59 protein-coding genes and 1 other annotated feature (1 of these 60 only partly in view) are annotated in these 57,671 nt (G+C 32.6%); of the genes, 45 read left to right on the top strand and 14 right to left on the bottom strand.

The window, feature by feature from the left end:
- Nucleotides 1-23, top strand: the final stretch of a protein-coding gene (locus AN960_RS14195; protein WP_056472670.1) for a replication-associated recombination protein A. Its footprint begins 1,267 nt before the window's first position; 23 of the gene's 1,290 nt are visible here — the last part of the coding sequence; its start codon lies off the left edge, out of view; the stop codon is at nucleotides 21-23.
- Nucleotides 24-66: 43 nt separating this feature from the next.
- On the opposite strand, the gene AN960_RS14200 is transcribed toward AN960_RS14195, so the two are convergent.
- Together AN960_RS14200 and AN960_RS14205 are read right to left on the bottom strand one after the other, a co-directional pair.
- The gene (locus AN960_RS14200; RefSeq protein WP_056472673.1) at nucleotides 67-699 is read right to left on the bottom strand and encodes a DUF2306 domain-containing protein; all 633 of its coding nucleotides are present in this window, start codon (nucleotides 697-699) and stop codon (nucleotides 67-69) included.
- 658 nt (nucleotides 700-1,357) lie between these two features.
- A complete protein-coding gene (locus tag AN960_RS14205; RefSeq protein ID WP_056472676.1) occupies nucleotides 1,358-3,118 on the bottom strand; it encodes a hypothetical protein in 1,761 nt (586 codons plus the stop codon).
- Nucleotides 3,119-3,426: 308 nt separating this feature from the next.
- Between AN960_RS14205 and AN960_RS14210 the strand changes: the two genes are divergently transcribed.
- A complete protein-coding gene (locus tag AN960_RS14210) occupies nucleotides 3,427-3,759 on the top strand; it encodes a DUF4257 domain-containing protein (RefSeq protein ID WP_056472677.1) in 333 nt (110 codons plus the stop codon).
- A gap of 43 nt (nucleotides 3,760-3,802) precedes the next feature.
- Nucleotides 3,803-4,015, top strand: coding sequence for a hypothetical protein (locus AN960_RS14215; RefSeq protein ID WP_056472680.1), 213 nt, complete (start codon nucleotides 3,803-3,805; stop codon nucleotides 4,013-4,015).
- A gap of 70 nt (nucleotides 4,016-4,085) precedes the next feature.
- Here AN960_RS14215 and AN960_RS14220 read toward each other — a convergent pair whose 3' ends face one another.
- Entirely contained in the window at nucleotides 4,086-8,207 is a 4,122-nt protein-coding gene (locus AN960_RS14220; protein WP_056472682.1) for a S8 family serine peptidase, read from the bottom strand.
- Between the two features lie 446 nt (nucleotides 8,208-8,653).
- Here AN960_RS14220 and cymR point away from each other — a divergent pair, with 446 nt between their 5' ends.
- From cymR to mtnN, 22 genes are all read left to right on the top strand, one after another.
- Nucleotides 8,654-9,070, top strand: coding sequence for a cysteine metabolism transcriptional regulator CymR (gene cymR, locus AN960_RS14225; protein ID WP_056472685.1), 417 nt, complete (start codon nucleotides 8,654-8,656; stop codon nucleotides 9,068-9,070).
- A 54-nt stretch (nucleotides 9,071-9,124) separates the two neighbouring features.
- Complete coding sequence (locus AN960_RS14230) at nucleotides 9,125-10,270, top strand: cysteine desulfurase family protein (protein ID WP_056472688.1); 1,146 nt, start codon at nucleotides 9,125-9,127, stop codon at nucleotides 10,268-10,270.
- Between the two features lie 28 nt (nucleotides 10,271-10,298).
- Entirely contained in the window at nucleotides 10,299-11,417 is a 1,119-nt protein-coding gene (mnmA, locus tag AN960_RS14235; protein WP_056472690.1) for a tRNA 2-thiouridine(34) synthase MnmA, read from the top strand.
- A 207-nt stretch (nucleotides 11,418-11,624) separates the two neighbouring features.
- Nucleotides 11,625-12,284, top strand: a complete 660-nt coding sequence (locus tag AN960_RS14240) for a tetratricopeptide repeat protein (protein ID WP_056472693.1) — start codon at nucleotides 11,625-11,627, stop codon at nucleotides 12,282-12,284.
- A gap of 33 nt (nucleotides 12,285-12,317) precedes the next feature.
- Nucleotides 12,318-14,675, top strand: a complete 2,358-nt coding sequence (gene recD2, locus AN960_RS14245) for an SF1B family DNA helicase RecD2 (protein WP_056472697.1) — start codon at nucleotides 12,318-12,320, stop codon at nucleotides 14,673-14,675.
- Nucleotides 14,676-14,787: 112 nt separating this feature from the next.
- A complete protein-coding gene (locus AN960_RS14250; protein ID WP_056472699.1) occupies nucleotides 14,788-14,976 on the top strand; it encodes a YrzR-like zinc ribbon domain in 189 nt (62 codons plus the stop codon).
- Nucleotides 14,977-14,989: 13 nt separating this feature from the next.
- The gene (locus AN960_RS24065) at nucleotides 14,990-15,124 is read left to right on the top strand and encodes a DUF3918 family protein (RefSeq protein WP_082459514.1); all 135 of its coding nucleotides are present in this window, start codon (nucleotides 14,990-14,992) and stop codon (nucleotides 15,122-15,124) included.
- A gap of 729 nt (nucleotides 15,125-15,853) precedes the next feature.
- Complete coding sequence (locus AN960_RS14255) at nucleotides 15,854-16,402, top strand: GNAT family N-acetyltransferase (RefSeq protein WP_056473108.1); 549 nt, start codon at nucleotides 15,854-15,856, stop codon at nucleotides 16,400-16,402.
- A 40-nt stretch (nucleotides 16,403-16,442) separates the two neighbouring features.
- Entirely contained in the window at nucleotides 16,443-17,510 is a 1,068-nt protein-coding gene (locus AN960_RS14260) for an AI-2E family transporter (protein ID WP_056472702.1), read from the top strand.
- A 355-nt stretch (nucleotides 17,511-17,865) separates the two neighbouring features.
- Complete coding sequence (gene alaS, locus AN960_RS14265) at nucleotides 17,866-20,517, top strand: alanine--tRNA ligase (RefSeq protein WP_056472704.1); 2,652 nt, start codon at nucleotides 17,866-17,868, stop codon at nucleotides 20,515-20,517.
- A 114-nt stretch (nucleotides 20,518-20,631) separates the two neighbouring features.
- Complete coding sequence (locus tag AN960_RS14270) at nucleotides 20,632-20,898, top strand: IreB family regulatory phosphoprotein (protein ID WP_056472706.1); 267 nt, start codon at nucleotides 20,632-20,634, stop codon at nucleotides 20,896-20,898.
- Nucleotides 20,899-20,901: 3 nt separating this feature from the next.
- On the top strand, nucleotides 20,902-21,318 hold the full coding sequence (ruvX, locus tag AN960_RS14275) for a Holliday junction resolvase RuvX (RefSeq protein ID WP_056472707.1): 417 nt from the start codon (nucleotides 20,902-20,904) through the stop codon (nucleotides 21,316-21,318).
- Nucleotides 21,319-21,441: 123 nt separating this feature from the next.
- Nucleotides 21,442-21,732: a DUF1292 domain-containing protein gene (locus tag AN960_RS14280; protein WP_056472710.1), complete on the top strand. Its 291-nt coding sequence runs from the start codon at nucleotides 21,442-21,444 to the stop codon at nucleotides 21,730-21,732.
- A 182-nt stretch (nucleotides 21,733-21,914) separates the two neighbouring features.
- Nucleotides 21,915-22,949 carry an endolytic transglycosylase MltG gene (gene mltG, locus AN960_RS14285; protein WP_056473111.1) on the top strand — a complete coding sequence of 345 codons (1,035 nt, stop codon included), beginning with the start codon at nucleotides 21,915-21,917 and terminating at the stop codon, nucleotides 22,947-22,949.
- A 365-nt stretch (nucleotides 22,950-23,314) separates the two neighbouring features.
- Nucleotides 23,315-23,974, top strand: coding sequence for an O-methyltransferase (locus tag AN960_RS14290; protein ID WP_056472715.1), 660 nt, complete (start codon nucleotides 23,315-23,317; stop codon nucleotides 23,972-23,974).
- Nucleotides 23,967-24,899, top strand: coding sequence for a peptidase U32 family protein (locus AN960_RS14295; RefSeq protein WP_056472717.1), 933 nt, complete (start codon nucleotides 23,967-23,969; stop codon nucleotides 24,897-24,899). The genes AN960_RS14290 and AN960_RS14295 overlap by 8 nt, the downstream gene beginning before the upstream one ends.
- A 113-nt stretch (nucleotides 24,900-25,012) precedes the next feature.
- A complete protein-coding gene (locus tag AN960_RS14300; RefSeq protein ID WP_056472719.1) occupies nucleotides 25,013-26,290 on the top strand; it encodes a peptidase U32 family protein in 1,278 nt (425 codons plus the stop codon).
- A 20-nt stretch (nucleotides 26,291-26,310) separates the two neighbouring features.
- Nucleotides 26,311-26,946, top strand: coding sequence for a uridine kinase (gene udk, locus AN960_RS14305; RefSeq protein WP_056472723.1), 636 nt, complete (start codon nucleotides 26,311-26,313; stop codon nucleotides 26,944-26,946).
- Nucleotides 26,947-27,157: 211 nt separating this feature from the next.
- Nucleotides 27,158-27,634, top strand: a complete 477-nt coding sequence (gene greA / locus AN960_RS14310) for a transcription elongation factor GreA (RefSeq protein ID WP_056472726.1) — start codon at nucleotides 27,158-27,160, stop codon at nucleotides 27,632-27,634.
- A 73-nt stretch (nucleotides 27,635-27,707) separates the two neighbouring features.
- The gene (locus tag AN960_RS14315) at nucleotides 27,708-29,468 is read left to right on the top strand and encodes a peptidoglycan D,D-transpeptidase FtsI family protein (RefSeq protein ID WP_056472729.1); all 1,761 of its coding nucleotides are present in this window, start codon (nucleotides 27,708-27,710) and stop codon (nucleotides 29,466-29,468) included.
- A 67-nt stretch (nucleotides 29,469-29,535) separates the two neighbouring features.
- Nucleotides 29,536-30,132 carry a YrrS family protein gene (locus AN960_RS14320; RefSeq protein WP_056472733.1) on the top strand — a complete coding sequence of 199 codons (597 nt, stop codon included), beginning with the start codon at nucleotides 29,536-29,538 and terminating at the stop codon, nucleotides 30,130-30,132.
- 186 nt (nucleotides 30,133-30,318) lie between these two features.
- The gene (gene mtnN / locus AN960_RS14325) at nucleotides 30,319-31,011 is read left to right on the top strand and encodes a 5'-methylthioadenosine/S-adenosylhomocysteine nucleosidase (RefSeq protein ID WP_056472738.1); all 693 of its coding nucleotides are present in this window, start codon (nucleotides 30,319-30,321) and stop codon (nucleotides 31,009-31,011) included.
- A gap of 184 nt (nucleotides 31,012-31,195) precedes the next feature.
- On the opposite strand, the gene AN960_RS14330 is transcribed toward mtnN, so the two are convergent.
- Together AN960_RS14330 and AN960_RS14335 are read right to left on the bottom strand one after the other, a co-directional pair.
- On the bottom strand, nucleotides 31,196-31,945 hold the full coding sequence (locus AN960_RS14330) for an SDR family oxidoreductase (protein ID WP_056472741.1): 750 nt from the start codon (nucleotides 31,943-31,945) through the stop codon (nucleotides 31,196-31,198).
- A 126-nt stretch (nucleotides 31,946-32,071) separates the two neighbouring features.
- On the bottom strand, nucleotides 32,072-32,707 hold the full coding sequence (locus tag AN960_RS14335) for an FMN-dependent NADH-azoreductase (RefSeq protein WP_056472744.1): 636 nt from the start codon (nucleotides 32,705-32,707) through the stop codon (nucleotides 32,072-32,074).
- 182 nt (nucleotides 32,708-32,889) lie between these two features.
- Here AN960_RS14335 and AN960_RS24070 point away from each other — a divergent pair, with 182 nt between their 5' ends.
- The 5 genes from AN960_RS24070 (at nucleotide 32,890) to AN960_RS14355 (ending at nucleotide 36,518) form a co-directional block, all read left to right on the top strand.
- Nucleotides 32,890-33,021 (top strand): hypothetical protein, encoded by a 132-nt coding sequence (locus AN960_RS24070; protein WP_429900968.1) that lies wholly within the window; start codon nucleotides 32,890-32,892, stop codon nucleotides 33,019-33,021.
- Between the two features lie 167 nt (nucleotides 33,022-33,188).
- Nucleotides 33,189-33,908: an ABC transporter ATP-binding protein gene (locus tag AN960_RS14340; RefSeq protein ID WP_056472747.1), complete on the top strand. Its 720-nt coding sequence runs from the start codon at nucleotides 33,189-33,191 to the stop codon at nucleotides 33,906-33,908.
- Nucleotides 33,905-34,921: an ABC transporter permease gene (locus AN960_RS14345; RefSeq protein WP_056472750.1), complete on the top strand. Its 1,017-nt coding sequence runs from the start codon at nucleotides 33,905-33,907 to the stop codon at nucleotides 34,919-34,921. Before AN960_RS14340 ends, AN960_RS14345 begins: the two co-directional genes overlap by 4 nt.
- A 3-nt stretch (nucleotides 34,922-34,924) precedes the next feature.
- Nucleotides 34,925-35,569, top strand: coding sequence for a TetR/AcrR family transcriptional regulator (locus tag AN960_RS14350; protein ID WP_056472752.1), 645 nt, complete (start codon nucleotides 34,925-34,927; stop codon nucleotides 35,567-35,569).
- 715 nt (nucleotides 35,570-36,284) lie between these two features.
- Nucleotides 36,285-36,518, top strand: coding sequence for a YrhC family protein (locus AN960_RS14355; protein WP_056472755.1), 234 nt, complete (start codon nucleotides 36,285-36,287; stop codon nucleotides 36,516-36,518).
- Nucleotides 36,519-36,592: 74 nt separating this feature from the next.
- On the opposite strand, the gene sigK is transcribed toward AN960_RS14355, so the two are convergent.
- Nucleotides 36,593-37,312: an RNA polymerase sporulation sigma factor SigK gene (gene sigK, locus AN960_RS14360; RefSeq protein ID WP_056472757.1), complete on the bottom strand. Its 720-nt coding sequence runs from the start codon at nucleotides 37,310-37,312 to the stop codon at nucleotides 36,593-36,595.
- A 258-nt stretch (nucleotides 37,313-37,570) separates the two neighbouring features.
- Nucleotides 37,571-37,797: a binding site (T-box leader), on the top strand.
- 102 nt (nucleotides 37,798-37,899) lie between these two features.
- Here sigK and AN960_RS14365 point away from each other — a divergent pair.
- The 3 genes from AN960_RS14365 (at nucleotide 37,900) to AN960_RS14375 (ending at nucleotide 41,581) form a co-directional block, all read left to right on the top strand.
- Nucleotides 37,900-38,985 carry a bifunctional 3-deoxy-7-phosphoheptulonate synthase/chorismate mutase gene (locus AN960_RS14365; RefSeq protein ID WP_056472760.1) on the top strand — a complete coding sequence of 362 codons (1,086 nt, stop codon included), beginning with the start codon at nucleotides 37,900-37,902 and terminating at the stop codon, nucleotides 38,983-38,985.
- A 36-nt stretch (nucleotides 38,986-39,021) separates the two neighbouring features.
- The gene (locus AN960_RS14370) at nucleotides 39,022-40,122 is read left to right on the top strand and encodes a prephenate dehydrogenase (protein ID WP_056472763.1); all 1,101 of its coding nucleotides are present in this window, start codon (nucleotides 39,022-39,024) and stop codon (nucleotides 40,120-40,122) included.
- Between the two features lie 226 nt (nucleotides 40,123-40,348).
- Nucleotides 40,349-41,581 (top strand): aminopeptidase, encoded by a 1,233-nt coding sequence (locus tag AN960_RS14375; RefSeq protein ID WP_056472764.1) that lies wholly within the window; start codon nucleotides 40,349-40,351, stop codon nucleotides 41,579-41,581.
- A 63-nt stretch (nucleotides 41,582-41,644) separates the two neighbouring features.
- Here AN960_RS14375 and AN960_RS14380 read toward each other — a convergent pair whose 3' ends face one another.
- Nucleotides 41,645-42,190 carry a GNAT family N-acetyltransferase gene (locus tag AN960_RS14380; protein ID WP_056472768.1) on the bottom strand — a complete coding sequence of 182 codons (546 nt, stop codon included), beginning with the start codon at nucleotides 42,188-42,190 and terminating at the stop codon, nucleotides 41,645-41,647.
- A 180-nt stretch (nucleotides 42,191-42,370) separates the two neighbouring features.
- Here AN960_RS14380 and AN960_RS14385 point away from each other — a divergent pair, with 180 nt between their 5' ends.
- Nucleotides 42,371-42,823, top strand: coding sequence for an SRPBCC family protein (locus tag AN960_RS14385; RefSeq protein ID WP_056472771.1), 453 nt, complete (start codon nucleotides 42,371-42,373; stop codon nucleotides 42,821-42,823).
- Nucleotides 42,824-42,876: 53 nt separating this feature from the next.
- On the opposite strand, the gene crcB (AN960_RS14390) is transcribed toward AN960_RS14385, so the two are convergent.
- The 4 genes from crcB (AN960_RS14390) to AN960_RS14405 form a co-directional block, all read right to left on the bottom strand.
- Complete coding sequence (crcB, locus tag AN960_RS14390; protein ID WP_056472773.1) at nucleotides 42,877-43,236, bottom strand: fluoride efflux transporter CrcB; 360 nt, start codon at nucleotides 43,234-43,236, stop codon at nucleotides 42,877-42,879.
- Nucleotides 43,233-43,622, bottom strand: coding sequence for a fluoride efflux transporter CrcB (crcB, locus tag AN960_RS14395; protein WP_056472776.1), 390 nt, complete (start codon nucleotides 43,620-43,622; stop codon nucleotides 43,233-43,235). The genes crcB (AN960_RS14390) and crcB (AN960_RS14395) overlap by 4 nt, the downstream gene beginning before the upstream one ends.
- A 50-nt stretch (nucleotides 43,623-43,672) precedes the next feature.
- Nucleotides 43,673-44,434 carry a CPBP family intramembrane glutamic endopeptidase gene (locus tag AN960_RS14400; protein WP_056472778.1) on the bottom strand — a complete coding sequence of 254 codons (762 nt, stop codon included), beginning with the start codon at nucleotides 44,432-44,434 and terminating at the stop codon, nucleotides 43,673-43,675.
- 853 nt (nucleotides 44,435-45,287) lie between these two features.
- Nucleotides 45,288-45,905 carry a GTP pyrophosphokinase gene (locus AN960_RS14405; protein ID WP_056472780.1) on the bottom strand — a complete coding sequence of 206 codons (618 nt, stop codon included), beginning with the start codon at nucleotides 45,903-45,905 and terminating at the stop codon, nucleotides 45,288-45,290.
- Between the two features lie 306 nt (nucleotides 45,906-46,211).
- Here AN960_RS14405 and AN960_RS14410 point away from each other — a divergent pair, with 306 nt between their 5' ends.
- Nucleotides 46,212-46,991 carry a phosphatidylserine decarboxylase gene (locus AN960_RS14410; RefSeq protein WP_056472784.1) on the top strand — a complete coding sequence of 260 codons (780 nt, stop codon included), beginning with the start codon at nucleotides 46,212-46,214 and terminating at the stop codon, nucleotides 46,989-46,991.
- Between the two features lie 128 nt (nucleotides 46,992-47,119).
- Here the strand turns inward: AN960_RS14410 and AN960_RS14415 are convergent, their stop codons facing one another.
- Nucleotides 47,120-47,281 (bottom strand): sporulation histidine kinase inhibitor Sda, encoded by a 162-nt coding sequence (locus AN960_RS14415; protein WP_429892020.1) that lies wholly within the window; start codon nucleotides 47,279-47,281, stop codon nucleotides 47,120-47,122.
- A gap of 238 nt (nucleotides 47,282-47,519) precedes the next feature.
- Between AN960_RS14415 and AN960_RS14420 the strand changes: the two genes are divergently transcribed.
- The 7 genes from AN960_RS14420 to AN960_RS14450 are packed head-to-tail and all read left to right on the top strand — an operon-like array spanning nucleotide 47,520 to nucleotide 52,006.
- Nucleotides 47,520-48,041: a YqeG family HAD IIIA-type phosphatase gene (locus AN960_RS14420; protein ID WP_056472787.1), complete on the top strand. Its 522-nt coding sequence runs from the start codon at nucleotides 47,520-47,522 to the stop codon at nucleotides 48,039-48,041.
- The gene (yqeH, locus tag AN960_RS14425) at nucleotides 48,038-49,147 is read left to right on the top strand and encodes a ribosome biogenesis GTPase YqeH (RefSeq protein ID WP_056472790.1); all 1,110 of its coding nucleotides are present in this window, start codon (nucleotides 48,038-48,040) and stop codon (nucleotides 49,145-49,147) included. The genes AN960_RS14420 and yqeH overlap by 4 nt, the downstream gene beginning before the upstream one ends.
- A 23-nt stretch (nucleotides 49,148-49,170) precedes the next feature.
- Nucleotides 49,171-50,007 carry a shikimate dehydrogenase gene (gene aroE / locus AN960_RS14430; protein ID WP_056472793.1) on the top strand — a complete coding sequence of 279 codons (837 nt, stop codon included), beginning with the start codon at nucleotides 49,171-49,173 and terminating at the stop codon, nucleotides 50,005-50,007.
- The gene (gene yhbY, locus AN960_RS14435) at nucleotides 50,001-50,291 is read left to right on the top strand and encodes a ribosome assembly RNA-binding protein YhbY (protein ID WP_056472795.1); all 291 of its coding nucleotides are present in this window, start codon (nucleotides 50,001-50,003) and stop codon (nucleotides 50,289-50,291) included. The genes aroE and yhbY overlap by 7 nt, the downstream gene beginning before the upstream one ends.
- Before the next feature lie 37 nt (nucleotides 50,292-50,328).
- Nucleotides 50,329-50,904: a bis(5'-nucleosyl)-tetraphosphatase (symmetrical) YqeK gene (gene yqeK / locus AN960_RS14440; RefSeq protein WP_056472798.1), complete on the top strand. Its 576-nt coding sequence runs from the start codon at nucleotides 50,329-50,331 to the stop codon at nucleotides 50,902-50,904.
- Between the two features lie 5 nt (nucleotides 50,905-50,909).
- Entirely contained in the window at nucleotides 50,910-51,266 is a 357-nt protein-coding gene (rsfS, locus tag AN960_RS14445; RefSeq protein ID WP_056472801.1) for a ribosome silencing factor, read from the top strand.
- Nucleotides 51,263-52,006, top strand: a complete 744-nt coding sequence (locus AN960_RS14450; protein ID WP_056472804.1) for a class I SAM-dependent DNA methyltransferase — start codon at nucleotides 51,263-51,265, stop codon at nucleotides 52,004-52,006. The genes rsfS and AN960_RS14450 overlap by 4 nt, the downstream gene beginning before the upstream one ends.
- 119 nt (nucleotides 52,007-52,125) lie before the next feature.
- Here the strand turns inward: AN960_RS14450 and comER are convergent, their stop codons facing one another.
- Nucleotides 52,126-52,941, bottom strand: a complete 816-nt coding sequence (gene comER, locus AN960_RS14455; RefSeq protein ID WP_056472807.1) for a late competence protein ComER — start codon at nucleotides 52,939-52,941, stop codon at nucleotides 52,126-52,128.
- A 90-nt stretch (nucleotides 52,942-53,031) separates the two neighbouring features.
- On the opposite strand from comER, the gene AN960_RS14460 reads away from it, so the two are divergent.
- A complete protein-coding gene (locus AN960_RS14460; protein ID WP_056472809.1) occupies nucleotides 53,032-53,649 on the top strand; it encodes a helix-hairpin-helix domain-containing protein in 618 nt (205 codons plus the stop codon).
- Between the two features lie 5 nt (nucleotides 53,650-53,654).
- Nucleotides 53,655-55,994 carry a DNA internalization-related competence protein ComEC/Rec2 gene (locus AN960_RS14465; RefSeq protein ID WP_056472811.1) on the top strand — a complete coding sequence of 780 codons (2,340 nt, stop codon included), beginning with the start codon at nucleotides 53,655-53,657 and terminating at the stop codon, nucleotides 55,992-55,994.
- 39 nt (nucleotides 55,995-56,033) lie between these two features.
- On the opposite strand, the gene AN960_RS24075 is transcribed toward AN960_RS14465, so the two are convergent.
- Nucleotides 56,034-56,168: a YqzM family protein gene (locus tag AN960_RS24075; RefSeq protein ID WP_082459515.1), complete on the bottom strand. Its 135-nt coding sequence runs from the start codon at nucleotides 56,166-56,168 to the stop codon at nucleotides 56,034-56,036.
- 209 nt (nucleotides 56,169-56,377) lie between these two features.
- On the opposite strand from AN960_RS24075, the gene holA reads away from it, so the two are divergent.
- On the top strand, nucleotides 56,378-57,382 hold the full coding sequence (gene holA, locus AN960_RS14470; protein ID WP_056472815.1) for a DNA polymerase III subunit delta: 1,005 nt from the start codon (nucleotides 56,378-56,380) through the stop codon (nucleotides 57,380-57,382).
- Nucleotides 57,383-57,671 lie beyond the last annotated feature (289 nt).

Genomic DNA, 57,671 nt, shown 5'->3' on the forward strand with positions numbered 1-57,671 from the left:
AGTTTAAGAAAGATCGGAAATAGATCAAAACTAAACGAGAAGGTAGATTAAAGCGAAGTTTGTCGCTTAATCTACCTTCTTTTTTAATATAATCCACTCAATTATGATTAAATTTATTAATAAACCTACCCATATATTAACGTTTAGAGCTTCCTCAACCATTCTTTCTCTACCACCAGGTACATGTAATCCATTTAGCAAAAAGTAGGCTAATAATATAAATGGCACTAAAACTCTACCACTAACTGCTACTAATGTGATTCCAAAACTTCGAGTCATCCAGATTTGGTGAGCCATGTAATTTTTCTTCTTAGCGCTATGGATACCTTTAATTGTAGTGAAAATCCAAAAGATAGCTAAAACAAGAAAAGAAATTACCTTTGAAAAATTTTCAATATAGAAAATTACAATCAAAGACAAAATTCCACTTATAAAAACGCTAATATAGTAAATCTTCCCGATTATTCGATGGATTCTTGGAGAACGAGTTCTAATCTTTTTTACAAACTGTAAGAACCCAGTAATTAAAGCAATAAATGCAAAAAAGATATGTGTAATTAAAGCAGGATATTGAATTGAAGTTGAACTAATTTGGATCCGACTTTTCTCAGGATTTATTAGAAAATAAGGAGCCATAAAAGGAATAATGACACAAAGCGAAATAATAAATAAAATCCACCAACTTTTCTTAGAATTCATAAATTAACCTGTCCCCCGATATTTAGTTTGATATTTAATATGTAATTTAGTAAGAAAATCTTTAATTAATATCATAGCAGTCTAATATGAACGGAACATGAATAAAAAAAGTCGAGACTCAGGTCTCGACTTTTTACACGCTGTTGAAAAATAATCTTGTCAATTAAATTACCAAATTTTCGTAAAAGGAGTAGAGTGAGGTTGATTTCCACTACAGGATGCTCGCTTTCCATGGGGCGAGACCTGATGCGGGGTCTCAGCCTTCCCGCATATCCCATAGGAGTCGAGCACCCCTTTCGTTCCAATCAACTTATTCATCAAAAAAAAGTCTGCAATAAAAGCTATTCAAATCGCCTTTACTAAGAGTATCCTATCAGTTGTTTATTAATCAGTTTGTAGGTCAATTAATATCGAACATTAATTATTAAACAAAACAATTGAATTTGCTTTTCTAAAAATTAGCTCATAATACTTTTAACTTCTGAAATAAACCATTACTAGTGCAATTACTCAAACATAATAACATTTAAAACCATTAATAGATCATCCAAAAATTGAAAATTTAATTATTAATAAATGATCATTTAATGTCCGTTTTCTCTATTGACCATTTTATATTTCAACACTCTAAAAAAAGTCGAGATTCGAGTCTCGACTTTTAAGCACTAACATCATTTTCAAAAACCTCAATAGTTGGAGAATCAACTAAATGACTAGTTAATAATTTTATCTCGAGGAAAAGTAGATCAGGTTTAATAAATGTAGAAGGGATTGATAATATCTCTTCGTCATCTTTATCGTAGAAAACAATATAATTTACTTTTCGTTGATATGCTGCCATTTTTCCTTCGTTTTTACCCCATTTTCGGAGTTCAATGGTCATTCTGTTTATTTTGTGAAGCTCGATCGACTTCAATTCATTACCTTTTTTTAAGGTTAGCTGTCTACTTGTTAAAATTAATTTCGACTCTTTTCGAAGTTGAATCGTTGCATACACTTTATATAAGAAAACAATCCATAGTAAAGCTAGTAATAAAAAATAAATAGGATCGTGATTTCCGAAAGCAGTACCTGTTCTAACAGCTGTTAGGAATCCAAGAAAATAGGTTCCAAAATGCCAACTTGGCTTTGATTCCAAAATGACTTCTTGACCTAATTTATCATTTTCTTCTTTATTCAATAATTCAAGTTGGCTTTTATGTTCGTCCTCGGTGTATTTGTCCCATTTTGTAAATGCCGTTATTGTTTCATCATAAAATCGTGGACTAGGAATTTGTTCAGAAATATAAGCCCCTACATATGCAGCCATCCAATCATTTTCTTCCCAATTTTCTTGCTTACTACGAAATTTAGTTAAATAATAAGTTACTTCTTGTTCATAATAGTTTGAAGTATCATAACGCTTTATAATTTCGATCTCGTCAGGGATAACACCAAAATCTTCATGAGCAATTAAGTAAAGAAATAGTCTGTTTTTCACAAAACTTAGTTGATGTTCTTCCGTAAATTGGTATATATCTTTCTTTGAAAATTCATTTAATTTTGTATAAAACCATACAGCAGATTCAATATTGTGAGCACAATAATCAAGAATTCCTTTTTCAAATTGTACGCCATGTTCCATCAGTGAGATAACAGCATCCACTTTTAGGTATGGATCTTTATACTCAAGTGCTTCTTGTAAAAATTCATGAATGCTATCATCAAAATAAAATTGCATTAATTGAAGGTAAATACCCATCTCTTTTCGAACGATGAGGTAAGATTCCTTCCAAGCCTGGTACACATATTTTATGTTGTAATCTTGATCATAAGTTAAATAGGAATCTCGCTTAAGCTTATATAAGACTTTAATTTTTTCGATTATATAATCTTTCTCATCGGATGAAAAAGGTAGAGAAATTGAATTCCTTTTACATAACAGAATTAGATGGAAAATTGAAACTGCAGTTTCTTCATTTTCGATTAAACGTAATAATTTTTTTACAATTTCAGGCGCCCAATTTGTCATTTCGAAAATGAATTGAACATCGATATCAAGCGAGAATCGATTACTATTTTTTTCAATGATTCGTATATAAGCATCTCTAGCTAACTCTGATTTAAGACTTATTAATAAATAAAGGGCTTGATGTTTAGCTCTTTCACTATATGCTTCAAAATTCTTTTCGATTGGAATTATTAATTCTTGGAGTTCGAACTCTGAACAAAATCCAACTAAGTGATAGCTTCCATCATCCCAATCTTCTATTGATTTCGGGAAATTGCTTCCCGCTTCTTCTAATAAATAAATTAATGATTCAATAGAAGCACCAGAACGAAGAGACTTTCTAAGTTGGTCTACGCCTTTTGCGCGCTGATATAGATCTTGGTGGCGTAATTGATTGACTATTTTCTTGAATTTTCTTTGTACAGCCAACTTAAAACCTCCTCTAGCTTCTTTTTAATTCCAATATATCATAATAAGGGTAATGGGAAATAGTTAAATAGTCTTGTAGTGTATTTGTTTAAATGGAAATTCAGGTCTTTTACCTTATTTATTGTCACAATTGGATAAATTTTACAAAATGTTTTGATAATTTATTTTTAAGCTTTTATAATAATAAGAACAAGCTGTTCATATTTTATATAGAACTTGTCCAATCCTAGCGATCATTTCGATTAACTTATTCTCGAAACGAAAGTAGGAATTTTTTTTGTACCTAAAATTAAGAATGGAGGATGAACATGGTTAAGCTCTATGTCCTGGCGGTTGTCATTGGTGGAGTGACCGGATTTATTTTTCACATCCTGTTTAACAAAGGTACGATTATGCTCCCGGTGAGACGAAAGAAAGGCTTTTATTTAGGTTTTCTTGCAGATATTTTATTTGGAGCAACAGCCGCGACATTATTTGTTTCTTTATTTATACCAGAAAACATGTTAAAGGATATGCGTATGGTAATCGGATACTGTATATTAGCTGGTCTCTCATCTCAAAGCTTTCTTTTAAGTAGGGCACTTAACACTGAACGGGAAAGGGTAAGTTCACTGCATAATATTTCTAAGCAAATTGTGTAGTATCTACAATAATTTACTTAGCAAAAGATGAAGGAGGCATGTAATGAGGCTAGTGCTAACACCTGAAGAGAAAGCAATTTATTTAGATTTATTAGAGGATTTATTAAATGCTGATACTGAATACGAAATAAAAAGTATCGAATTCCAAGTCATAAGCTTTTTAAATAACATAAAAGAATCTAGAAAAAATGTTGAAGATTTCGATGAAAAAGCAGCAGCCGCTCAATTCGTAAGAGCTGGTAAATTGAAAAGTTAAGCAATCATTTAATTGACTTTATTCAACAACTAAAAACTGGAACTCAAAATTAGAGTTCCAGTTCTTTATTTTAGTTAATTCCTAGTTTTGCTTTAATTGTTTGGAGTGTTTGACCTTTAAGCTCTTGGACTGGACTCGGTGTATCTAACACATAATCATTTTCTTTTAAATAATTGGATTCTAGTAATTTAAAGTCTTTAGCATCGGTAATGCCATCAAAGTTAATATCAGTATCTCGATTATTTTTATTCCAGTTTGCTTCAATTAAAAGTGCATCATTTAGATCGACCACGTTGTCTTTATTGATGTCTCCAGCTTTCGATTTAGCAGTGTAATAATAAATACTTTCTCCAATACTTATATTTCCAGCTTTTCTTCCAACTTCAAGCGGAGTGTAAGTAGTAAAATGCCCTGGAACATCTACAATAACAGTGTAAAAAAGTTCGTCTGCTGGCAAGTTATTAATAAAGATTTGCCCGTTTTTTTGTATTTCCCCTATATATAAATTACCTTTTGAATCTTGTGCTTTAACACTTGCACCAACAGCTGTGTAATCCGTTGAATAATTGTAAGTGCCATCTTCCTTATATAGGCCTTGGGCTCCAAGCTGAGCTTGTACTTTTGAATAGGCTGCAAAGATTGGAAGTAGACCTGTTTGAATTAGTGGTCTTACAGTTGCCCCACTCAAATCTTTGTATGCCCCTCCGTAAATACTAAATAGTTGACTAAGTACATTTACATATTCATCGGCTTTAGTATCAAATACTAGATCGATTAATGGCACATCGCCTGAAATACCATCGTTAGGCATTTTCAATGTAATATTTGAAGTTAAGCTAGTTGTACCACTAGTTGTAGAAGTAAGTTCTGTACCTTCTGGTAATGTTTTGTTTTTTACAATCTCAACAGAATCAAAATATTTATTTAAATAATTTAGCGAAAAGCTCATTTCTTTAGCGTTCTTTAATCCATGGCTATATAAAGTATAGGTTACTTTATCACCCATTGTGATAGATTCTTTATTCGGCTTAGCGTAAATGTATTGCGTTCCAGCTTTTACATAGTAAATAACTGTAGGTGCAACAGATGAATTACCGGCTCGATCAGCTCCTACAAATTGAAGCATTGTAGCGGAGGAAGACCCGGTTACAGAAATTTCTTTCGAGAATTTACCATTTTCATCTACGCTTATACTTAATGCTGGTCCATTAGAGCCGTAATATACCTTGTTATTGGATTGTGCTACATTCATTCCGTTCTTTTGCATCTCACTTACTTCGTTATCAATTACCGTTCCCGATAATGTAACTGTTTTTTGATCGGGTGCTAATTCAACAAATGGAAGATCTCCTTTTGGTAAAGCATTTGTTTGATCTAATGAAAGCGTCGCTCCGTTATTATCAATATAGACTTTATCAGTTTTTATAAATTGTTTCCCAGCTTGATTTGTTCCAATTGCTTTAATTTTATAAACGCCATCTGGAGCTGAAGTAGAAGTAAATCCAATCGGCTTTTTAGCATTTCCAGTAAACGGGAAGTATCTTCCTGCAAATCCATCTTGTAAATAATGATCATAGTCTACAGCAGCACCAGTAGTGTTAATTGATGTGATTAGCCCTAAATCTTTATCTGTTTTTGGATCAACTAAAACAAAATCGATCGTTTTCATAGGTGAATTTAAATTGAAATCTAAATCTGTATCTTTAACACTATATTGTGCGATTACGCGATTATTTGAGATAGATGGGGAGTGGACAGCAAAATATTTAAATCCTTCTTCAACAACACGTGCGCCGAATGGTATTTGATAATTCTCTTCAGGATTTTTTTCATTTTCAATACGAATGTATCCTTCATATGTTCCTTTTTCAGCTGTTTTAGGAACGATTAATGAGACAGAAAGCTCTTTTTGTGTACCTGATTTTACCTTAAAAGAGTCCTCAGATAATTTTACATTTACACCATTTTTCTCTGCATCCAATGAACCTTGCGCGCCTACGTTATATTCTACAGAAATAGCATATTTTTTCATTTTTTTGCTTGAGTTAGAGATTACTAGCTTTTTTGACTCGTTGAAAGAAGCTTCGTTATTCATAGGAATAAAACCATAGCTAAGACCACCTGTTTGCTCTTGAATGATTTGCTCTTGTCCATTTTCAATATACGGAGTTTCATCTATAACTGATATTTCTGTATCTGAATGAATAGCTTCATAAGGGTCAACCCTGCCTGCGCCTATTTCAAATACACTATTCTTACCCTTTAATGGGTCTGCTGTATTCATTAATACTGTTTTGATATCAGCAGGTGTATAGCTTGGGTTTGCTTGCAATAATAGTGCCGCAATACCTGCAACATGGGGAGTGGCCATTGATGTACCTGACATTCTTTCATATGCAGATGAATAATCATACTTATCATTTTTATTATTGATATAGGAAGGAACTGTCGAAAGTACATTTACGCCTGGCGCTGTTATTTCTGGTTTTATATCGTATAAAGTTCCTGATGGACCTTTTGAACTGAAGTCTGCTAATACGTCACCAGGAATTTCACTCTCTCCTAGTGCACCTAATGAAACAGTTAATGGACCAGTTGGTAATAAATCCCTAACCGCTGAGCCAGTATTATTATCCAACGAAAAGACTGGAATATTGTCATTCCTTTCTCCTAAGAAGTAAGGAATTTGCCCCTCGTTGCTATTGTTGTTGTATATAATAATTCCTTTTGCACCGTTTTGTTTTGCATATTGCATTTTATCGATTAAAGCATATGTACCACGTACAACAAATGCTATTTTACCTTTTACATCTTTTCCGGAATAATCATTTGGACCGCCTTCTCCAACATTGACAATATCAAATGAGCTTCCAGAAAGATTGCTAAAATCATCGGTCCATTTTTTAGTCATTAACTGTAAAGTTCCATTTATTTTTCGTTTTCCTACTTTGAAACTACTTTTAAAGGTTGTTACTTTAGTAGTTGCTGAGCTTGCACCAACTGTTAATGCTAGGGCAGCTGCCCCCGGAGAGCCTATTGTAGACATCCCGTACTCGCCTGAATTTCCTGCTGCAACAACTGCTGTGACACCACTTAGTACAGCATTATCAATTGCTAGACTTGTAGGGTCTAATGGGTCATTATAATCGCTTCCTAATGAAAGGTTAATCACATCCATGCCATCTTCTACGGACTTATCAATTCCAGCAATTACTGAAGAATTTGCGCCGCTACCATATGGACCTAAAACACGATATACATATAAATCAGCATCAGGCGCGATGCCTGTTACTTTGAAATTTGAATTATTTTTAGCTTGTCCAGCGATTGTGCCTGAAACGTGCGTACCATGCTCGGTATAATAAGAACTACCATTATAGAATTCCGGGTTTCCAGATTTCTTCCAATCATCATAAGTAGTTTCCATTGGATTGTGATCGTTATCTACGAAGTCATATCCACCTTTATACGCATCCTTTAAATCAGGGTGATTGTAATCAACTCCAGTATCAATTACGCCAATTTTTATCCCTTTTCCAGTAAACCCTTCTTTATGAAGCTGATCTATTTTTAAAAATGGTATACTGTCAACGTTTGTTTTGTCCTTCGTTTCATCAATCTGTTTTGGAGGATTCACTCGAACTTGAGAATCGCTGTAAATTGCTTTAACATCACTAAATTGCAATAATTTTTTAATTTGATTAGCTGGGATTGTTAATGAGACCCCATTAAGTGAATGCTTATAAGTATGTTTTATCTGATAAAGAGTTCGGTTTGATTTGGTCTCTTTTCCTACTTTTTCTTGTAAATCTTTTTTAAATTGAATGTGGGATTTCTCAACTTTTGCCATAGCTGTTTCAAGTGAAATGTTTTTTCCTTCAGCTGCTGCTGTTAACTGCTCAGTTTTTGCAGGAAGAACTTTAAATTCAACAATTACAGAAACTTCTTTCGAACTATTTAAGTTTACATCTGATGAAAGATGCAATCCCGTTTTAAATTCGTTCGAATTTAATGCTAGTAGTGCCTCTCTTTGTTCTGGTGTCAGTTTAGCTAATATCACTTCACTTGAAGAAATTGTTTCTGCCTTTGCATTAAAATGATCAGTAATAGGTGCAAAGGTTCCAAACAGAAGACAAGTACTTAATCCAATGGATGTAAGGTGTTTCGTTTTACTTTTCCTTGATTTTCGCATTTTTCCCCACTTCTTTCTCTATTAATAAACTACTAGTTTTTATTTTACAGAATATTCTTTGAATGGAAGGCGGGTTATTTTTGATGTATTTATCTAAATTTTAGCTGATTAAATTTTAAGGAATTTAGTGAAACCTTATATTAACAACATTTCATGTGAAAATCTGTTGGGCGGATTTTTAGGTATAGTAGATTATTTGTGAAAATGGAGGAGTAAGTCTAAAAGCTTTTATTCGGTTTGTTAAAAAGTTAGAATAGTAAAACTAAAAATTAAAACATACTATTTTTTAGATTGATATTGCACTTTTCCAATTGGTTTAGTGCATTTTTTTCCTGGCATGTGAATTTATAGGACAAATAGTGTACAATAATTGTATTACTACAGTTTAAAAATAATATAAATCTGATTAAAATAAAGAGTAACAGTATATTGAACGGAGTGAATTAATGAAGATTTCAACTAAGGGAAGATACGGACTGACAGTTATGATTGAATTAGCTAAAAGATATTGTGATAAACCAATTTCACTCAAGAGTATTGCGAAAGCACAAAATCTTTCTGAGCATTATTTAGAGCAAATTATTTCATTATTACGTAATGCAGGATTAGTTAAGAGTATTCGTGGAGCATATGGTGGGTATATTTTAACAAAGGAACCAAATGAAATTTCTGCAGGTGAAGTGATAACTGCACTTGAAGGATCACTATCTCCAATCGAAAATCTTGAAGATGAAAATCCTGCACAAAGAGAGTTGTGGACTCGGGTTCAAAAAGCGATTAATGAAGTGTTAGACCACACGAGTCTTGAGGACTTAGCAAAATTAGAATCTGACGATTTAAACGGATATATGTTTTATATTTAATTTTAGTGCGTTCAAAGATAGTTGAACGCTTCATAAAGAAAGGGTTTAATAAAAATGGAACGTATTTATGTAGATCATGCTGCGACTTCTCCGATGCATCCAGAAGTTATCGAAAAGATGGTTGTAGAAATGCAAGAGACTTTTGGAAATCCATCTAGTATTCATTCATTTGGCCGACAAGCTCGCCAAAAGATTGATACTGCACGCATGATTTGTGCTAATAGTATAGGAGCAAAAGTTAACGAAATTATTTTTACAAGCGGTGGAACGGAAAGTGATAATCTTGCTGTTCGAGGCGCTGCTTATGCAAATCAAAAATATGGTAAGCACATTATTACCTCTAGCATTGAGCATCATGCTATATTACATACATGCCAGGCTCTTGAAAAGGAAGGCTTTGAGGTTACGTATTTACCTGTTGATCATACAGGGTGTGTGAATGTAGAGGATGTAAAAGCTACACTGCGTGAAGATACGATTTTAGTATCAATTATGATGGTTAATAATGAAATCGGAACAGTTCAACCAATTAAAGAAATTGGTGAACTTCTTAGTGACCATAAAGCTCATTTCCATACAGATGCAGTACAAGCTTACGGCTTAATTCCAATTAATGTTGAAGAACTTGGTGTCGACTTTTTATCCATATCCTCACATAAAATTAATGGACCTAAAGGTGTAGGTTTTCTTTATGTAAGTGAAAATGCAATTTTTACACAATTGCAATACGGTGGACAGCAAGAGCGTAAACGTCGTGCAGGTACAGAAAATGTTCCTGGTATTGTTGGATTAGCAAAAGCGGTAGAAGTTATTCACATTGAAAGAGATAACCGTGTAAAAAGTTATTTGCGTTTCCATGAAATCTTATTGAATGTTCTAAAAGAAAATGGCATTCGTTTTGAAAAAAATGGAAATGAATCGTTTTTTGCACCACATGTGTTAAACTTATCATTTGAAGATATTTCAATTGAATCATTTTTGGTAAACCTTGATTTATCAGGCATAGCAGCTTCGAGCGGGTCTGCTTGTACGGCTGGTAGTATAGATCCATCACATGTTTTAGTTGAAATGTTTGGAATAGACTCACCTAAAATACGTTCTTCGGTTCGATTCAGCTTTGGTTATGGAAATACAGACGAACAAATCCGTATACTTGGAGAACGTGTATCTTCAATTGTAAAGCGATTAGTTAAAATATAAATTTTAAAAATGCGAGGGGATATCATTTATGAATAAAAAAGATCCAAAAGACACTCGCGTAGTAGTAGGAATGTCAGGTGGTGTAGATTCATCTGTAACAGCATATTTATTGAAACAACAAGGATATGATGTCATCGGTATTTTTATGAAAAACTGGGATGACACAGATGAATTTGGCGTATGTACAGCAACCGAAGATTATGAAGATGTAATTGCAGTTTGTAATCAAATAGGAATTCCGTATTATGCAGTGAATTTTGAAAAGCAATATTGGGATAAAGTATTTACCTATTTTTTAGATGAGTATAAAAAAGGTAGAACACCAAACCCAGACGTTATGTGTAACAAAGAAATTAAGTTTAAAGCATTTCTTGAACATGCCATGGAGCTTGGAGCAGATTATGTAGCGACAGGTCATTATGCTGGAGTTGAGTTTCGTGACGGAGAATATAAAATGTTACGAGGAATTGATAGCAATAAAGACCAAACTTATTTCCTAAATCAACTTGGCCAAGAACAACTATCGAAAGTTATGTTTCCACTTGGAGGCTATTTAAAGCCAGAAATTCGTAAAATTGCTGAAGAGGCGGATTTAGCAACAGCTAAGAAAAAAGACAGTACTGGAATTTGCTTCATAGGTGAACGTAACTTTAAAGAATTTCTAAGTAATTATTTACCTGCACAACCTGGTGAAATGAGAACAATGAACGGGGAAGTTAAAGGTAAACATGATGGACTTATGTATTATACAATTGGTCAACGTCATGGACTTGGAATCGGTGGAAATGGAGATCCATGGTTCGTTGTAGGAAAAGACTTAAAAAATAATGTTTTATTAGTTGAACAAGGTTTTCATAATGACTTACTTTATAGTAATGAAGTACTTGCTTCTGATATTAGTTGGACATCAGATAAACCAAAAGAAGGTTCATTTACATGTACAGCTAAATTCCGTTATCGTTCTGAAGATAACGAAGTAACAGTTCACATTTTAGATGATAACTCAGTAAGAATTCTTTGCCACGAAAAAATTCGTGCAATCACTCCAGGGCAAGCCGTTGTATTTTACGACGGAACAGACTGCCTAGGTGGAGGTACAATTGATCGCGCATTTATCGATGGTAATGAATTAACTTATTTAAGATAAATCTATTTACCCCAATCTTAATGGTTGGGGTTGTTTTTTTGAATGAAAATACTTAATTTACCGTTAGAATTTTGAAGAAACGTTCCTTTGAAATGTATACTATGGTGTGATAGTGTTAAATAGATATAGTAAGTTTCTTAAACTGATTAGTATAGAAAATGGATTCTATCCAAAATAATTGAAAGAAAATACATAGAGGTGTCATATATGAATAATTTTGAACGTGGTGTAGCAGCCCTGCAAGAGGGTAACTTAGAGGATGCAGCTAATTTTTTAACGAAAGAAATTGAAGAAAACCCTACTAATTCATTAGCGTATGTTAATTTTGGTCAGCTTTTACTATCGATGGGAGATGTAGAACGAGCTTGTCGTTTTTTTGAAAAAGCTTTAGAAATTGATCCGGAATTGGCAGCAGCGCATTATGCAGTTGGAACAGTGTATTTTGAAGATGGAAAGTATGAATTAGCTAAAAAGCATTTTCAACATTGTGTGAAACTTGGCATGAACGATAGTGATGTTCATTTTATGATTGGATTATGCTGCGTTAATAATGGAGAAGATCGTTTTGCACTTCCATTTTTTCAACGAGCGATTGAGTTAGATGATCAAGATGTAGACGCATTATTCCAATATGGCCTTACTTTAGCTAAATTAGAAATGTTAGATGAAGCAAAAATTAGTTTAGAAAAGGTTTTACAATTAGATGAACTGCATGCTGATGCACATTATAATCTAGGCATTATTGCAATGTTTAATGATCAAGTTACAACTGCGAAAGAGCATTTTAATAAAGCGATTGAAAGTCAAGATGACCATATGCTTGCTATGCATGCTTTAAAAGTAATTGAAAATAAAGACGAGGAATGAAGCTAGTTTAGTGTAAGACGGGGAGGTGGAGAAATGCAAACCCAAAGTGAAATGGAATTGTTTGTTGATGAGACACCATATATTAAAGGGCATATCACAACAATCATCTTTTATAATGCAGAAAACTTTTATACTGTTGCAAAGGTAAAAGTCGTTGATACAAACTTATCAAATTGTGAACAGGAAATGACCATTACTGGGAATATTCCAAGGATGAATGAAGATGAAACATATACATTTAAGGGGATTGTAAAAGACCATCCGAGATATGGTAAACAATTTCAAATTTCATCATTTGAAAAAGAGCTTCCATCTACTAAAAAAGGTGTTATTCAATATTTATCATCAGATTTGTTTAAAGGAATTGGAAAGAAAACAGCTGAGAAAATCGTTGACCATTTAGGTGAAGGTGCAATTAATAAAATTTTAGATAATGCTGATAGCTTAGAAGGTGTTCCCGGTCTGGCAAAATCCAAAGGTAAAGAAATTTATGAAACAATTCTATCTCATCAAGGTCTTGAAAAAGTAATCAGCTTTTTAAGTAGCTATGGCATTGGAACGGGTCTGTCGATTAAAATTTATAAGACTTATAATGAATCAACTCTTGATGTTATCCGAACGAATCCATTTAAGTTAATTGAAGATGTAGATGGGATTGGGTTTGGAAGAGCAGATGAAATTGGTCGAGCAATCGGTATTACAGGAAATCATCCAGATCGGATACGTGCTGGTTGTATTTATATTTTAGAGCATTTATCGATGCAAGAAGGACATGTTTATATAACGCAAGATCAGTTTATTGATGAAACTAGACAATTATTAATGAAACAGGATAAAGAACTTGTCGAAGCAGTCGACATTTCTCGGGAAATGAAACGATTAGTAGCAGACGGAAAGCTGGTTATGGAAGATGAGAGAATCTATCTAGCTGCTCTTTATTATGCTGAAAAAGGCATTGTCAATGCAATCCAAAAATTATTAAGCAGTGCTCCAGATTTAGGAGAAATGACTGATACTAGATTTGCAAAAGAGTTAGAAGACCTCGAATCAAAAATGAATGTAAAATATGCCCCTTCACAAGCGCAAGCAATCAAAAAGGCTATGGAGTCAGCTATGATGGTCCTTACAGGTGGACCAGGGACAGGTAAAACGACAGTTATTAAAGGAATCGTTAATCTATTTTCAACAATCCATGATTTATCATTAGATCAGCATTCTTATCCGAAAGATGATCCATTCCCTTATTTGCTTGCAGCACCTACAGGTAGAGCGGCAAAACGAATGAGTGAAGCAACTGGTTTACCGGCAGTAACAATCCATCGTTTACTCGGTTGGACAAGAGAAGGGGAATTTAGCCATCATGAGGAAAATCCTTTAAATGGAAAATTACTAATCATTGATGAGTTTTCAATGGTTGATGTTTGGCTAGGGAATCAATTATTAAAAAGCATTCCAGAAGGCTGCCAAGTCATTTTTGTAGGGGATGAGGATCAATTACCTTCTGTTGGTCCAGGTCAAGTCTTAAAGGATTTATTAAACTCTGGTACAGTTCCAACGGTACGATTAAAAGACATTTACCGTCAATCAGAAGATTCATCGATTATTACGCTTGCACATTATATAAAAGATGGAACAATTTCCGGGGATTTATTTGAACAAAGAAAAGATCGTTCATTCATTGGGTGTTCAAGTCAACAAGTTGTTGAAGTTGTCAAAAAAGTGTGTGAGAACGCCAATAAAAAAGGTTTTCCTGTAAGAGATATCCAAGTATTAGCACCGATGTATCGTGGTCCAGCGGGAATTGATGCCCTAAATGAAGGACTACAAGAAGTGTTTAACCCTAAAAAAGAAAAACAACGTGAAATGAATTTTGGGGATACAACTTTCCGTACAGGTGATAAAGTTCTCCAACTTGTAAACGTTCCTGAAAACAATGTTTTTAATGGAGATATGGGGGAAATTGTAAACATTTTTTTCGCCAAAGAGAATGTAGAACAACAAGATATTATTATCGTTTCATTTGATGGAAATGAAGTGACCTATACTAGACCAGACTTTTCTCAATTAACTCTTGCCTATTGTTGTTCAATTCATAAGTCGCAAGGTAGTGAATTTGATATTATTGTGCTTCCGATTGTCAAAAGTTATTATCGAATGCTTCGAAGAAATTTAATTTACACTGCAGTGACTAGAAGTAAGAAGTTTTTAATCATGTGCGGTGAACAAGATGCATTTATTCAGGGCATTGGAAGAACAGATGATGGTCAAAGGCAAACTACTCTTTGTATGAAACTAAAAGGGATTGAAAATGGTGAAGTACAACTAAACGAGGATTTACCATTTCAGCTTTCAGATGAATTACCAAATCTTTCACCTTATGATTTCATGTAATTGACTAAGAATATATAGTGCAAGACGATTCCTGTACTAACGTATATTTTTATGAAAATTTGGTCACAATGCTTAGAAACATTGCCTTTTTTAGGCTAAGGGAGCGAGCGTTGTGAATTGTCCAAATTGTCATAGTAAAGACTTAGGGAAAATAGGTGTAAATCAATATTATTGTTGGGGATGTTATATTGAACTAACAATTAATAAAGGCATTATTTATACCCACCAAGTTGAAGAAGATGGTACGTTAAGTTCGTTGGATGATTTATTTGACGAAGAGGATCGAAAACTTAGTATGTAGGAGTGGGTAATTGATGGCTAGAAAAAGCTCTTTATTAGGTTTAGGTTTAGGTGCAGGTGCACTTGCGATGAAGTTAATGTACGATAATAAATGGCTTACTTCAAAGAACATGAAACGTATGAGAAAGTCATTGAAAAAAATGCTTTAATTTTTTAAAGCACATGTCTTTAGGGCATGTGCTTTTTTATTGTCAAAAAAGAGTTAGACAATTAATTACTAAACAACCTTGTCAACTAAATAACCAAATTTTCGTAAAGGAGTTTAGTGAGATTGATTTCCACTGCGGGATGCTCGCTTTCCATGGGGCGAGACCTAAGCCTCCTCGTCACGTGCGTTCCTGTGGGGTCTCAGGCTTCCCGCATATCCCATAGGAGTCGAGCACCCCTCCGTTCCAATCAATTTATTCATCAAAAAATGGTTACACTAAAAACCTATTTTAAAATCCTTTACTTAGAGTAGCATACAGCATGGTAATCAGTTTGAAGGTCCAGTTTGTAGGTCAATTAAGATCGAACTTCAACGTATTATAATAATCATTTTAAAATGTCTTTCTAAAAATAAGCTCTTAAATATTTTTAACTTCTCAAGACTAAACAATTACTTAGTTTGTTAATTTTATAAAGCCGTTCAAAGATATTAATATCATTATAGGATAAAAAAATAATTATCATATCAATAAGATGCACTTAATTTACGCTTGAATATTTTATATTTTATCACTCTGACATATCTATAAAGGACATGTGCTAAGTTTTTTCAATGTATTTCATCCAATCCTAATCTTACATTACTCAATTATTTATAATTTTCCATTGAGAAAATGATCATCTTCTTTTATCATTTATAAAAACATGGAAAAGAGATGGTAAATGTGGGAATGGGAGTTAGGCTTGTTAAAAATGATTTGAAGTATGCAGAGCAGGTTTTTAATTTATCGTCAGATCCAGGTGTGAAAGATGTATTGGGAATAAAAGTAGATAATATTGATGATACAATTGGATTTATTAGTTATATTGTTCAGCAGGAATTAAAAGGTAAGGTAATAAATCGGATAATATTGAACGAACAAGATGAAGTAGTCGGTATAACAACTTTAAAGCACATTGACCGAGGAGATGGGATTTGTCATATCGGTACTTGGATAGGTGTTCCATTTTGGGGGCAAGGGTATAATGAAGCTTCCAAAATTGAAATTTTAAAAATTGCTTTTAAAGAGTTGAAAATGGATTATGTTTTTGCTGGTGCAAAAGAGTCGAATACTAGATCAAGGCGGGCACAAGAGAAGTTATCTTATATGACAATTGGAGTAGAGAATGAATTTCCAAAAGAACTAACAATCGTTGAACAAGAAGCAAAAACGAAATGTGTATTGAATGTTGTGAAGAGAGAAGACTTCGCAAAATTTTTAACAAGTCACATAATTTAATTGAAATTCTCCATACTATTATCAGTATGGAGGTTTTTTTATGGACGGTTTAAAGTTAAAGTGGATATATCGATTATGTTTAATTTTGCTCATTGGATTAGTTGGAATAGTTTTTTATTATTTAAAACCAGTTTATTTACATATTGTAATTGGTGTTTTAAAATCGATGGTTCCATTTTTGATTGGGTTAATAATTGCCTATTTGTTACATCCAGCAATTGAATATATTCATAAAAAAGGGATTAAACGAGTTTTTGCGATTTTATTGATTTATTTATTATTTTTTGGAGGGTGTGTACTAGGGCTTTATTTACTACTCCCAATTTTTAAACAACAGTGGCAAGATATTTTAAGAGCTTTTCCTAAAGTTATGGCATTATATGATAATTTTTTATCAAAAATCGATCGAAAAACTTCGAGGATGCCAATTTTTCTTCATAATCGGATTGATTTAATGATTAATGGCGCTGAAAGATCAGGATTATCATTATTGAATAAATCTGGTGAATGGATGAAGCAATTAGTAAATAATATGATTTCACTCTTTATCATTCCGTTTATCGTTTTTTACTTTTTAAAAGATTATAAGGTCTTATCGAATATGTTTTGGAAAATTATCCCTTACAAATGGCGATATGAAGCAAAAGGTTTAGCAAAAGAACTTAATAATACATTTGGAAAATATATTCGTGGTCAAATATTAGTTTGTTTTTTACTGTTTGTACTAGCAACAATATTTCTTTGGATTGTTCGAATGAAATATGCTCTAGTATTAGGAGTAGTCATAGGAATAACAGATATCATTCCGTATTTCGGGCCGGTTATTGGAGCTGTACCAACTCTGTTTCTAGCCGCTTCGGGAGGAACAAGTTTATTAATTAGAGTAGGTATTACATTAATTATTTTACAATTGATCGAAGGTAACGTTCTTTCTCCGCTCATAATTGGAAAATCAATTCATACTCATCCAGTTATCATTATGTTTTCATTATTAGTTGCAGGTGAAATAGCTGGTTTTATAGGTTTGTTAGTTGCTGTACCGGTATTAGTGGTCATCATTTCTGTTATTCGCTATTACAGTAATAGAAAAGAGCGTCTCTCAACTTGACTTTCATTTTTGACAATGATACTATTTTTTCATACAATTTATATTTGCAAAATTTTGAAGGAAAAAGTATGTCACTAAACCATTTAAGCTTATTCAAAAGAGAGAAGTTTCCTAGGCTGAAAGAAACTTTAATGAAGGGTGACAGAAAAGCTACTCCTGAATGCAGCTAATCACTGACGCGTCAGACCACGTTACGGTCTCTTGAGGTGATGAATAGACTTCGAGGCATTTGCCTAAGCAACAAGCTTTCTGTTCATAATCAGGGTGGTATCGCGAGTACATCTCGTCCCTGTTTTAGGGACGGGATTTTTTTGTTTTTATAACATTATAAATTTACTAAATGGAGGTTAATATAATGAAAAAGCTAACTGCTGCTCAAATTCGCCAAATGTACTTAGACTTCTTTAAAGAAAAAGGTCACTCTATTGAGCCAAGTGCATCTTTAGTACCAGTAGAAGATCCAACTTTATTATGGATTAATAGTGGTGTAGCGACATTAAAAAAATATTTTGATGGTCGAGTAATTCCAGAGAATCCAAGAATAACAAATTCACAAAAATCAATTCGAACAAATGATATTGAGAATGTTGGGAAAACAGCTCGTCACCATACATTTTTTGAAATGTTAGGTAATTTCTCAATCGGAGATTATTTCCGTGAAGAAGCTGTAACATGGGGTTGGGAGCTTTTAACTTCATCTGAATGGTTTGGTTTTGAAAAAGAAAAATTATTCGTTACAGTCTATCCTGAGGATAAAGTAACGTATGATTTATGGATTAAATTAGGATTAGATCCTGAGCATATTATCCTTTTAGAAGGTAACTTCTGGGAAATTGGTGAAGGACCATGTGGACCATGTACAGAGATTTTCTATGATCGTGGAACAAAATATGATCCAGAAAACATTGGAATTAAATTATTAAAAGAGGATTTAGAAAATGATCGATATTTAGAAATTTGGAATATTGTATTCTCTCAATTTAATTCAAAAGATGGTTTAGACCGTAAAGAATACCCTGAATTACCAAGCAAAAACATTGATACTGGTATGGGCTTAGAACGTATGGCAAGTGTACTACAAGAAGTAGACACAAATTTTGACACTGATTTGTTTATGCCAATTATTAATGTTGTTGAAACAATTTCGGGTCAAAAATATCGAAATGGACAATTAGATCAAGATACTGCTTTTAAAGTAATTGCTGACCATATCCGTACGGTATCATTTGCTGTTGCAGATGGCGCTCTTCCTTCAAATGAAGGTCGCGGATATGTATTACGTCGTTTAATCCGTCGTGCTGTTCGTTTTGCTAAAAAATTAGGTATTGAACGTCCATTTATGTTTGAACTTGTTCCAGTTGTTGCAGAAATTATGGAAAGCTACTATCCAAATGTGAAAGAAAAAGTACCGTTTATTCAAAAGGTAATTAAAAATGAGGAAGAACGTTTCCATGAAACATTACATGAAGGATTATCACTTCTTACAAATGTAATGAAGGATGCAAAAGCTAAAGGCAGTACTGTAATTAAAGGCGAAGATGTTTTCCGTCTTTATGACACATACGGTTTCCCAATTGAATTAACAGAAGAGTATGCAGAAGAAGAAGGATTAACAGTTGATCATGACGGTTTCGAAGTTGAAATGGAGAAACAACGTGAGCGTGCTCGTTCTGCAAGACAAGATGTTGACTCAATGCAAGTACAAAGTGAGGCACTTCGTGAAATCAAGGAAACTTCAGTTTTTGTAGGTTATAGCGAAGGTTCGGTTGAATCTACAGTTCTTGTTCTAGTACAAGACGGAGAAAAAGTTGAAGATGTAGCAAATGGAGAAGAAGCTCATTTAATTCTTGATGTAACTCCTTTCTACGCTGAAAGTGGCGGTCAAATTGCAGACCGTGGAACTTTAACTGCTCCTGGTTTAAAAGTAGAAGTACTTGATGTTCAAAAAGCTCCAAACGGACAAAATTTACATCGCGTAAGGGTTGTTGAAGGTGCTTTATCAGTTGGTGCTAAAGTTGATTCAACAATTAATAAAGCTAACCGTTCAAGTATTGTAAAGAACCACACAGCTACTCACTTATTACACCAAGCATTAAAGGATGTACTTGGAACTCATGTAAATCAAGCTGGTTCATTAGTAAACCAAGAACGCTTACGTTTTGACTTCTCGCATTTCGGTCAAGTAACGTCTGAAGAGCTTGAAACAATTGAAAAAATTGTGAATGAAAAAATTTGGGAAAGCATCCCAGTTCAAATTTCTGAAAAAGCAATTGCTGAAGCAAAAGCAATGGGAGCAATGGCATTATTCGGTGAAAAATATGGGGATGTAGTACGAGTAGTACAAGTTGGAGATTATAGTCTTGAGCTATGTGGTGGATGTCATGTTGATAACACAGCATCGATCGGTACATTTAAAATAATTTCTGAGTCAGGAATTGGAGCTGGTACGCGACGTATTGAAGCAGTAACTGGCAAATCAGCTTACGAATATATGCAAGAACAAATTGGCCAACTAAAAGAGGCAGCTGGTCTATTAAAATCAAATACGAAAGACGTTGTTACTCGTATTGAAACTTTACAATCAGATTTAAAACAAGTTCAAAAAGAAAATGAATCACTTTCTTCAAAATTAAGCAATATTGAAGCAGGAAATATTAGTAATAACGTAAAAGAAGTAAATGGAGTAAAATTTGTAGCTGCTAAAGTAAATGGAGCAGATATGAATAGTCTCCGCACAATGGTTGATGACCTTAAAAATAAAATTGGTTCTGTTGTTGTATTACTTGGTTCTGCTAATGAAGGTAAAGTAAACTTAATTGCTGGTGTTACAAAAGATTTAGTAAGTCAAGGATATCATGCAGGAAATCTAATAAAAGAAGCTGCTTCAATTTGTGGCGGAGGAGGCGGAGGCCGTCCTGATATGGCTCAAGCTGGCGGTAAAGATCCTTCGAAATTAGACGAAGCTGTTGCTTTTGTTGAAAAATGGATGAACACGATTTCAAAATAATATAAAAATCGTGTACAATAACAGATATAAAATTTTTTAGCTGATTCGTAACTGCGTAATAAAAATGGTACAATGTAATTAGCTAAAAATATACGGATAAGTGGGGTGCTTTGTATGGATTCATTTGATAAAACGATGAAGTTTAGTTTGCAAGATGAAGGTCAAGATATACGAGTTAATGAAGTTTTGTTAAAGGTTCATGACGCGTTACAAGAAAAAGGCTATAATCCAATCAATCAAATAGTAGGATACTTATTATCAGGTGATCCTGCATACATTCCTCGTCACAATGACGCAAGAAGTATGATGAAAAAACTAGAACGTGATGAAATCATTGAGGAATTAGTTAAATCTTACTTACAACAACATCGTGGAGAATAATTAATGAGAGCACTTGGGCTAGATGTAGGTACTAAAACAATTGGTGTAGCTGTAAGTGATGCTCTTGGTTGGACGGCTCAAGGTATTGAGACAGTCAAAATTGATGAAGAACGTCAGAAATTTGGACTAGACCGACTAAAAGAAATCATCGACAGCTACGAAATCGAAAAAGTAGTGGTAGGTTTACCTAAAAATATGAACGGAAGTATTGGAGAACGCGGTGAAGCATGTACGCGTTTTGGAAAAATGATTGAAGAAGAATTCAATCTTCCGGTTATACTATGGGATGAAAGACTTTCAACAATGGCAGCCGAACGATTTCTAATCTCTGCTGACGTAAGTCGCAAGAAAAGAAAACAAGTAATCGATAAAATGGCAGCAGTAGTTATTTTACAAAACTACTTAGATAGTATAAAGTGATAAAGAAGAATGGAGATTGGCCGACAACAATGGTATTTGCAGAAATAACTTTTTGTGCGGCCCCTCCACCTCTTCACTTTTATACTAATACATAAAAGGATTAAAATAATAGAGGTGATATAAATGGAACACGGTGAAGACAGACAAATTACAATCATCGATGAGGAAGGTAATGAGATTCTTTGTAATATTATCATGACTTTTGAATCAGATGATTATGGTAAATCATACGTAATTTATAGTCCAGTTGGACAAGAGTTTGATGAAGATGGAGACCCAATCTACCATGCATCTAGCTTCATTCCTGCAGAAGATGGTGAAGATGGAGAGTTATATCCAATCGAATCTGACGAAGAGTGGGAAATGGTTGAAGAAGTATTAAACACTTTCTTTGACGAAGAAGAAGGAGAATAATATCTCTGGATTTAAAAATGCTAATCGCTTATAAAAGTGTTTAGCATTTTTTTTATGTAGAAAATTGCCGATTTAGTACATATTTGTAGTATACTATAACGTGGAAAAGGAGGTAGATAAGTTTGTCATTTAACGATTTTGATAAAAATGGATACAAGAATACAAATAAAAAAAGCAGGATTATGCTTATTTTTACATATTTAATTATTGCTTGTATTGTCGTAGTTGGAGCGGGTTTTGCAACTTATAAACATATGTTAAAACCAGTTAATTCAGCAAATAAACAAATTAAATTAGTATCAATTCCTCAAGGAAGCTCTGTTGATAATATTGCAGCAATATTAAAAAAGAAAAACTTAATAAAAAATACTTCAATTTTTAAACTATATGTGAAGTTGCATAACAACGCTAGTCTAAAATCAGGGAATTATCATTTTAGCGAAAATCAAGGAGTTGCAACGATTATTAATCACTTACAAGTAGGTGGTAAATATCAAGTTGCTGTAAAGGATTTAATGATTCCTGAAGGTTCTCAATTAAGCGAAATCGCAGCGATTATTGCAAAAGGTTTTAAATTAGATCAAGCAGCTGTACTAAAACAGTTGAATGATAAAACATTTATTCAGGGACTACAAAAAAAGTTTCCGCAATTAATAACGAATGATGTTTTTAAACCAGGAATTCGCTATCCATTAGAAGGGTACTTATATCCTTCAACTTATATGTATGGGGATTATACTCCAAGTTTAGAGGAAATAATTACACCAATGTTAAATGAAACAGTGAAAACATTAGACCTATATAAAACAGAAATGAGTAGCCAAAAGCTTACTCCTCATCAGACATTAACAATGGCCTCATTAATTGAGCAAGAAGCCACTGGTACAACAGATCGAAAGTTAATTTCAAGTGTGTTTTATAACCGACTAAAAATAGGAATGCCATTACAAACGGATCCGACAGTTTTGTATGCACTGGGTAAACATAAAGAACGCGTATTATATAAAGATTTAGAAGTTAAATCTCCTTATAATACTTACTATGTTAAAGGGTTACCAGTAGGACCAATCGCAAGTGCTGGCGTTGATAGTATAGAAGCTGCTCTAAAGCCTGCTAAATCAGATTATCTATATTTCCTTGCTGATAAAACAGGTAAAGTAATCTTTACAAAGTCGTTAGCAGAACACAATACTGAAAAAGAAAAGCATATAAAATAAAAAGTTGGAAATACTTGTATAATATAGTAAAATCGTCGATTGACAAGCCTTTTTTGCGAAGCCAGAGACGTAGTTGCACTTATACTTGATTCCTAAATTGGCAACAACGTCGATTACTCTATCTTGCTGCCAATTTATTACTTTTTTTAAAATGAAAATATTAAATTCCTCAGTAGTATAAATAGTCTACTGAGGAATTTTGTAAATTAAAAAATAGTGAAAGCGTTGTAACTATTCTTGGTACTAGCCAAGGGTCTTTTTTTTATGTTAGAATATTACGGGTCTAAAAAAATTCAGATACAAAGAAATTTTACTTACACCTTGTTTTTGACAAGGTTGTATTTCTATTGGAGGCTTTATAAGCAATGAATGACGTTTTAGTTCGTCAATACTTGGCGAATTTTTATAAACATAGAGAACCTTTTATAGAAGAAATGGAAACTTATGCATTTGAGCATCATGTGCCGATAATGGATAAAGCAGGTATGGAATTTATGCTTGGTTTACTTTATTTAATACAGCCAACTTCCATTCTTGAAATTGGCAGTGCAATAGGCTATTCAAGTATTCGAATGGCAAAAGAGTTTCCAAATGTGAAGATTGTTACAATGGAGCGAAATGCAGAGAGAATTCGAAAAGCAAAAGAGTTTATTGAGCGAAGTGATTACAGCAATCGAATTCTACTTTTAGAAGGTGATGCTTTACTTTTAAAAGAAAAGTTGCCTGTAAACAGACAATATGATGTTATTTTTATCGACGCAGCTAAAGCTCAGTATAAACGATTTTTTGAATTATATGAGCCTTTGTTATCAGACAGAGGTGTTATCATTTCAGATAATGTTTTATTTAAAGGCCAAGTTGCTGAAAGTGCGGATCTTGTTGATGATCGACGCAAGAAAGCTTTAATAAAAAAGATTCAAAATTACAATGAATGGCTAATGAATCACCCTAAGTATGATTCGACAATTATACCAATTGGTGATGGAGTTGCTATTAGTAAGAAAAGGGGAGTTAATAATGATTAAGCCTGAATTATTAGTTACGCCAACTAACCTAAATGATATAGATAAATTAGCTGATGCTGGTGCAGACGCTTTTGTTATTGGTGAACAACGTTTCGGATTACGCTTAGCGGGTGAATTTAATCGTGAAGCTGTAAAAGAAGCAGTAGAAATTGCACATAAAAAAAATGTAAAAGTATATGTAGCGATGAATGGCGTCTACCATAATGAAATTCTTGATGAAATTGAAGATTATATTGCTTTTTTAAGAGATGCAAATGTGGATGCAATTGTATTCGGAGATCCTGCAGTTCTTATGTCTGTACGTGCGATTGCACCTAATATGCAATTACATTGGAACACAGAAACAACGGCAACAAACTGGTTTACATGTAATTACTGGGGAAAACGTGGATCTAAACGTGCGGTATTAGCTAGAGAGTTAAGCTTTGAAGCTGTCGCTGAAATTAAAGAAAATGCTAAAGTAGAAATCGAAGTACAAGTACATGGGATGACTGCTATGTTCCAATCAAAACGTTCACTTGTCGGTAACTATTTTGAATACCAAGGAAAGAATTTAGAGATCGTTCAACAAAAGAAATATGAAGAAAATATGTTCCTAGTTGACCACGAACGTAATAATAAATATCCAATTTTTGAAGATCAAAATGGAACTCATATTATGAGTCCAAATGATATTTGTATTGTTAACGAGTTAGAAGAATTAGTTGATGCAGGTATTGATTCATTCAAAATTGACGGAGTCTTAAAATCTTCAGAGTATATCATTGAAGTAACAAAACTATACAGACAAGCTATTGATCTATGTGTAGAAGATCGTGAAGCTTACGAAGATATTAAAGACGAACTTTTCGACAAAATCGAAGCAATCCAACCTGTAAATAGACCACTTGACACAGGATTCTTCTTTAAAGAAACGGTGTATTAATAGAAGCAAGATTAAATCATGGATATTTTAGGACAGCCAAGGAATTCTAGTGCAGGAAAAGCCGTATTTTAGAGCCTTGGACCTTAGTCCTGTATTAAAGAGGAGGATTAATAATGGCAATTGGACAATTAGATAAAATAGTTGATGGCAAACGTGTAATCGTGAAGAAACCTGAACTATTAGCACCGGCTGGTAATTTAGAAAAATTAAAAATTGCAGTAAGATACGGCGCAGATGCTGTATTTATCGGCGGTAGAGAGTTTGGTTTACGTTCGAATGCAGATAACTTCTCTATAGAAGAAATGGCTGAAGGGGTAGCATTTGCAAACAAATTTAATGCGAAAATTTATGTAACAACAAATATATTTGCTCATAACGAAAACATGGACGGATTAGTTGAATATTTACAAGGAATTGAAGCTGCAGGAGTAACGGGTATTATTGTAGCTGACCCATATATTATTGAAACATGTAAAGAGGCTGCTCCTAAATTAGAGGTGCATTTAAGTACACAACAATCTTTATCAAATTATCGTGCTGCACAATACTGGAAAGAAGAAGGATTACATCGATTAGTATTAGCACGTGAGACGAGCTATGAAGAAATAAAAGAAATCAAAGAAAAAGTAGATGTTGAAATTGAAACATTTATTCATGGAGCAATGTGTATTGCTTATTCTGGCCGTTGTACTTTAAGTAATCATATGACTGCACGTGATTCAAACCGTGGTGGATGTTGTCAATCATGTCGTTGGGATTACGATTTAGTTCAAACTGAGTCACAAAATCCTGATGCTTCAGAAAATGCTTTATTTGCTGAAGAAGATGCTCCATTTGCAATGAGCCCTAAAGATTTAAACTTATTACGTTCAATTCCTAAATTTATTGAAATGGGTGTAGATAGTTTAAAAATTGAAGGACGTATGAAATCAATCCATTACGTAGCTACTGTTGTATCTGTTTATCGTAAATTAATTGATGCATATTGTGCTGACCCAGAAAACTTTGAATTTAAAGAAGAATGGGTTGAAGAACTAGATAAATGTGCTAATCGTGACACTGCTTCTTCATTCTTTGAAGGACTTCCAGGAATGAAAGAGCAAATGTATGGAAATCATAGCAAAAAAACAACGTATGATTTTGCAGGTCTTGTATTAGACTATGATGATGAAACTGGTATCGCAACAATCCAACAACGTAACTACTTCAAACCAGGTGACCAAATTGAATTCTTTGGACCTGAAATGGACAACTTCAAACAAACAGTTGGTGTAATTGTTAATGAAGAAGGAACAGAAGTAGACGCTGCAAGACATCCATTAGAAATCGTAAAAATTAAAGTGGATCAAAAAGTTTATCCTTACAACATGATGAGAAAAAAGTTAGTTTGATAAGAAAGAGGGATTGAAGTATGGGGAATAAGCCCATTGTAATTGGAATTGCTGGAGGGACTGGCTCTGGTAAAACTTCTGTAACAAAAGCAATCTATGATCAATTTAAAGGTCATTCAATTTTAATGATTCAGCAAGATTCTTATTATAGAGATCAAACGCATTTACCAATGGAAGAAAGATTGAAAACAAATTATGACCATCCATTAGCATTTGATAATGATTTGTTTATTGAGCATATAAAAGATTTATTGCAATACAAAGCAATTGAAAAACCTGTATATGACTATACAATTCATACAAGATCTTCAGAAACAATCCCTGTAGAGCCAAAAGAAGTTATTATTTTAGAAGGTATTCTAGTATTAGAAGACGAGCGTTTACGTGATTTAATGGATATAAAGATATTTGTAGATACAGATGCTGACTTACGAATCCTTCGTAGAATACAACGAGATATAAAAGAACGTGGAAGAACAGTTGATTCTGTAGTAGATCAATATGTGAATGTTGTACGCCCTATGCATAATCAATTCTGTGAACCATCTAAGAAATTCGCAGATATTATCATACCAGAAGGTGGTCAGAACTTTGTGGCTATCGATTTAATGGCTACAAAAATTCAGACTATACTTGAAAGAGTAAGTGTATTATAATACGTTCATATGAGAGAATAATTCCTAAAAATAATTTTGGAAAGATGGAGAAGCACTCACTTCTTCATCTTTCTATATAAAAGAATGCGTTTTCATAAGTTGAATGTTTCATTAATTATTCTCATACACTGTTTGTACAACTACATTGTATAAACAGATATTTAGAAGTTCTACATAAAAGAAACGGTGGATACTAAAAGGAGTGTACAAAATGGCTAACGAAAAAAAATTCCCTATGACTTTAGCTGGGAAACAAAAATTAGAACAAGAATTAGAAAATTTAAAAACAGTAAAGCGTGCTGAAGTAGTAGAGCGTATTAAAATTGCTCGTAGCTTTGGTGACCTTTCAGAGAACTCTGAATACGATGCTGCAAAAGATGAGCAAGCATTTGTTGAAGGTCGTATTACAACTTTAGAAAATATGATCCGTAATGCTGAAATTATTACAGAAAATAATGATGCATCAGATACAGTAACTTTAGGTAAATCTGTAACTTTCTTAGAATTACCAGCTGGTGACGAAGAAACTTACACAATTGTAGGTAGTGCTGAGGCTGATCCATTTGAAGGTAAAATTTCAAATGATTCTCCAATCGCAAAAAGCTTATTAGGCAAAACTGTTGGTGAAGAAGTGACAGTTAATACTCCAGGTGGAGATATGCAAGTAAGAATCCTTGCTGTTAAATAATTTGATTTGTTTAACAATTTAATTGTTTGAAAAAAGAACACCCCGTCTACACTGTAGATGAGGTGTTTTTTATATGCATAGACGGATAAAAGCCATATTAATTATATTTTCATTACTATTTTCTTTAATCGCATACAGATGTTTAGATATTAGTGTACTTCATCAAAAGAATTTTGGCCCACAAAAGGTAAATTTAATTGAACGAAGTGTTGCTCAAAGAACATTTCAGTTTCGGATTGATAATGGACGTGGAAAAATACTAGACCGAAATGGAAAATTATTAAGTGCAGCTTACACTCCAAAAGTTATTTTATTTCCATTTTTAAAAACAATCGATTGGCCAATTGATAACTTATCGTCGATTACAGGAGTACCGGTTGCAAAAATTAAAGATCAGTTTAATGGTAAAAAAGAACCTTTTACATTAGAAGGAATGACAAAAACATTAACATCTGAACAAATTGATCAAATAAATAATTTACATGTTTCTGGATTAATTTCCATGCTGTCTCAAGACAAAGACGATAAACAATTGGCAGAACACCTAATTGGAATAGCTAGGGAAAATAAAGAACAATATGAAAAACAGTATGAAAGTGATCGAAATTATAAGCCTAAAGAATTTGGGGTAATTGGTTTAGAAGCTCAGTTTGAAGATTTCTTAAAATCTGATGGCACATCTAATTTAATGCTTCACGTGGATAATTTAGGTAAACCGATGTTTGGAAATGAAGTCAAATATGCAAAACCTAGTAATCCATTTTATCCTGTTTCCCTTTCTACTACACTAGATAAAGATTTACAACAAATTTTAGAACAAGCTGTTGACCAAGCTAAACTTCAAAAAGGTGCTGCAGTGTTAATTGACGTAAAGACGAACAATTTATTAGCAATGGTTAGTCGACCAACTATGAATTTCCAAAATTTATTTTCTTCAAATGATAATACTGCGACTAATTATGCATTATTAGCTAGTACACCCGGTTCCGTCTTTAAAACAGTTGTAGCGGCTGCTGCAATAGATCAAGGTATTGTGAAAGAAAATCAAATGTATAATTGCAATAATAATCTAGTCGGTAAATACGAAGATGAAGAGAAAAAGCGAAAAGGTAATTTAACTTTTCAACAAAGTTTCTATGAAAGTTGTAATTACACATTTGGCCAATTAGGTAAGCAATTAACTTTAAAAAATAAAGATATGTTTCAAGCCTATGCCAAAAAGCTAGGTTTAGATGGTCCAGTAGGATGGACAGGATCTGTCTATCATGAATCTAGTTTTAGTCAATTTCAAAATGAAGGGAAACCAACATATTTTGTAGGAAACTCTTTAAGTGATAAGCTCTTAAATACATCCATTGGACAACAGGATGTGAAAGTATCCCCTTTAGCTGTAGCTAATATGATGGCTACCATTGCGCGAGGTGGAAGCCCAAAACAAGTAAAAGTAGTAGATTCTGTAGTATATAAAAATGGTACAGAAATGTTTAAATTCCCAGAACAGACATTAGCTGATGATTATCTAGCTCCAGATTCAATGCAAAAATTAAGAGAGTTACTTCGAGGTGTAGTTACGGATGCGAAAGGAACGGGAAATCGATATACTAGTTTGCCTTACACTTTAGCAGGGAAAAGTGGTACAGCGGAAACAAAAGTAGTAGATGGTAAAATAGTCGAACAAAACAAATGGTTTGCAGGTTATTTTCCATATGATAAGCCAAGGTATGCATTCGCAGTTGTTAGTTTAAATGTTCCAAACGAAGTTACATCTACTTCTGACACTGTTACAAGTTTAATAAAATCTATATATAACTTTGATAAAAACCACACAAAATAGCTATTTTTAATTAATTAACTCTATGTTAAAATAGGGAAAAATTAGTTGTTTTTGGAGGATTTTGTCAATGTCTTCAATTGAATCAAACAAAAGGGTCCAAAAATTAAGACGAGTACGAAGAGGAAATTATTTTTTCCGAATACTACTTATTCCACTTCTTTTTGGAATCATCTATTTAGGGATAAAAATAACTTTACCAATCATCAACCAACAAAAGATAGAGCCTAATACTGCAAAAGCTCAGATTACTACGATTGCTCAAGAACCAAAGCAAATGACAGATATACCGAATCCTTATCAAGCGAAATATCGAGAAAAAGTAAATGAGATTATTAAAGATTCAATAAATGATGAAAATATTATAGAATCGACTGTAAAAGAATGGACACCTAATAAAACAAGACAAGTTGAGCCACATAAAGTTCATTATAGTCATATGTCTCAGGACTTTTATGAAATGGAAGAAGCAGTATCAAATGCGATTTCTTTAACAAAAGAAGATTATTCAATTTGGCATATTAGTCAAGGATACGATCAGCAAAGTATAAATGTATACGTTGCCACAAACGACTTAAGCTATAAATATGTCATTTACTTACATTGGGTTGTAAAAGAAGGCTGGCTCCCTATTTTGGTACAAGAAGTAAAAGAGTTAAAGTATTAAAAGCTAAAAAGTTTGAGTCTCTATGGGATCAAACGATAAGGTTACGCCACATGGAAAGCGAACGCCTTTTTAGGAAACTTTTAAAATTTAAAGTGTTTTTTGTTGTACGCATTCTTAAAGATGAATGATATGTCTCTATATGGTAAAATGATTAAAGTTTGAAAGAGAAAGTAGGGAATTTAAAGAATGAAATTAGCTATTATTGGAGCAATGGAAGAAGAAGTACATGTATTACGTGATAAATTAGACAACCTGAGAAAAGAAGAAGTTGCAGGCTCAGAATATAATATAGGTACATACGAAGGTAAAGAAGTAATTTTATTAAAGTCTGGAATTGGTAAAGTTAATGCCGCAATGGCAACAGCAATTCTTTTAGAAAAATATCAGCCAGATGTTGTTATTAACACAGGATCTGCAGGCGGACTTCATACTGACTTAAATGTAGGAGACGTTGTTATCTCAACTGAAGTGCGTCATCATGATGTAGACGTTACCGCGTTCAATTATGAATATGGTCAAGTTCCAGGTATGCCAGCTGCATTCCCTTCTGATGACAAATTAAAGTCTATCGCTAAAAAATGCGCTGAAAAAATTAATGGTATCCAAGTTGTTGAAGGATTAATCGTAACTGGTGATTCATTTATGAATGATCCAGTACGAGTAGACTTTGTAAAAGAGAAATTTGGTGATCTATATGCTGTAGAGATGGAAGCAGCTGCAATCGCTCAAGTTTGTTATGCTTTTAAAGTACCATTTGTTGTAACACGAGCATTGTCAGATATTGCAGGTAAAGAATCAAATATTTCATTTGATCAATTCCTTCATACGGCAGCTGTTAATTCAACATTAATGGTTGAGGAAATGATTAAAGCGTTATAAATCTTTTAAGTAAAGATGCCTTATAGGCATCTTTCTTTAGAAAATCTATTTTGTAATGTAGAAAAATAGAGTGTGAAATTAAAATAAAAAATGTATGGTAGCTATTGCTCCATACATTTTTTTACTTTGTTATTGAAGTCTAAACTTAAAAATAGGGATTTAAACTAAAGCAGGTATTAATATCTTATTTTTCTTTAAGCCAATCTTTAAAATGTGTTGGGGCAGTATGCAGAGTTTCTTCTAGAGTAGGAACTAACGAAAACTCGCCAAGTTTTGCACCAAAGTATAGATTTTTTTCGTCTGCTTCAATTTTACGTATATCACTTTTACTTTCTAAGTAAGCCTTTACGTAATCAGCAAATTTCATTCGATCTGGTCCGGCTAAATTAACAATACCGTTTACTGGTGTACTTAGTGCAAAGTCGACTATGCCTTCTGCAGCATCTTCAGAGGATATTGCCTGATTATACGAATCAGGTAAACGAATAGTGTCTCCATCGGTAAATAAATCTGTAAGAGTCAGAATAAAATCAAAGAATTGTGTTGTACGAACAATCGTGTAAGGGATACTAAAATCTTTTATTAATTTTTCTTGAGCCATTTTACCACGGAAGTATGCACTCTCAAGAAGACCATCCGTACCTATAATCGATAAATGAACATGATGTTTTACGTTGGTAATTTTCTCAGCAGCAAGAATATTTCGAGTAGAAGTTTCAAAAAAGTCCAATACGACGTTGTCTTCATATGAAGGGGAATTAGTTACATCAATTACAACATCTGTGCCCATAAGTACTTCAACAAGTCCTTCACCAGTAATTGTATTAACCCCTAAGGAAGGTGATGCTACAATAATTTCATGTTCTGTCTCACGAAGTTTGCTAACTATTTTAGTTCCAATAAATCCAGTACCACCAACTACTACAATTTTCATTTATGTTAACCTCACTAATTATGAATTTAATTATTTAATTTGATTATTTAGTATGCCGTTTTTGCTCATTGATACCATTTTTAAAATGACATATCCTTAATAGTTCTTAAGTCTAAATTTTTTCAATTATTTTATAAAACGCATTGCAGCATCTTCAGCTTCCTTATATGCATTAGCCAATATTTCTTCTCTTTTTAACAAAGCTGTGCCTTGTGCTCTTATTATTTGATAGTCTTCAACACCTAAGAAATTAAACATGGATTTTAAATACTTATGAGCGTACTCAACCTCTGTATACCAATCATCATTTGTATAAATTGCACCACTGGCTTGAATGACTAATAATTTTCGATCATCATAAAGTAACCCTACTGAACCGTCTTCTGTATACTTAAAAGTCTCACGCGCAATTAGAATATTATCCATATAATCTTTTAATTTAGATGGAATATTGAAATTATGAAGTGGGAAGGCGATTACATACTGCTTTATCTCTTTAAATTGCTTTAATATCTCATTCATTCTTTCTATTTTACGAGCTTCATCTGAGTTAAGTTGAATACCTTCACTTAATTTTCCCCAGGCAGATAAAACGTTTGAATCTACATTAGGTATAAATTCGTTATACAAGTTAATTTGCTCAATCTTTGCAGAAGGGTCCTTACTTTTAAGTGTGTTCTTAAAATGATTTAATACATTTACACTATATACCTCTTCAGAATTGAAATTTGGATGTGCATTTATTACAAGTATTCTATTCATTAATTATGTCTCCTCGTGTAGTATTGAATAATCGGCGACAAATGTAATCGGCGATTGACCACATCAGTAATATAACCCTTGTTTTTGAAAATGTCAATGATATTTGTGAAGTTATACACAAATAATAAATACTTCTAAAATATTGTTTATACATTTTATTTTTTGTAATGGAGGCGTTTTGGGTGCAATATAGTGTAGAGGTGGAATATTGTCTTCATTGCCTTGTTTATGTAATTGATATAACACCAAGTTCGAGTATTACGATTAAAGAACTTTCCGAGTTTCAAGGTGCAGATATATTGGTGCTATTATAAAACCAAGCGGATAACCAGCCCTAGCAGCCTTTTTTTATAGTATGATTGAGTGAGTACTCACTTTTTATTGACTGATCGTAAAGGATGAACTAAGATGAAAGTATAGAGTGAGTACTCACTCATTTTGAATAATATAGATTGTAAATATACTTGAACGGAGGATTACGATGAGCGATGTAGTTCAAATCCAGAAAGTCGATCGTTTATTTGGAAAAAGAGCTGTGCTAAAAAATATTTCAATGAACATCCGAGAAGGTGAAATTTTTGGGATTTTAGGCCCATCAGGTTCTGGGAAAACAACTTTAATAAAATTAGTAGCTGGAATTGATAAAAGTTCAAAAGGCGAGGTACTAGTTTACAACAAAAAAATGCCTAATTTTTCTGTCCTTCCGTCTATAGGTTACATGGGGCAATCTGACGCATTATATAGCGATTTAACAGGAACTGATAATTTAAATTTCTTCGGTGCTCTATATAATTTAAAAGGCAAAGAACTTAAGTCGAGAATTCAAGAAGTAGCTCAAATCGTTGGTTTAGAGGATTCATTAAACAAACAAGTTAATCAATACTCTGGAGGAATGAAAAAACGACTTTCTCTTGCCATTTCAATCCTCCATAAACCTACATTACTAATCCTTGATGAACCAACAGTTGGAATTGATCCAGTACTAAGAAAGCAAATTTGGAATCAATTTTTTGAGATGAAAAAGCAAGGTACTACAATCATCATTACAACCCATATCATGGAAGAAGCTGAAAAATGTGAACGGATCGGATTAATTAGAGAAGGAGAATTAATTGCTTTAGATACTACTGAAAATTTAATCTCGCAATCAAAAACAGGTAAAATCGAAGACCTATATTTTAATACTGAGGTGAGCTCATGAGAGTCTTTGCAATTTCTAAACGAATAATAAAACAATTTTTAAAAGATAGAAGATCTCTTGCAATGATTTTTGTTGCTCCTATCGTATTATTGTTTTTATTTTCGTATATCTTAAAACAGGATGATACGAAACCAACTTTAGCCCTTGTAGATGCACCTCCAGCATTTGAGCAAATTGTGAAAGATTATGCGAAAGTAAAGAATGTAAATCCTTCAGACATAGAAGATAAGTTAAAAAGCATGGATCTTGATGGTGCTGTTTTGTTTAAAGCAGGGAAAATAGTTGTACAAATTGAAGGGACTGATAAGGCAAGAACAACTGCAGTAATGGATGCTATTCAATCAGCAGTTAAAGAAAACACACCTTCGAATTTTAAAATTGTAATGGACCCAATTTATGGTAGTAAAAATATGGAATCATTTGATTCAATTGGACCAATTTTTATTGGGTTTTTCTCATTCTTATTTGTATTTATCTTATCTGGTATTTCTTTTGTAAGGGAAAGATTAACAACAACTCTTGAAAGATTACTTGTTACGCCAGTCAAAAGATGGGAAATAGTAGTTGGTTATATTTTAGGCTTTGGATTTTTTGCTTTAATTCAATCGATCATTATAACAGTCTTTTCAATCAGTGTGTTAGATATGTATAATGTAGGAAGTGCATGGGAAGTCTGCGTAGTTAATATTTTATTATCTCTAACTGCTCTAACACTTGGAATGCTGTTATCTGCCTATGCAAATAATGAATTCCAAGTTGTGCAATTTATTCCAGTTATTGCAGTCCCTCAAATTCTTTTTTCAGGTATTTTCTCAACAGCGTTTTTACCAAATTGGTTCAAATTTATTGGGGGTATTCTACCACTGACATATGGAGCAGAAGCGCTTAGAGGTATTATGATAAAAGGACAGTCGCTTTCAGATGTTGTAATTCAATTACTGATCCTACTTGGATTTTCAATCGTATTTATTTCTTTAAATATAGTTGCTTTAAAGAAACAGCGTTCAATTTAAGGAGTGTTACCAATTAAATTAGAAGAGTTTTTTCCAGAAGAAAAATTACAAGAAATGAATGAAAAAGAAATAAAAATTCTTGAAGCTGCAATTGAAATATTTGCAGAAAAAGGTTTTGTTAGTACTTCTACTAATGAAATTGCCAAAAAAGCAAATGTTGCTGAAGGTACTATTTTTCGTTACTTTAAAACAAAAAAGGATTTACTAAAAAGTATTATCAAACCGACATTAGTAAAAACAATTGCTCCTTTTGAAATGGATCGTTTTTCTAAAGCAGTATTTCATTTAGAATACGAAACATTTGAAGATTTTCTTAATGCGCTTATTAAAAATCGCATGGAATTTGCAAAGAAAAATAAAGCAGCTGTAAAAATAATCATACAAGAAATGCCATTCCAAGACGATATGCAAGAAGAGCTAAAAAGACTCTTTAAAGATAAAATGTACCCCAAAGTAGCTAGTGTATTACAATCGTTTATTGATAAAGGACAAATAAAAGAATTACCGATACCGACAGTACTAAGATTAATTATCTCAACAGTAATTGGTTTAGTTATCTCTTCAATCGTCCTAGAAAATACCCCTTTTTGGAACGAAGAACAGGAAACTGAACGTACGATTGAGTTTATTAAGAATGGGTTGAAATAACTTATAATTAATTTTGATAAAAATATGATTTTTGTTTATAAAAGGTAAATCTTGGTATGAGAATTTTGGAGTTTTTAATACTATTTGATTTTAAATGGAAATGCTTCTATTTTTGGTTCTATTAGCCTAATTCATGATGATATTATATTGAATTTTACAACCTTGATTTAGAGACAATTTGTAATATAAACTTTTTTAGATGAATTGATTGGACGATGATCGACTCCTATGGGAGATGCAGGAAGGGTGAGACCCCGCAGGAACGAGGAGGCTCAGCTCATGCCCCATGGAAAGCGAGCATCCTGTAGTGGAAATCACCAAGAGATTACTTATTAATTTGACAACTTCTATTTTTATCAGAAGAAAGGGATTTTAAATAATCTCTTTCTTCTTTGTGTTTAAATATGCTCTGGAATTGAGCTGAAATAAAATTAATTAGTAAGCTATTATACTTTAGCGATATAGTAATAAATCAAAATTACTTTATTCAGTTGTATCAATTATTTGATTCTTTTCTGTGTTCAATATTCTATAAGAGCTGTGGACAAAAGCGAGCAACCTGTAGTGGAAATCAACAAGACAATACTTATCTTATGACTTTAGTTTTTCTTATACTTACTAATCTCTACATATACTGCCTTTAATTACCTTCACTTTTCTTGTATAAAATATGTTAAAGTTAATTAAGTAAACAAGAAGGGAAGGTGTAGTATTCATGAATTTTAAAAAGCTACAGGCGAAGGTTAATGATTTTAAAACATTTGGAGCAATAACAACAGCATTGGCTACTTTTTTCTATATCGGAACTCTCCTTCCAAAGGACGGATTAACCCAACATAAAATATTGATCGTCGAGAGTATCGTTTTTACAATGCTGATTTTTGCATTAGGTTTCTTTCTGACATCCAATTATTTTAAACGCAAAATGCAAAAAGAAGAGCAAGCTTAAAAACCACTAAAAATGAATTCCCTCCAATTGGTAGATTTGACTAACAATTGGAGGTCATATTCATCTTTAGTGGTTTATTTTTTATCTTTTTTCTTTTCTTTTTCAGCTCTTAAAAACTCGTGGTACATTTTCATTAAAGCACGTTTTTCAATTCTCGAAACATAACTTCTTGAGATTCCTAATTTCTTTGCGATTTCACGTTGAGTTAGTTCTTTATCCATATCAATACCAAATCGTTGGATAATTACATCCTTTTCACGGTCATCTAAAATCTTAATATATTGCTTGATTTTTTCTAATTCCATATTCAGTTGAATTTGATCAACTACGTCTTCCGTCTCAGTTTTTAATATGTCTAATAGTGAGATTTCATTGCCTTCTTTATCCTGGCCTATCGGATCATGAAGTGAGACATCTTTTTTTGTTTTCTTTAAAGCACGTAAATGCATAAGTATTTCGTTTTCAATACATCTAGCAGCATATGTGGCTAATTTTGTTCCTTTACCTTGAACAAAGCTCTCAATTGCCTTTATTAAACCTATTGTACCAATCGAAATTAAATCTTCAGCATCTTCTCCGGTATTTTCAAATTTTTTAACAATGTGAGCAACGAGTCTTAAATTATGTTCAATTAATAAATTTCGTGCTTCTCCATCTCCATTTGCCATACGATTTAAATAGAGCGTTTCTTCGGCTTGTGAAAGAGGTTGAGGGAAGGCATTATTTTTAACATATGAAACAAACACAAACACTTCTTTTAAGAAAAGACTTAAGGCGGTAAATAAACCAGTCATATAATCACTCCTAAGGAAGGTAAGGTTAGTTGTTATTTATATATTTATGTAATGTACAAATTCTGTGTGTCTGTACCATAAAAAAAATGTAAGCAGTGTAAAAAATTTGTTGAAAATAGTAAGCGCTACCAATCCGATAGTGATGTATCTTTTTTTAAATCGTTACATATTTTAGAAAAAAAATGCATTGACAGCCTATTTAAAAGTGATTTATAATCCTCATTAATAACTTTTTTAATGAATCTTTTGACAATTAAATATATTGCGATGATAAGAGCACAGTAGGCATAACTTCCCTGTTTAAGAGAGCTGACGTAGGCTGCGAGTCAGTACAAATGGTATGCTGAATTACATTCTTGGAGCAATTTCTATTTCATTTATTGAAAATAGAAACGGTCATTTTGATCGTTAACAAAATGAAGGTGGTGAACAGATTTTTTGTTCACAACTAGGGTGGTACCGCGATTAATTAATTCGTCCCTACTGTTTATTCAGTAGGGACTTTTTGTTTTCATTTTTACATACTTACTTCTTGATAAAAGAAGTGGTATTGGAATAGACATTTAAAATTTGAGGAGGAAAAAGAAATGAGTACAAATAATGAGTTAGTGCAATTACGTGATAAGGTTGATGAGATTAATTTAAAAATCGTTGAATTATTAAACGAGCGTGGAAAAGTTGTTCAAGAAATTGGTCAGCAAAAGATTAAACATGGTATTAAGCGTTTCGATCCAGTTCGTGAGCGTGAAGTGTTAGATATGATTGCAAATGTGAATGAAGGACCATTTGAAACGTCAACTTTACAACATATTTTCAAGACGATCTTCCAAGCAAGCTTAGAACTACAAGAGGATGATCACAGAAAAGCTCTATTAGTTTCAAGAAAGAAAAAGCCTGACAATACAATTGTTACAGTGAAAAATGATATTGTCCTTGGTGATGGTTCTCAATCATTTATTATGGGACCGTGTGCAGTTGAGAGCTACGAACAAGTACGTGCAGTAGCACAAGCTATGAAACAACAAGGTTTAACAATGATGCGAGGCGGTGCATTTAAACCTAGAACTTCTCCATACGATTTCCAAGGTCTTGGATACGAAGGACTACAAATTTTAAGAGAAGTGGCAAATGAATTTGATTTAGCAGTAATAAGTGAAATACTAAATCCAAATGATGTTGAAAGATCGTTAGAATACGTTGATGTCATTCAAATTGGTGCACGTAATATGCAAAACTTTGATTTACTGAGAACAGTTGGTCAAGTAAATAAACCAGTGTTATTAAAACGAGGACTGTCAGCAACAATTGAAGAATTTATTAATGCTGCAGAATACATTATTTCGCAAGGAAATGACCAAATTATTCTTTGTGAAAGAGGAATTCGTACTTACGAGAAAGCTACAAGAAATACATTAGATATCTCAGCAGTACCGATTCTGAAGAAAGAAACACATTTACCAGTAGTAGTAGATGTTACGCATTCTACTGGTCGTAAGGATTTGCTATTACCAACAGCAAAAGCAGCTTTAGCAATTGGAGCAGATGCAGTAATGGCTGAAGTACACCCTGATCCAGCAGTTGCTTTATCAGATTCAGCTCAACAAATGAATATCCCACAATTTGAAGAATTTATGTTTGAGTTAAAAGACTTCCGTGCAAAACTACAATCATAAATAATATTACTTAATGAAGGATAGGCGGTGAATGCCTTGAAAAAGAACGTCCTTTTAATTGGCACAGGATTAATCGGAGGCTCAATTGCCTTGGCAATAAAAAAAGTTCATGATGTAAATATAATTGGATATGATATAAACGAAAAACAACTTGAAATTGGTAAAAGAATTCAAGTTTTAGATGAAATCTCGGTGCAGCTTAAAGACTGTGCCGAGAAGGCTCATCTAATCATTTTTTCTTGCCCTGTTGAGGAGTCAATAAAATATATACATATGTTAAGTGAATATGAACTAAAGAATGATGTCATATTAACTGATGTAGGTAGTACGAAAAGTGAAATTATGAGGCATTCGAAGACTCTTACAGATAAAGGATATTGCTTTATTGGAGGTCATCCAATGGCAGGCTCGCATAAAACTGGCATCGAGAGTGCAAAAGTTCATTTATTTGAAAATGCATATTTTATTTTGACACCAAGTGAAAATACTCAAAATGATCAAATTGATGAATTAAAAGAATGGCTTAAAGGAACAGGTTCACATTTCGTTGTAATTGATGAAGAAACACATGATCAAATCACCGGAGTGGTAAGCCATTTTCCACATCTAATTGCTGCTAATCTTGTAAAACAAGTTAAATCTTATTCGAAGGATGAGCCTTTAGTAACAGCCTTAGCTGCCGGAGGGTTTAGAGATATTACTAGGATTGCATCAAGCAGCCCGAAAATGTGGACTGATATTGTGATTCAAAATAGGGATACATTGCTTTCATTAATTTCAAATTGGATTGATGATATGAAACAAATGTATCAGCTTGTTGAAAGCCAGGATCAAGAAGATATCTTTCACTATTTCAAGGAATCAAAAGATTTTAGAGACAACATGCCAGCAAAAGCAAATGGCGCTATCCCAAGTTATTTTGATTTGTATGTAGACGTTTTAGATCGAGTTGGTGAGCTTGCTAACATCACGACAATCTTATCGATTCACCAAGTAAGCATTACGAATCTAAGGATAATTGAATCACGTGAAGGCTTACCAGGTGTACTAAGAATAAGCCTTCAAACAGAAAATGACAGAGAGAAAGCTGAAAAGTTCTTAAATGTTAATGGTTATGAGACGTATATTGTTTCATAAAAAATCAGTTTTTAGGACTTTATCTATACACTTAAAAGCACTTTTCGAAAGTGCTTTTTTTGTTTAAATAGCGACAAGTAATCAAGTCATTTGCTAATCTGCTAAGGTCTCTCTGACATTTCAAATAAAAATGAATAGTCAGTCTCTTTTATGTACCAATTTTCTGAACTTTATATTATAATTTAGTAGGTTAGGTTTTTAATTCGTTAAACATGGAGGGATATCAATGTCTCAGTTTGAAAAATCATTAGAGAAATATGCTGAACTTGCGGTAAAAAGTGGTGTTAATATCGTACCAGGACAAACATTACAAATAAATGCACCAATCGGAGCTGCAGAATTCGTTCGTAAAGTTGTAAAATTCGCTTACGAAGCTGGCGCTAAAAATGTAAACATCGATTGGAATGATGATGTAATTACTCGTACTAAATACGAACTAGCTCCTGATGAAGTTTTTGAAGAATTCCCAGGCTGGAAAGTAACAGCTATGGAAGAATTAGCTGAAAATGGCGGTGCTGTTTTATCAGTAATTTCACCAAACCCAGAATTATTAAAAGGGATTGATCCAAAACGTATTGCAAATTTTAATAAAACAGCTAGCAAAGCACTACATAATTATCGTGAATACATGATGGCTGACCGAATTCGTTGGTCAATCGTTGCTATTCCATGTGTTGAATGGGCTGAAAAAGTTTATCCAAATGAATCAATTGATAAAGCAATGGAATTACTTTGGGATTCAGTATTCAAAATTTGCCGAGTAGACAATGAAAATCCAGTTGAAGCTTGGGTTAAACATAACGATTTCTTACAAGAAAAAGTTGTTGAATTAAATGACAAGCGTTACAAAACTTTACATTACACAGCACCTGGTACTGATTTGAAACTAGATTTAGTAGATAATCATGTATGGAAAGGTGGCGGAGCGAATAGTGAAGATGGAAAATGGTTTAATCCTAATATTCCAACTGAAGAAGTTTTCTCTATGCCACATAGCCATGGTGTAAATGGTACTGTTCAAGCGACTTTACCATTAAATTATGGTGGAAATTTAATTGAGAACTTCTCTTTAACATTTAAAGATGGTAAAGTTATCGATTTCACAGCTGAAAAAGGCTATGATACTTTACAACATTTATTAGATACTGATGAAGGTGCTCGCCGTCTAGGTGAAGTAGCATTAGTACCACATGATTCACCAATTTCAAATACAGGTTTAATTTTCTTCAACACATTATATGATGAAAATGCTTCTTGCCACTTAGCATTAGGTAAAGCATATCCAAACAATATGAAGGATGGAGAAAAATTACCATCAGAAGAGCAAGAGAAATTAGGAATCAACCAAAGTTTAACTCACGTTGATTTTATGATCGGATCAGCGGAATTAAATATTGATGGAATTAAAGAAGATGGTACAGTTGAACCAATCATGAGAAATGGTAACTGGGCATTTTAATAGTAAATAAAAATAAAAGGGTTTCTCAAAAGATATTTTGAGAAACCTTTTTTTATACTTTTCTTAAATATTTTGAAATTGATCGTTACTTCTGAGAACCGTTATAAAACCATCTAATATTGTATGACTAACAGAAAAACCCTTGCGTTTATAAAATTCTAGAGCGTTCTCATTTCCATTTGAAACATAGATAAAATAATCCTCTACATCATCAAATTGTTTTAGCCAGTTCATTGACATTTTGAATAGTACAGAGCCTACTCCATATTTTCTATATTCTTCTTTTATATAAAATTGAGATAAACAACCAACATTCTTTTTATGGACTGATGAAAGGTCAAAAAAAGTTGCAAATTCGCTTGAGTATACTTCTTTTGGAGAAATATTCGAATAAACGTAACCAACGATTTGATCTTCATCTTTTACGATCACAATATAATTATGTATAGCTTTTCTAACTGAAGGAACCATGCGTGTATCGAAATTCATACCATCAAACAACTCTGGTTTTATCTTCGCTTTTGCCTTCTGAAAAGTCATTAATTCATTACATAAATCTCTACATAACTCAATGTGATCCTCGTCTATCACTTCATAAGTTAAATTCATCTTGTCACCCCTCATTAAAATTGATTTTGAGCTTTAAATAAATTTCGTACGATTTAATTTTAATATATAAATACTTGAAAACAAATGAAATAATAAGTTGAACCGTTTTTGGTATATAATGGAAGTGACATCTAGAGTCAATTCATCATTCTACACATAAAACGAATGGAGGATGAGAAAATGGAAGATCTTAAGTATGAGTTTTATATTGGAGCAAAACCGGAAAAAGTGTGGAACATATTTGTTTCGCCAGAAGGAACAAAGGCTATCTTTTTTGGTTGCATTTTAAAATCAACATTTGAAGTCGGAGCACAATATGAATATATTGGACCAGGAGAAGATGGAGATCGTACAGTGCATGTTTATGGGGAAATACTAGCTTTTGAACCCCACAAAATGATGAGCTATACTGAACATCCTGGCCCAGTTTACCGTGAAAATCATGCTGCATTAGAAACTAGAATTACACTTACACTTGAAGAGATGGGTGAATGCACAAAATTAACACTACTTAACGATCAATGGCCAGAAAATCACCCATCATATGAAAATACAAAATCTACGTGGCCAATGATTTTAAGTAATGTAAAAACATATGCAGAAACCGGTAAAACATTAGATTTCGGCTGGTGAAACTTGAAAATAAAAAACCTCTGGGATCAGAGGTTTTTGTTTTAGAATCCGGTTCATCTAAATATATGAAAACCGATATATGCACTGCAAATACTAATAATAGTAGATAAAATGATATAAGATAATGCAGTTTTATACTTTTTTGCCAGTAATAATTGAATCGCTTCGTAACCAAATGTAGAAAAGGTTGTAAATCCACCTAATATTCCGATCCCAATAAACAACCACATTGTGATAGAAATCGATTTATCGAGATATAAATGGTTTATTAAGCCTAAAATAAACGATCCGAGTATGTTGATAACGAATGTTCCAGCAGGAAAATTTGTTTTAACTTTTTTATTAACATAGTTTCCAAGGGCATAGCGAAAAATTGCTCCGATCCCCCCACCTATTCCAACAATAAAAATCATGATGAGGTTTCTCCTTTTACTTTATTGAATTTTTCAGCCATTTTAAAACCAAGATACGCCAAACTTATTCCTACAACTAAACTTGAGATGATATAGACTAAACTTACTAGTAATTTTTTTTCATCCATCAGTATTACATTTTCAAGTGAAAAAGTAGAGAATGTAGTGAATGCTCCGGTAAATCCTGTTCCGATTAGTAAAGTATATTCAGGTTTTAATTTAACTTTTGCCATTGGTAAAAAGAAACCTAAAAAGAAGCATCCAATGATATTAATTAAAAATGTTTGAATTGGAAATCCATTTGAAAGTGGATGAATTGATAGACCTATTATGTAACGAAGAATTGCTCCAAAAAATCCTCCGATTAGTATTAATAAATAATTCATTTCACACCTCATAAATGCATTATAAAAACGCCCCTAGGAGCGTTTTTTTGTTAGTTTACAATAAAAAAAGCAATAATTGAAACTAAGTTATTTAAAAAATGGGCAAAAATCGTAACTTCGATTTTTTTTGTTTTGATATAGATCATACCAAAAATTAAACCAGCTAAAGAATAAGATAGTAATGCATAGATTGAAAAGCCAGCAAGCATATGCAATAAACCAAACCCAAATGAACTTACAATTAATCCAATGATTGGAGAGTTTTTAAAAATTGAACCAATAATTAACTTACGTGTAATCCATTCTTCTTTAATTGGTGCAAGAATTACCGCTGATATAATCATAAGGATTGGATTAGTTCGCAATAAGCCTTCCACTGCTTTTTGGTTATCTGGAGTAGCAATTGAATAATTGAAATGTTGAAAAATAACATCAAGAAGTTGTGAAGAAGCCATAAGAACCACGTATGCTCCTAAGACGATTACAACGTCAATCACATTTATATTTATTCGTCTTAAAGTTAGTAGTCCTTTTTTCTTCGTATAATAATATAGCCATAATAAGCTGAGGACACCAAAAATTGAATCCGAATAAATTGAAACGGTATTTACAAGATTATTAAATTGTTTTTCAGTAAGATTTATATCTGCAACATTAACAAAAATCATACCCCATATTGAAGCAATCAAGATTAGTAAGTTCAACCCAACAATAAATATTAAAAAATAGTAGCCAAGGGTTTTTAAGGCGGACTTACGTTCATTCGGAATATTTTCTGGAATGATTGTTTTATAGTTTAATTCATTATCCAAATCGGCTCCTCCAATTTTTTGTTCTATGTTCACAAACTTTCTAGTTAATCTAATTTATATTTATACTAACATATCCTATTTTATCTTAAATTTAAAGCTGAAAGAACTAGAAATAGAATAAATGAGCCTAATTATTTTAAAACCATTGTTATTTAATATATGAGAGTTTCAATGAATTATATGATAGTTGAAAGGGTACTTAAAAATAATTAATGTATAAACAAGTTATGTTGATATACCTTGTTTTCGCACTGTTGAAAAACAATCTTGTCAATTAATTATCAAATTTTCGTAAAAGGAGTATTGTGAGGTTGATTTCCACTACAGGATGCTCGCTTTCCATGGGGCGAGATTCTTTAGCCTCCTCGTCGCGTTCGTTCCTGCGGGGTCTCAGGCTTCCCGCATTTCCCTTAGGAGTCGAGCACCCCTTTCGTTCCAATCAACTTATTCATCAAAAAAAATCTGCAATAAATACTAATCAAATATCCTTTACTAAGAGTATCCTAACAATTGTTTAACCAGTTTACAGGTAATTAATATTGAACATTGATTAATAAACTATTCAAATGAATTTGTTTTTCTAAAAATTAGCTAGTGTTATTGGAACAATAAAATTGCTCTAACATATTAAAATTTAAAACCATTAATAGATAGATCAACCAAAAAATGATCATTTCATCATTAGTAATTGTTTATTTAATGTTCCTATTTTAAATTTCAAAACTAAGAAAACAAGGTATGTTGATATACCTTGTTTTCTTCAATTCTAATTTGATTTTGGGATTAACAGGAAAGAAGAGAGAGGGTTCGAAGCTATCATCTTCTTAAGACCTTATCTAAAATCCTGCTCAAATCAATTCAACTGTTCTACTTGATCTCTAATCATTTCCATTTTGTAGTCTAATGAATTTACAGTTGCGGAAGCTTCATTTAAGCTTTCGATAATTGCTTTTGGAACTTGTTTATTGTATTTATAAAAAATCTTGTGTTCAAGGCTTGCCCAGAAATCCATCGCAACGGTTCTAATTTGGATTTCTACTTTTACTCTTTTCGTTTCAGAAGCAAGGAAAATTGGTATTTCAATAATCATATGAAAACTTTTATAACCATTTGGTTTTGGATTCTTTATATAATCTTTTATTTCTATTATATAAATATCGTCTTGTTGTTTTAACAGTTCATAGATCATATAAATATCACTAATAAAGGAACAACTAATACGAACGCCAGCTATATCACTCATATAATTTTCTAGATTATATTGTGTTAATTCTAAACCTTTTCGCTCAAGCTTTTCCATTATACTGTCAGGTTTTTTTAAGCGTGATTTTACGTGTTCGATTGGATTATGATTATGAGTTAAAGTAAATTCTTCATTTAAAATTCTAATTTTAGTATTGATTTCATCTAACGCAAATTTATATATTAAAAGTGTGTTAGTCCACTCACCTAAGCTTTGATCTTTCAACATAGGCAACCTCCTAATGTATATTACATCAGTATTCTACCAGCTTAATGTGAACTCAGTGTGAAATCTTGGTGAACAGTTAGTGACAAGTAAAGTATAGTATAGGGATTTTTAAGGTATTAGGAAAAAGGGAATAGTAATAGTAGCAATGGCAGGAGCCTTATACAAGGATCAAAGATGTAGAGAGTCCAAGTTATATTAAAAGAATAAGCAATTGATAGTAATAATAGTAAGATCATTTAGGGTTTTGTTAGTTTTGGAATAATATGTTATAAATTTATATATATAATTTTAGTTAGGAGTACATTGATGAAACAAAGTTTTTATCGTTTGTTTATAGAGTTGACGAATAATCGTTTTACTTCTGGTCTTTTGCGTAGGTTTGCTACTTCTAGATTTAGTAGACTGTTTATTAATCCTTATATTAAAGCGTTTAATTTAAATATGGATGAAAGTAAAGAGACTGATTTTCCTACTTTACATGCCTTGTTTACTAGAGAATTAAAACAAAATGTCAGACCGATTCATGCTGGTGAAAGTGAATTAGCTTGTCCTGTAGATGGTGTGTTAGAGTCTTGTGGGAAAATTGAAATGGATATTAAATTTGTCGTTAAAGGCAAGACATATAGCATTATTGAGATGTTAGGTTCAAAGGAAATGGCAGAAAAATATGATGAGGGTTATTATATGGTATTGTACTTAAGTCCTAGCCATTATCATCGTATACATAGCCCAATCGAAGGCGAAATTGTTTCACAATTCGAGTTAGGTGCTAAATCTTATCCCGTGAATAAAGCAGGATTAACGTATGGTAAAGATCCACTTTCCAAAAATTATCGAGTTATTTCAGAAGTATTATGCTCTGAAAACAATAAACATGTTGCGATGATTAAAGTTGGTGCTATGTTTGTTAACACAATCGTAGTAACCAAAAAAGAAAAGCGTATGAAAAAAGGTGAAGAAGTAGGGTATTTTTCTTTCGGTTCTACAGTTGTTTTACTTTTTGAAGCTAATAGTTTTTCACCAAATTTGAAACTTCAATCCGGCGAAGCGATAAGAGTTGGTCAAAATCTTGGTAAATTACACTAAGTATGCACTTTTTTTCACGAAATGGGAGCCATCATATAGAAAGATGGTTCTTTTTCTGTTATTGTAAAGAGTGCTTGTATTTTAATTTCGCTTGTATTATTTGCATATATTGAAAATAATAAAAATGATTATGATGTTTTTTTAATATAGAAATCTAATCCTCTTCGTTTTATTTCTTTTTCAATTAAATAAATGAAAGCAGGATCAAGCTGTAAACCAAGAGCTTTTTTGTACGACTCAAGTAACAACTCATCATTTAATTTGTACATATTTTTTGCCCGGTTGGGCATTCACCTCCGAGTGAGTAAAGTTTTTTGAATTTCTTCGTAAACTTACTGTATCAAATTTTTAAAAATAGAACAATCGTTCGTTTATCCACAGAAATAGGTGGATAAGTTGTGGGTAATTTGTTTATATATTCTGAAAAGGTAGGTTCTTGGACTAAGGATAATGTGTATAGATTTATCCACAGTTTGAATGGTTGTAGTTATTTGTCGAACGATTTTAAGAATATATTGAGGTGTAATAATGTTTAATAAATTTTTACCGAGTGAAACTGTTAATAATGTTTATGCAATTACGCCTGAGCATTTAAAAGGCTTAGGAATTAAGGGAATCATTACGGATTTAGATAATACGTTAGTAGAATGGGACCGTCCATTAGCTACTCCAGAGCTAACTAAATGGTTCAAAAGCATGGATGATGCAGGGATTAAAATTACGGTTGTATCGAATAACAATGCTGAGCGTGTTGGAAAGTTTTGTGATCCTTTAGGAATTCCATTCATTCATCGTGCACGTAAGCCACTCGCTACATCATATAAAAAGGCATATAAACAAATGAATTTAAAGTCAAATGAAGTCGTGATGATTGGAGATCAATTGCTTACAGACGTATTTGGAGGCAATCGACAAGGAATTCATACTATTTTAGTTGTTCCGGTTGCAAGCACGGATGGAATTTGGACAAGATTTAATCGAATGGTAGAACGTAGAATTCTTTCATCTTTAAGGAAGCAAGGATTACTACAATGGGAGGATAAAAAGTGAGTAATACAGAAGTAAGATGTATTGGTTGTGGGGTTGAAATTCAAACAGAGGATAAAAACAAGCTTGGATATGCACCTCCATCTTCATTAGAAAAAGACGAGATTATTTGCCAACGTTGTTTTCGTTTAAAAAACTATAATGAGATTCAAGATGTAGAGTTGACTGATTCTGACTTTATTCGTATCTTAAATGGGATAGGCTCTAAGGACTGTCTTGTTATCAAAGTAGTTGATGTTTTTGATTTTTCTGGCAGCTGGTTAAATGGAATTAATCGATTCGTCGGAAATAACAAAATATTATTAGTAGGAAATAAGGCAGATTTAATTCCTAAGTCAGTTAAGAAAAATAAGCTTACGCAATGGATGAGCGGAACTGCAAAACGTTGGGGGCTTAAACCTGCAGGTGTTCATTTAATTAGTGCGGTAAAAGGCACTGGTATAGACGAATTAGCTGAAAGTATTGAGAAGCATCGTGAAGGTAAGGATGTATACGTAGTAGGTTGTACAAATGTTGGGAAATCAACGTTTATCAACACAATGATTAAACGTTATAGTGAAGAAAATAGTAATATTATTACTACATCGCATTTTCCAGGCACAACACTTGATATGATTCAAATCCCACTTGATGATCAGAGTGATCTAATTGATACACCTGGTATTATTAATCATCATCAAATGGCTCATTTTGTTGATAAAAAAGGTTTAAAGATTATTACACCGAAAAAAGAAATTAAGCCTATGATTTATCAATTAAATGAGGGACAAACATTATTCTTTGGTGGGTTAGCTCGTTTTGATTATTTAGAGGGTGGAAGACGTTCTTTTACTTGTCACTTCTCAAACGAATTAACAATTCATCGTACTAAACAAGAAAACGCTGATGATTTATATGAAAGACAAGCTGGGGAATTATTAGTTCCACCATATGGTGAACAAATAAATGAACTTCCTAAATTAGTGAAGCATGAATTTATGATAAAAGATGCTAAAACTGATATAGTTTATTCAGGGTTAGGTTGGATCACAGTGAATGAACCAGGTGCAAAAATAATAGCTTATGTACCAAAAGGAGTAGCTGTAACTCTACGTAATTCTATTATATAAGAATAATTTGGGGGCTAAGAGAAATGAAAGACCAATATTATGTAATCGGTCAACCGATTGGTCATTCAATGTCACCAACTATGCATAATGAATGGTTTGGCTCTAATCAAATTCCGGGGCACTATTCAGCAAAAGAAGTTGGGATAACAGAATTAGAATCAGTTATGACAGAATTTCGTTCAACTGTAAAAGGATTTAATGTTACAGCTCCACTAAAAGTAGAAATTATGCAGTACTTAGATGAAATTGATCCATTGGCAAAAGCGATTGGAGCTGTTAATACAGTTATCAATAAAAATGGAAAACTGTACGGTAAAAATACTGACGGTATGGGGTATTGTAGGGGCTTATCCTATGTTTTGAAAAATCCGATTGAAGAAGAAAAGATTTTGATTATCGGTGCAGGCGGTGCTGCTAGGGCGATCCTTTATAGTTTACTGCACTTGGGTGTTAAGCATATTACAGTCACAAACCGAACGATAGAAAAAGCAGAGGATCTACTAGATGGTAAGCTGATGAATGAAGTTAATATTATGTCTATTTCAGATGCTGAAGAACATTTAGGTCACTTTTCTCTTATCATTCAAACAACTTCTGTTGGAATGAAGCCAAATGAAAATAGTACGCCATTAGCGCTAACTAATTTATCACCAGATGCAATTGTATCGGACCTAATATATAGCCCATTTAAAACAGTATTCTTAAAAGAAGCTGAAGAAAGAAATGCGACTATACAAAACGGATTACCGATGTTTATTTATCAAGGAGCATTAGCATTTCAAGAGTGGACGGGAATTTTTCCAAATACGATTGATGCATACTCATTATTAGAAAGAAAACTTGGAGGAACAAAATGTTAACAGGTAAACAAAAAAGATTTTTACGTTCGAAAGCTCATCACTTAAACCCTATTTTTCAAGTAGGTAAAGGTGGAGTTAATGAAAATATGGTTAAGCAAATTTCAGAAGCACTTGAAGTAAGGGAACTATTAAAAGTAAGCATACTTCAAAATTGCGATGATGATCGTTATGATGTAGCAGAGCAGTTAGCTGAAGGTTCAAATGCTGAACTAGTACAAGTAATTGGACATACAATTGTTCTATATAAAGAGTCTAAAGAAAATAAAACAATCGTACTACCTTAATATGTTAAATACCGTTAATTAGAGGAGAAGCGGATTAATGGATAAACAAAAAGCACTTTCACTTGTAAAAGAAAAACTAACAAACGGGCGTTTTACACATACTATCGGTGTAATGGAAACTGCAGTTAGACTTGCCGAGAAGTACGGTGCGGATGTAAAAAAAGCAGAATTAGCTGCAATTTTCCATGATGTCGCAAAATGTATGCCGATAAAAGAGTTAGAATCGATCATGGAAGAAAATAAACTTTCATTAAAGCTTTTAAAGTATAATAAAGAATTATGGCATGCTCCTGTTGGTGCATTTCTTACTGAACATGAATATGGGATTGATGATAAAGAGATTTTACAAGCAATCACATATCATACAAGTGGTCATAAAGAGATGACTTTATTAGATAAAGTAATTTATGTAGCAGATTATATTGAACCTAATCGTAATTTTCCAGGTGTAGAGGAAGCTCGTGAATTAGCGGATCAAGATTTAGATCGAGCTTTATTATTTGCATTAAAAAATACAATTACATTTTTGATTGATAAAGAACAAACAGTCTACCCATTAACGGTTAAAACATATAACTCAATATTAAAGCAAGTTAAAAGCCAGGGGGAATAAAAAGAATGAATGAAAAAGAATTAATGATGCTAGCTGTAAATGCTGCTGATGATAAAAAAGCTGAGGATTTAGTCGTATTAGATATGAAAGGAATCTCTGCAATTGCAGATTATTTCATTATTTGTCACGGTAATTCGGATAAGCAAGTTCAAGCTATTGCAAGAGAAGTAAAAGATCAAGCTCAACAAAATGGTAAAGATGTTAAACGTTTAGAAGGATTTGACGAAGCTCGTTGGGTATTAGTAGACATCGGTGACGTTGTCGTTCATGTTTTCCATCGTGACGAAAGAAACTATTACAACTTAGAAAAACTATGGGGAGATGCACCTTCTCTTGATGTTTACGGAGAGCTTCTTTCATGACATACAATCGCTTCGCGTATTTGTATGATCAATTAATGAATGATGTCCCTTATGAAAGATGGGTTCAATTCCTAAAAAATGTATTTCAAAAATATGAAGTGCTTCAGCCTTCAATATTAGATATAGGATGTGGAACTGGTACATTACCCATCTTATTGGCTAAATTGAACTATTCAATTAGCGGGGTAGATTTATCTGAGGAAATGTTAAGTGTCGCAATGGCAAAAGCAGAACAGGAAAAAGTTAATATACCTTTTTTTCAACAAAACATGATGGAATTAGAAGGTTTTGATCAATTAGATTGTGTAACAATTTTCTGTGATTCACTTAATTATTTAGAAACAGAAGATCAAGTAAAACAAACCTTTATAAAAGTAAATGAAAGCTTAAAAGATAATGGTTTATTTTTATTTGATGTACATTCTCCTTATAAAATTGAAGAAATCTTTGGTGAAGAGACATTTTTTATTGATGATGCAGAGTTAAGCTTAGTCTGGTCTTGTACGCAAGGGGAACATCCATTAAGTGTTGAACATGATTTAGTTTTCTTTATGAAAGATGAAAATCGTGATTTATATGAACGCTTCGAGGAATATCACAATCAAAGAACATTTCCGATCAATACGTATAAATCATTATTAAATCAAACTGGATTTGAAGTGAAGGAAATCATAGCAGATTTCGATGAAGCTGTAGATGATGCTTCTGAACGAATCTTTTTTATAGCAATGAAAAAATAAAAAAACCCTTTAAGAAAATTCCTTTTCTTAAAGGGTTTTTTACTTTATTAGACCTGCAAAATTGAATTTTGTATTTTTGTAACGAATGGATTAAAGCGGTATAATCATTTTTAAATTAATCAAAATTGTTCTTTTACACGCTCAATTTCCTTATCAAACTTATCATGTGTTTTCTCAAAAATTTCTTCGAATAAATCTCCTACTCGTGCTTCTAAAACTTTAATACCTTCTCCAGTAATTCCGCCTTTTACACATACCTTTTCTTGAAGTGTTTCAAGCGTAAAATGTTTTTGTTCAATTAGTTTACCAAAGCCAATAATCATTTCTTCTGCTAAAATCGTTGCTTGCTCTTTTGAAATTGAAGTTTGACAAACAGCTGCATCGATAAATTTTTGAAGTAAGTAACTAAAAAATGCGGGTCCACAGCTTGCGATATCCGATGAAACTCTTGTGATATCTTCTGTAATCATGACAGGTTTAGAAATGTTCGAAAAAAGTTCGATTATTTGTTCCTTACTTTTGGCCGTGCACCTATTCCCGAAATTAACTAAAGTTACTCCACTCAATGCTTGATTCGTAATGCTTGGAATAACGCGTGCAATCTGACAAGGTAATATCGCTTCTAATTGTTCAACATTAATCGGACTAGTGATCGATATAACGCAATGTTTTTTAGTGAAATGCTTTTGTAAAGATGATAAAAGTGGCTGAATTTCTAAAGGTTTTACACACACCAATACAATATCAGAAGCGGTAATTACTTCTTTAGCAGTCTCAACAACATTTAAATCAGGATATATATTTTTTAGCTCATAAGCTTTATACATTGAGCGGTTTGTAACAGTTAATTCGGAGGGCTTCACGGCATTTGATTTTATAAATCCATTGAGCAATATAGTGCCCATATTTCCTGTACCTATGATTCCTACGTTCATGAGTACATCCCTTCCTTTGCATACATTCTCTCCTACACTATATGAAGCAAGGTCGAAAATAATGATATAAGTTAAAATGGAGGACTAATAATGAAAAAGTTAATTCATAATAAACTAGTTTGGATTACTCTCGTAATTGTTGGTATTTTAGTTGTAAATTTTTATCAAACTGAGCGTAAAAATGAGGTGGTTTTTGCGAAAAAACCACTTGAAGAAGAAATAGTAAAGAAGAACGATGATCAGAAAAAAGAAGTTAAGATGCCAGTGATTTCAAAAGTATTTATGGTTGATGTAAAAGGTGCAATACAAAAACCAGGTGTAATCCAATGTAACGAAGGAGAACGAGTTTTTGACGTGATTAAATTGGCGGGTGGATTTAAAGAAAAAGCTGATGTTAATAAGGTTAATTTAGCCGAAAAAATATTTGATGAGATGGTCATTTATGTACCGTTCATTGGAGAAGAAACCGATCAAACGATTATTACTAAAAGAGGGGATGAAACCAAACAAAATGAGATGATCGATATAAACCATGCATCACAGGCAGATTTGGAAAAAATACCGGGTGTTGGTCCAGCAAAAGCAAAAAATATTTTAGATTATATTGATGAGAACGGACCATTTACTTCCGTAGAACAATTAGAATCTGTCAATGGAATCGGCAAAAAATCCCTTGGAAAAATGACTCAGTTTATTGTCATACGCTAAAATAAATGAGTATTTATCTGGCTTATATTGTTTTTGTACAAATAATTACAATCATCTTTTTTAAGAGCTATAATTTATTCTTTATCTTAATATTTCTCATTTTAATGATTTTTTTAGTCGGAAAGAAAAAATGGCTACTTTTATTAATTTGTATTATTTCGCTATGCTTTACGTCTGGTATATGTTATCTACAAAACAATAAGGTGAATTCCCCTCAACCAAAGCCCTCGCAAAATGTCCGTGGTGAGATCACTTCTACTCCAATAATAGATGGTAATAAAGTTTCATTTACATTTAAACTCCAAAACCAAGAAATCTTATTAAATAGTTTTGCTAATACAAAAGAACAATTAAAAGTTTTTCAAAAAAGAAAAATAGGTGAAATATGTGAAGTCAAAGGTGAAGTTTCATTGCCTTTAGAAAATTCAAACCCATACTTATTTAATTATAAGAAGTATTTATTAAATCAAGGAATTCACTGGATAATTACTGCAAATCCAAATAGTTTTGAGGATTGTGAAAATGGAAATCGAACCATCCTTCAATCAATAAATTATAGCCGACATGGCTTAATTAAATATGTTGAGATGAATTTTGATTCCAATACAGAAGGTTATATTAATGCGCTCCTTTTTGGGGACCGATCAAAGATGAATGCAATCACCGAATCTCAATATCAAATAGTGGGAATTGTACATTTACTTGCGATTAGTGGTTCTCATATTAGTTTGTTGAGTCTTGTCATCTATTTTTTATTAATTAGAATTGGCTTAACGAAAGAAACAAGCTTATTTATAACAATTTTGTGTATTATATCGTATGGATTTCTAGCAGGTGCTTCAGCATCAGTTGTCAGGGCAGTTATTATAGGTGTTCTAGTTTGTTTCTACAAGTTAGCAAAAATGAAAGTTGACATTACTTCGCTATTATTCATTTCTTGTATAATCATGTTATTTGCAAAACCAAATTATTTAGATGATATTGGATTTCAATTTTCCTTTGTAACAAGTTTTGTACTTGTTTTAACGTCTGAACAAATTTTAAATTACAAATCCTGGTATGCAAGGGCTCTTTATACATCGGGTATTACTCAACTAGTGTCAATCCCAATATTACTTTTTAATTTTCACGAATTATCACCATACAGTATAATAATTAACTTACTTTTTATTCCTTATATTAGTTTTATTATTATGCCACTATGTATTTTTTGTTTTAGTTTAAGTTTTATTAATTTAGAAATAAGCGAACAGTTAACATTACTGTTAACATACTTTATTAACTTGTCAGATCAATTACTGTATATTTGCATGCAACTACCGTTTATTAAGCTGATTTTTATACATCCATCCAAAGGAATTCTACTTTTGTATATAGCATTAATATTTTTAATTTTATTCTTTATGGAAAGTGAGAAATGGAAGAAGTTGTTTAATAATTGCCTGATTGGATTTTTTATTCTTATAAGCGGGCATTTATTTTATCCCTCTATTAACCCAGTTGGAAAGATTATGTTTATTGATGTTGGTCAAGGTGACTGTATTCTTATAAAATTGCCTTTTAATAAAGGGAATTATGTAATTGATACGGGAGGTAAGTTAACTATAAAAGAAGAAACGTGGATGAAGCGAAAAAAACCATTTTCAACAGGCAATGATTTATTGATTCCAATTTTAAAAGGAGAAGGAATTAGTAAAATAGATAAATTAATATTTACACATGGTGACATTGATCATATTGGAGGCGGAAAGGAAGTACTACAATCATTTCATGTAAAACAATTAATTGTAGGAGACAAGGCGAATTTTAGTTCAGCAGAAAAAGAAAGAATTAATATAGCCATAAAAAAGGGAGTCGAGATTAAAAAAATAAGCGAAGGTATGGGGTGGAAAATCGGTCCGAATTATTTTCAAGTTGTTTCGCCAATCAAAGATTATGTAGGTGAGGAAAATGAAGGGTCAATTGTTCTAAGGGCACACATAGGTGGGAAGGATTGGATGTTTTCAGGTGATTTAGATGAAAATGGAGAAAATCGACTGATCTCTATGTATCATGATTTAAAGGCTGATGTTTTGAAAATAGGGCATCATGGAAGCAAAACATCTACTTCTGAACAATTTATTAAAGCAGTTATGCCTAAAATTGGCATTATTTCCGTTGGGGAAAAAAATAGATATGGTCACCCAACAAAAGAAGTACTTAATCGATTAAAAAAGTACAATGTAAAAATCTTACGTACTGATGAACTTGGTGCAATAACTTATGAATTTAAAAGAGGACAAGGTACCATTTATACATTTAAAGCATATCGTAAAACAAATAACAGAAACCAAGAAGGAAATTAAAAAGACTGCCGAGGCAGTCCAATCATTTGATCCTATGTATTATCTCGTAACATACTCCACAACTGTTGCGATGATAAATAGAATTGCGAAGAAACCAAATGAAACAGCAAAGCCAACGCCAGAATCTGTTGAATCATTACGTTTGCTTTGAACATTTTTTTCAAAAGTATTCACAAATAACCCCTCCTAATTCAATTTTAGTATAAATCAATATAACTAAAAAATCCATAGTATGTTTGTTTTAGTTATACCGTTTTAAATGAAGAAACCGGGTCTTTATTTAAAACGTTAATATAAATTAGAGATTAGTATTTACTAATCTCTTCCTTCTCATGTAGGACATGTTATACTATACTAAGAAAATTAGTGTAGAGGAGCAAAACATGATTAATGATTTACATAAAAAATTGAAAAAGAATGTGTCACCAATGTATTTATTGGTAGGTACTGAAGATTTTTTACTTCAAGAAGCGGAAAACTTAATCGTGAAAGCAGCTTTACAAGGAGAAATTGATGATTTTAACTATCAAACATATGATTTAAAAGAGGCTTATTTAAGTGAAGCTCTTGAGGATGCTCAAACACCGTCCTTTTTTGGCGGCAACAAAGTCATCATCATAAAATCATGTTTGTTTTTAACAGCTCAAAAAGAAAAAATTGTACAAGATATAGAACCATTATTTGATTATATTGAAAATCCTGCACCTTTTACTACTGTTGTTTTTGTTGCTCCTTTTGAAAAATTGGACGAGCGAAAAAAAGTAACAAAAGCGTTAAAAAAACAAGTAGAGCTAGTTGAGTGTCATCCTGTTGAAACGAGCAATTTAGACGGCTGGATTAAAGAGCGGTTCACTGGGAATGTAACGATTACTAAAGAAGCAATTGAAAAATTAAAACTACTCGTTGGAAATAATTTATCGATATTAAAACTTGAATGTGAGAAGCTTCAATTGTTTATCGGTGATGAAGGCGAAGTTGATGCTGAACTTGTGGAAATGATGGTAGCAAAAACCATTGAACAAAACGTTTTTTCTCTTATTGAAAAAACAGCAGTAAGACAGACAACTGATGCGCTTAAAATTCTTCATGAATTGTTATTTATAGGTGAAGAACCGATTAAAATAGTTGCATTGTTAGCTAGCCAGTTTAGATTATTGTACGGAATAAAACAATTATCAAGTAGTGGGTACTCAAATAATCAAATCGCTTCTGCAGTTGGCGTATCTCCAGGAAGAGTGTTTTATGGACAAAAGCAAGCGAATAACTTTCAGGCAAGTGAATTAAAAGAAGCAACACGATTAATTGCTGAAGTTGATTATAAAATGAAGACTGGTCAAGGAGATAAGGTTATGATCCTTGAAATGTTAATTCTTCAATTAAATAAATAAATCAAATGGCAGTCCGGATGCAATAAATTGGACTGCCATTTTTTGATATAAAAAGGCTATAAATTTCAGTCTACTACTTATACAATTACTTATAATGGTGTAATTGTGAAAGTTTACCAATAAGTGGTATTTGGGAGATGGGTCAGTGGAAGGAAATACCTAAAGAAATAAACAGTGAATTAGATACATACTTTCATTATTTTGATTTGAAATTACCAAATTTAATTGATTCTTTTTATCTTTATCATTATCCGACAGAAGACTCCTTCCTCAATTACGTGAAGGTGTG

The organism is Bacillus sp. FJAT-25509, assembly GCF_001420605.1.
Taxonomy (GTDB): Bacteria; Bacillota; Bacilli; order Bacillales; family Bacillaceae_G; genus Gottfriedia.

Coding starts and splice junctions, on each gene's coding strand:
- AN960_RS14200 (WP_056472673.1), bottom strand. CDS start 699: ATGAATTCTAAGAAAAGTTGGTGGATTTTATTTATTATTTCGCTTTGT.
- AN960_RS14210 (WP_056472677.1), top strand. CDS start 3,427: ATGGTTAAGCTCTATGTCCTGGCGGTTGTCATTGGTGGAGTGACCGGA.
- AN960_RS14215 (WP_056472680.1), top strand. CDS start 3,803: ATGAGGCTAGTGCTAACACCTGAAGAGAAAGCAATTTATTTAGATTTA.
- AN960_RS14220 (WP_056472682.1), bottom strand. CDS start 8,207: ATGCGAAAATCAAGGAAAAGTAAAACGAAACACCTTACATCCATTGGA.
- cymR (WP_056472685.1), top strand. CDS start 8,654: ATGAAGATTTCAACTAAGGGAAGATACGGACTGACAGTTATGATTGAA.
- AN960_RS14230 (WP_056472688.1), top strand. CDS start 9,125: ATGGAACGTATTTATGTAGATCATGCTGCGACTTCTCCGATGCATCCA.
- mnmA (WP_056472690.1), top strand. CDS start 10,299: ATGAATAAAAAAGATCCAAAAGACACTCGCGTAGTAGTAGGAATGTCA.
- AN960_RS14240 (WP_056472693.1), top strand. CDS start 11,625: ATGAATAATTTTGAACGTGGTGTAGCAGCCCTGCAAGAGGGTAACTTA.
- recD2 (WP_056472697.1), top strand. CDS start 12,318: ATGCAAACCCAAAGTGAAATGGAATTGTTTGTTGATGAGACACCATAT.
- AN960_RS24065 (WP_082459514.1), top strand. CDS start 14,990: ATGGCTAGAAAAAGCTCTTTATTAGGTTTAGGTTTAGGTGCAGGTGCA.
- AN960_RS14255 (WP_056473108.1), top strand. CDS start 15,854: ATGGGAGTTAGGCTTGTTAAAAATGATTTGAAGTATGCAGAGCAGGTT.
- AN960_RS14260 (WP_056472702.1), top strand. CDS start 16,443: ATGGACGGTTTAAAGTTAAAGTGGATATATCGATTATGTTTAATTTTG.
- alaS (WP_056472704.1), top strand. CDS start 17,866: ATGAAAAAGCTAACTGCTGCTCAAATTCGCCAAATGTACTTAGACTTC.
- AN960_RS14270 (WP_056472706.1), top strand. CDS start 20,632: ATGGATTCATTTGATAAAACGATGAAGTTTAGTTTGCAAGATGAAGGT.
- ruvX (WP_056472707.1), top strand. CDS start 20,902: ATGAGAGCACTTGGGCTAGATGTAGGTACTAAAACAATTGGTGTAGCT.
- AN960_RS14280 (WP_056472710.1), top strand. CDS start 21,442: ATGGAACACGGTGAAGACAGACAAATTACAATCATCGATGAGGAAGGT.
- mltG (WP_056473111.1), top strand. CDS start 21,915: ATGCTTATTTTTACATATTTAATTATTGCTTGTATTGTCGTAGTTGGA.
- AN960_RS14290 (WP_056472715.1), top strand. CDS start 23,315: ATGAATGACGTTTTAGTTCGTCAATACTTGGCGAATTTTTATAAACAT.
- AN960_RS14295 (WP_056472717.1), top strand. CDS start 23,967: ATGATTAAGCCTGAATTATTAGTTACGCCAACTAACCTAAATGATATA.
- AN960_RS14300 (WP_056472719.1), top strand. CDS start 25,013: ATGGCAATTGGACAATTAGATAAAATAGTTGATGGCAAACGTGTAATC.
- udk (WP_056472723.1), top strand. CDS start 26,311: ATGGGGAATAAGCCCATTGTAATTGGAATTGCTGGAGGGACTGGCTCT.
- greA (WP_056472726.1), top strand. CDS start 27,158: ATGGCTAACGAAAAAAAATTCCCTATGACTTTAGCTGGGAAACAAAAA.
- AN960_RS14315 (WP_056472729.1), top strand. CDS start 27,708: ATGCATAGACGGATAAAAGCCATATTAATTATATTTTCATTACTATTT.
- AN960_RS14320 (WP_056472733.1), top strand. CDS start 29,536: ATGTCTTCAATTGAATCAAACAAAAGGGTCCAAAAATTAAGACGAGTA.
- mtnN (WP_056472738.1), top strand. CDS start 30,319: ATGAAATTAGCTATTATTGGAGCAATGGAAGAAGAAGTACATGTATTA.
- AN960_RS14330 (WP_056472741.1), bottom strand. CDS start 31,945: ATGAAAATTGTAGTAGTTGGTGGTACTGGATTTATTGGAACTAAAATA.
- AN960_RS14335 (WP_056472744.1), bottom strand. CDS start 32,707: ATGAATAGAATACTTGTAATAAATGCACATCCAAATTTCAATTCTGAA.
- AN960_RS14340 (WP_056472747.1), top strand. CDS start 33,189: ATGAGCGATGTAGTTCAAATCCAGAAAGTCGATCGTTTATTTGGAAAA.
- AN960_RS14345 (WP_056472750.1), top strand. CDS start 33,905: ATGAGAGTCTTTGCAATTTCTAAACGAATAATAAAACAATTTTTAAAA.
- AN960_RS14355 (WP_056472755.1), top strand. CDS start 36,285: ATGAATTTTAAAAAGCTACAGGCGAAGGTTAATGATTTTAAAACATTT.
- sigK (WP_056472757.1), bottom strand. CDS start 37,312: ATGACTGGTTTATTTACCGCCTTAAGTCTTTTCTTAAAAGAAGTGTTT.
- AN960_RS14365 (WP_056472760.1), top strand. CDS start 37,900: ATGAGTACAAATAATGAGTTAGTGCAATTACGTGATAAGGTTGATGAG.
- AN960_RS14375 (WP_056472764.1), top strand. CDS start 40,349: ATGTCTCAGTTTGAAAAATCATTAGAGAAATATGCTGAACTTGCGGTA.
- AN960_RS14380 (WP_056472768.1), bottom strand. CDS start 42,190: ATGAATTTAACTTATGAAGTGATAGACGAGGATCACATTGAGTTATGT.
- AN960_RS14385 (WP_056472771.1), top strand. CDS start 42,371: ATGGAAGATCTTAAGTATGAGTTTTATATTGGAGCAAAACCGGAAAAA.
- crcB (WP_056472773.1), bottom strand. CDS start 43,236: ATGATTTTTATTGTTGGAATAGGTGGGGGGATCGGAGCAATTTTTCGC.
- crcB (WP_056472776.1), bottom strand. CDS start 43,622: ATGAATTATTTATTAATACTAATCGGAGGATTTTTTGGAGCAATTCTT.
- AN960_RS14405 (WP_056472780.1), bottom strand. CDS start 45,905: ATGTTGAAAGATCAAAGCTTAGGTGAGTGGACTAACACACTTTTAATA.
- AN960_RS14410 (WP_056472784.1), top strand. CDS start 46,212: ATGAAACAAAGTTTTTATCGTTTGTTTATAGAGTTGACGAATAATCGT.
- AN960_RS14415 (WP_429892020.1), bottom strand. CDS start 47,281: ATGCCCAACCGGGCAAAAAATATGTACAAATTAAATGATGAGTTGTTA.
- AN960_RS14420 (WP_056472787.1), top strand. CDS start 47,520: ATGTTTAATAAATTTTTACCGAGTGAAACTGTTAATAATGTTTATGCA.
- aroE (WP_056472793.1), top strand. CDS start 49,171: ATGAAAGACCAATATTATGTAATCGGTCAACCGATTGGTCATTCAATG.
- yhbY (WP_056472795.1), top strand. CDS start 50,001: ATGTTAACAGGTAAACAAAAAAGATTTTTACGTTCGAAAGCTCATCAC.
- yqeK (WP_056472798.1), top strand. CDS start 50,329: ATGGATAAACAAAAAGCACTTTCACTTGTAAAAGAAAAACTAACAAAC.
- rsfS (WP_056472801.1), top strand. CDS start 50,910: ATGAATGAAAAAGAATTAATGATGCTAGCTGTAAATGCTGCTGATGAT.
- AN960_RS14450 (WP_056472804.1), top strand. CDS start 51,263: ATGACATACAATCGCTTCGCGTATTTGTATGATCAATTAATGAATGAT.
- comER (WP_056472807.1), bottom strand. CDS start 52,941: ATGAACGTAGGAATCATAGGTACAGGAAATATGGGCACTATATTGCTC.
- AN960_RS14460 (WP_056472809.1), top strand. CDS start 53,032: ATGAAAAAGTTAATTCATAATAAACTAGTTTGGATTACTCTCGTAATT.
- AN960_RS14465 (WP_056472811.1), top strand. CDS start 53,655: ATGAGTATTTATCTGGCTTATATTGTTTTTGTACAAATAATTACAATC.
- holA (WP_056472815.1), top strand. CDS start 56,378: ATGATTAATGATTTACATAAAAAATTGAAAAAGAATGTGTCACCAATG.